49 protein-coding genes and 6 pseudogenes (1 of these 55 cut by a window edge) are annotated in these 57671 nt (G+C 71.1%); 22 read left to right on the top strand and 33 right to left on the bottom strand.

Going from position 1 to position 57671, the window contains the following annotated elements; genetic code table 11:
• Positions 1-1645 carry the 5' portion of a serine/threonine-protein kinase gene (locus HS99_RS27470; RefSeq protein ID WP_050366286.1) on the bottom strand. 101 nt of this gene lie to the left of the window's left edge, so 1645 of the gene's 1746 nt are visible here — the first part of the coding sequence; its start codon is at positions 1643-1645; its stop codon lies beyond the left edge, outside the window.
• Positions 1646-2450: 805 nt separating this feature from the next.
• On the opposite strand from HS99_RS27470, the gene HS99_RS45315 reads away from it, so the two are divergent.
• On the top strand, positions 2451-2855 hold the full coding sequence (locus HS99_RS45315) for a hypothetical protein (protein ID WP_030557008.1): 405 nt from the start codon (positions 2451-2453) through the stop codon (positions 2853-2855).
• An 846-nt stretch (positions 2856-3701) separates the two neighbouring features.
• On the opposite strand, the gene HS99_RS27460 is transcribed toward HS99_RS45315, so the two are convergent.
• From HS99_RS27460 to HS99_RS27410, 11 genes are all read right to left on the bottom strand, one after another.
• Positions 3702-3977 (bottom strand): hypothetical protein, encoded by a 276-nt coding sequence (locus HS99_RS27460; protein ID WP_030557010.1) that lies wholly within the window; start codon positions 3975-3977, stop codon positions 3702-3704.
• A 473-nt stretch (positions 3978-4450) separates the two neighbouring features.
• A complete protein-coding gene (locus tag HS99_RS27455) occupies positions 4451-5017 on the bottom strand; it encodes an SRPBCC family protein (protein WP_046385916.1) in 567 nt (188 codons plus the stop codon).
• 74 nt (positions 5018-5091) lie between these two features.
• Positions 5092-6438 (bottom strand): carotenoid oxygenase family protein, encoded by a 1347-nt coding sequence (locus HS99_RS27450; protein ID WP_030557014.1) that lies wholly within the window; start codon positions 6436-6438, stop codon positions 5092-5094.
• Between the two features lie 48 nt (positions 6439-6486).
• A complete protein-coding gene (locus HS99_RS27445; RefSeq protein ID WP_030557016.1) occupies positions 6487-6927 on the bottom strand; it encodes an SRPBCC family protein in 441 nt (146 codons plus the stop codon).
• A 73-nt stretch (positions 6928-7000) separates the two neighbouring features.
• A complete protein-coding gene (locus tag HS99_RS27440) occupies positions 7001-8443 on the bottom strand; it encodes an MFS transporter (RefSeq protein ID WP_046385917.1) in 1443 nt (480 codons plus the stop codon).
• A 60-nt stretch (positions 8444-8503) separates the two neighbouring features.
• A complete protein-coding gene (locus HS99_RS27435) occupies positions 8504-8959 on the bottom strand; it encodes an SRPBCC family protein (protein ID WP_030557020.1) in 456 nt (151 codons plus the stop codon).
• Between the two features lie 82 nt (positions 8960-9041).
• Positions 9042-12050, bottom strand: coding sequence for an AAA family ATPase (locus tag HS99_RS27430; RefSeq protein ID WP_198549611.1), 3009 nt, complete (start codon positions 12048-12050; stop codon positions 9042-9044).
• A gap of 152 nt (positions 12051-12202) precedes the next feature.
• Complete coding sequence (locus tag HS99_RS27425) at positions 12203-13777, bottom strand: SCO7613 C-terminal domain-containing membrane protein (protein WP_051835619.1); 1575 nt, start codon at positions 13775-13777, stop codon at positions 12203-12205.
• Positions 13778-13985: 208 nt separating this feature from the next.
• The gene (locus HS99_RS47080; RefSeq protein ID WP_232543189.1) at positions 13986-14219 is read right to left on the bottom strand and encodes a hypothetical protein; all 234 of its coding nucleotides are present in this window, start codon (positions 14217-14219) and stop codon (positions 13986-13988) included.
• Between the two features lie 685 nt (positions 14220-14904).
• Entirely contained in the window at positions 14905-15462 is a 558-nt protein-coding gene (locus HS99_RS27415; RefSeq protein WP_141763834.1) for a hypothetical protein, read from the bottom strand.
• A 456-nt stretch (positions 15463-15918) separates the two neighbouring features.
• Complete coding sequence (locus tag HS99_RS27410; protein WP_232543188.1) at positions 15919-16926, bottom strand: helix-turn-helix domain-containing protein; 1008 nt, start codon at positions 16924-16926, stop codon at positions 15919-15921.
• Positions 16927-17186: 260 nt separating this feature from the next.
• Between HS99_RS27410 and HS99_RS27405 the strand changes: the two genes are divergently transcribed.
• From HS99_RS27405 to HS99_RS27395, 3 genes are all read left to right on the top strand, one after another.
• Positions 17187-17702, top strand: a complete 516-nt coding sequence (locus tag HS99_RS27405) for a hypothetical protein (protein WP_051835620.1) — start codon at positions 17187-17189, stop codon at positions 17700-17702.
• A 247-nt stretch (positions 17703-17949) separates the two neighbouring features.
• Entirely contained in the window at positions 17950-18378 is a 429-nt protein-coding gene (locus tag HS99_RS27400; protein ID WP_030557029.1) for a hypothetical protein, read from the top strand.
• Positions 18379-18382: 4 nt separating this feature from the next.
• Entirely contained in the window at positions 18383-19621 is a 1239-nt protein-coding gene (locus HS99_RS27395; RefSeq protein ID WP_141763833.1) for a hypothetical protein, read from the top strand.
• Positions 19622-20356: 735 nt separating this feature from the next.
• On the opposite strand, the gene HS99_RS27390 is transcribed toward HS99_RS27395, so the two are convergent.
• Positions 20357-21118, bottom strand: a complete 762-nt coding sequence (locus tag HS99_RS27390; RefSeq protein ID WP_030555790.1) for an SDR family oxidoreductase — start codon at positions 21116-21118, stop codon at positions 20357-20359.
• 189 nt (positions 21119-21307) lie between these two features.
• Between HS99_RS27390 and HS99_RS27385 the strand changes: the two genes are divergently transcribed.
• Positions 21308-22180 (top strand): helix-turn-helix transcriptional regulator, encoded by an 873-nt coding sequence (locus HS99_RS27385; RefSeq protein ID WP_030555792.1) that lies wholly within the window; start codon positions 21308-21310, stop codon positions 22178-22180.
• Positions 22181-22490: 310 nt separating this feature from the next.
• On the opposite strand, the gene HS99_RS27380 is transcribed toward HS99_RS27385, so the two are convergent.
• From HS99_RS27380 to HS99_RS27355, 6 genes and pseudogenes are all read right to left on the bottom strand, one after another.
• Positions 22491-24050, bottom strand: coding sequence for an IPT/TIG domain-containing protein (locus HS99_RS27380; RefSeq protein WP_030555794.1), 1560 nt, complete (start codon positions 24048-24050; stop codon positions 22491-22493).
• Between the two features lie 872 nt (positions 24051-24922).
• Complete coding sequence (locus HS99_RS27375; protein WP_141763831.1) at positions 24923-25246, bottom strand: hypothetical protein; 324 nt, start codon at positions 25244-25246, stop codon at positions 24923-24925.
• A 708-nt stretch (positions 25247-25954) separates the two neighbouring features.
• Positions 25955-27976 (bottom strand): hypothetical protein, encoded by a 2022-nt coding sequence (locus tag HS99_RS27370; protein WP_141763830.1) that lies wholly within the window; start codon positions 27974-27976, stop codon positions 25955-25957.
• A gap of 277 nt (positions 27977-28253) precedes the next feature.
• Positions 28254-28373, bottom strand: a pseudogene (locus HS99_RS41680) (DUF397 domain-containing protein); the annotation flags it as partial.
• A 957-nt stretch (positions 28374-29330) separates the two neighbouring features.
• Positions 29331-29642 (bottom strand): hypothetical protein, encoded by a 312-nt coding sequence (locus HS99_RS44250; protein WP_141763829.1) that lies wholly within the window; start codon positions 29640-29642, stop codon positions 29331-29333.
• A 276-nt stretch (positions 29643-29918) separates the two neighbouring features.
• Positions 29919-31247: a glycoside hydrolase family protein gene (locus HS99_RS27355; protein ID WP_030555805.1), complete on the bottom strand. Its 1329-nt coding sequence runs from the start codon at positions 31245-31247 to the stop codon at positions 29919-29921.
• A 166-nt stretch (positions 31248-31413) separates the two neighbouring features.
• Between HS99_RS27355 and HS99_RS27350 the strand changes: the two genes are divergently transcribed.
• From HS99_RS27350 to HS99_RS48720, 6 genes and pseudogenes are all read left to right on the top strand, one after another.
• Positions 31414-32442, top strand: a complete 1029-nt coding sequence (locus HS99_RS27350) for a LacI family DNA-binding transcriptional regulator (protein WP_030555807.1) — start codon at positions 31414-31416, stop codon at positions 32440-32442.
• Positions 32439-33767: an extracellular solute-binding protein gene (locus tag HS99_RS27345; RefSeq protein ID WP_030555809.1), complete on the top strand. Its 1329-nt coding sequence runs from the start codon at positions 32439-32441 to the stop codon at positions 33765-33767. Before HS99_RS27350 ends, HS99_RS27345 begins: the two co-directional genes overlap by 4 nt.
• Positions 33768-33837: 70 nt before the next feature.
• On the top strand, positions 33838-34809 hold the full coding sequence (locus HS99_RS27340; RefSeq protein WP_030555811.1) for a carbohydrate ABC transporter permease: 972 nt from the start codon (positions 33838-33840) through the stop codon (positions 34807-34809).
• Positions 34806-35639 (top strand): carbohydrate ABC transporter permease, encoded by an 834-nt coding sequence (locus HS99_RS27335; protein WP_030555812.1) that lies wholly within the window; start codon positions 34806-34808, stop codon positions 35637-35639. The genes HS99_RS27340 and HS99_RS27335 overlap by 4 nt, the downstream gene beginning before the upstream one ends.
• A gap of 31 nt (positions 35640-35670) precedes the next feature.
• On the top strand, positions 35671-36609 hold the full coding sequence (locus tag HS99_RS27330) for a carbohydrate kinase family protein (RefSeq protein WP_030555813.1): 939 nt from the start codon (positions 35671-35673) through the stop codon (positions 36607-36609).
• Positions 36610-36633: 24 nt separating this feature from the next.
• Positions 36634-36813 (top strand): annotated as a pseudogene (locus HS99_RS48720) (IS701 family transposase); the annotation flags it as partial.
• A 585-nt stretch (positions 36814-37398) separates the two neighbouring features.
• Here HS99_RS48720 and HS99_RS27320 read toward each other — a convergent pair.
• On the bottom strand, positions 37399-38319 hold the full coding sequence (locus tag HS99_RS27320; RefSeq protein ID WP_046386420.1) for a helix-turn-helix transcriptional regulator: 921 nt from the start codon (positions 38317-38319) through the stop codon (positions 37399-37401).
• Between the two features lie 25 nt (positions 38320-38344).
• Here HS99_RS27320 and HS99_RS27315 point away from each other — a divergent pair, with 25 nt between their 5' ends.
• The 5 genes from HS99_RS27315 (at position 38345) to HS99_RS47070 (ending at position 42165) form a co-directional block, all read left to right on the top strand.
• Positions 38345-38749 (top strand): hypothetical protein, encoded by a 405-nt coding sequence (locus HS99_RS27315; RefSeq protein WP_030555819.1) that lies wholly within the window; start codon positions 38345-38347, stop codon positions 38747-38749.
• A gap of 412 nt (positions 38750-39161) precedes the next feature.
• Entirely contained in the window at positions 39162-39857 is a 696-nt protein-coding gene (locus tag HS99_RS27310; protein WP_046386424.1) for a DedA family protein, read from the top strand.
• The gene (locus tag HS99_RS27305; protein WP_030555822.1) at positions 39854-40939 is read left to right on the top strand and encodes a sensor histidine kinase; all 1086 of its coding nucleotides are present in this window, start codon (positions 39854-39856) and stop codon (positions 40937-40939) included. Before HS99_RS27310 ends, HS99_RS27305 begins: the two co-directional genes overlap by 4 nt.
• Entirely contained in the window at positions 40939-41574 is a 636-nt protein-coding gene (locus HS99_RS27300) for a response regulator (protein ID WP_198429387.1), read from the top strand. The genes HS99_RS27305 and HS99_RS27300 overlap by 1 nt, the downstream gene beginning before the upstream one ends.
• Before the next feature lie 114 nt (positions 41575-41688).
• Positions 41689-42165 (top strand): hypothetical protein, encoded by a 477-nt coding sequence (locus HS99_RS47070; RefSeq protein WP_050366234.1) that lies wholly within the window; start codon positions 41689-41691, stop codon positions 42163-42165.
• A 99-nt stretch (positions 42166-42264) separates the two neighbouring features.
• Here the strand turns inward: HS99_RS47070 and HS99_RS48535 are convergent.
• From HS99_RS48535 to HS99_RS45305, 6 genes and pseudogenes are all read right to left on the bottom strand, one after another.
• Positions 42265-42831: pseudogene (locus tag HS99_RS48535) on the bottom strand (DNA cytosine methyltransferase); the annotation flags it as partial.
• A complete protein-coding gene (locus HS99_RS47065; RefSeq protein WP_030555827.1) occupies positions 42828-43034 on the bottom strand; it encodes a hypothetical protein in 207 nt (68 codons plus the stop codon). The gene HS99_RS47065 and the pseudogene HS99_RS48535, both read right to left, overlap by 4 nt.
• A gap of 144 nt (positions 43035-43178) precedes the next feature.
• A complete protein-coding gene (locus tag HS99_RS27280; RefSeq protein WP_198429382.1) occupies positions 43179-44423 on the bottom strand; it encodes a neprosin family prolyl endopeptidase in 1245 nt (414 codons plus the stop codon).
• Between the two features lie 338 nt (positions 44424-44761).
• Positions 44762-45034 carry a hypothetical protein gene (locus tag HS99_RS27275; protein WP_030555831.1) on the bottom strand — a complete coding sequence of 91 codons (273 nt, stop codon included), beginning with the start codon at positions 45032-45034 and terminating at the stop codon, positions 44762-44764.
• A 51-nt stretch (positions 45035-45085) separates the two neighbouring features.
• The gene (locus tag HS99_RS27270; protein ID WP_030598585.1) at positions 45086-45430 is read right to left on the bottom strand and encodes a hypothetical protein; all 345 of its coding nucleotides are present in this window, start codon (positions 45428-45430) and stop codon (positions 45086-45088) included.
• Positions 45431-45682: 252 nt separating this feature from the next.
• On the bottom strand, positions 45683-46555 hold the full coding sequence (locus HS99_RS45305; RefSeq protein ID WP_050366236.1) for an aminoglycoside phosphotransferase family protein: 873 nt from the start codon (positions 46553-46555) through the stop codon (positions 45683-45685).
• A gap of 165 nt (positions 46556-46720) precedes the next feature.
• Here HS99_RS45305 and HS99_RS47920 point away from each other — a divergent pair, with 165 nt between their 5' ends.
• Together HS99_RS47920 and HS99_RS27255 are read left to right on the top strand one after the other, a co-directional pair.
• Positions 46721-47320, top strand: a complete 600-nt coding sequence (locus HS99_RS47920; RefSeq protein WP_078938833.1) for an SDR family NAD(P)-dependent oxidoreductase — start codon at positions 46721-46723, stop codon at positions 47318-47320.
• Positions 47321-47705: 385 nt separating this feature from the next.
• Positions 47706-48180: pseudogene (locus HS99_RS27255) on the top strand (transposase); the annotation flags it as partial.
• 172 nt (positions 48181-48352) lie between these two features.
• On the opposite strand, the gene HS99_RS27250 reads toward HS99_RS27255, so the two are convergent.
• Positions 48353-49081, bottom strand: a complete 729-nt coding sequence (locus tag HS99_RS27250) for a TetR/AcrR family transcriptional regulator (RefSeq protein WP_030555839.1) — start codon at positions 49079-49081, stop codon at positions 48353-48355.
• 89 nt (positions 49082-49170) lie between these two features.
• Between HS99_RS27250 and HS99_RS27245 the strand changes: the two genes are divergently transcribed.
• The 3 genes from HS99_RS27245 to HS99_RS44245 all read left to right on the top strand — a co-directional run bounded on the left by HS99_RS27245 (position 49171) and on the right by HS99_RS44245 (position 51016).
• Entirely contained in the window at positions 49171-50031 is an 861-nt protein-coding gene (locus HS99_RS27245) for an SDR family oxidoreductase (RefSeq protein ID WP_030555841.1), read from the top strand.
• Between the two features lie 309 nt (positions 50032-50340).
• A complete protein-coding gene (locus HS99_RS48530; protein ID WP_046386421.1) occupies positions 50341-50637 on the top strand; it encodes a hypothetical protein in 297 nt (98 codons plus the stop codon).
• Positions 50638-50686: 49 nt separating this feature from the next.
• Positions 50687-51016, top strand: coding sequence for a hypothetical protein (locus tag HS99_RS44245; protein WP_141763827.1), 330 nt, complete (start codon positions 50687-50689; stop codon positions 51014-51016).
• Positions 51017-51444: 428 nt separating this feature from the next.
• Here the strand turns inward: HS99_RS44245 and ltrA are convergent, their stop codons facing one another.
• From ltrA to HS99_RS45295, 3 genes and pseudogenes are all read right to left on the bottom strand, one after another.
• Positions 51445-53247: a group II intron reverse transcriptase/maturase gene (gene ltrA / locus HS99_RS27235; RefSeq protein WP_030555849.1), complete on the bottom strand. Its 1803-nt coding sequence runs from the start codon at positions 53245-53247 to the stop codon at positions 51445-51447.
• Positions 53248-53930: 683 nt separating this feature from the next.
• Positions 53931-54539, bottom strand: a pseudogene (locus HS99_RS27230) (transposase); the annotation flags it as partial.
• The gene (locus HS99_RS45295; RefSeq protein ID WP_157846614.1) at positions 54536-54946 is read right to left on the bottom strand and encodes a hypothetical protein; all 411 of its coding nucleotides are present in this window, start codon (positions 54944-54946) and stop codon (positions 54536-54538) included. The pseudogene HS99_RS27230 and the gene HS99_RS45295, both read right to left, overlap by 4 nt.
• Before the next feature lie 574 nt (positions 54947-55520).
• Here HS99_RS45295 and HS99_RS45290 point away from each other — a divergent pair.
• Positions 55521-55673 (top strand): hypothetical protein, encoded by a 153-nt coding sequence (locus HS99_RS45290; protein ID WP_157846613.1) that lies wholly within the window; start codon positions 55521-55523, stop codon positions 55671-55673.
• Here the strand turns inward: HS99_RS45290 and HS99_RS48715 are convergent.
• From HS99_RS48715 to HS99_RS27215, 3 genes and pseudogenes are all read right to left on the bottom strand, one after another.
• A pseudogene (locus HS99_RS48715) lies at positions 55661-55831 on the bottom strand (IS701 family transposase); the annotation flags it as partial. The gene HS99_RS45290 and the pseudogene HS99_RS48715 overlap by 13 nt on opposite strands.
• A 157-nt stretch (positions 55832-55988) precedes the next feature.
• On the bottom strand, positions 55989-57110 hold the full coding sequence (locus tag HS99_RS27220) for an FAD-dependent oxidoreductase (protein ID WP_030555855.1): 1122 nt from the start codon (positions 57108-57110) through the stop codon (positions 55989-55991).
• Between the two features lie 206 nt (positions 57111-57316).
• Positions 57317-57538: a hypothetical protein gene (locus HS99_RS27215; protein ID WP_030555857.1), complete on the bottom strand. Its 222-nt coding sequence runs from the start codon at positions 57536-57538 to the stop codon at positions 57317-57319.
• Positions 57539-57671 lie beyond the last annotated feature (133 nt).

The raw sequence follows: 57671 nt of genomic DNA, 5'->3' as shown, positions 1-57671 counted from the left end.
TGCCCTTGTCGGTGACGGTGCAGAGCACGTCGCCCTTCTTCAGGGGCTTCTGGTCGATCAGCACCGAGTTGCTGAGCTCCGCGGGCAGCGGGGCGGTGTCCACCGCCTGACGGCACTGCTCCGGTGACGTCCCCGGGCTCTTGGCCATGGGGGTGCGGAAGTGCATCAGCTGAAGGAGGTACCAGAACTCGGCTTCGTGGTCGCTGACATCCCCGCTCGGCACGACCTTGGGCGTGTCCAGATCGACGGTGATGATCGCGCCGACCACCGGCGGGCCGATGAGCAGCGGGCGGTCGACGAAGACCGGCTCGTAGCCGCGTTTGGGAGTCGCGGTGGCCGACGCGGTGGCCGACGCGGTGGCGGACGCCGTGGCCGGCGGGGCGTCGGCAGGCTGCTTGCCGGGGGTCGCGGGCCCGGCCGCAGGGGCGGGCGCGTTCGTCGGCGACGTGCCGGCGGCCACGGCGGTCCCGGACTTGTCGTCGCCGCCGGACAGGATCCAGGTCGTACCGGCGGCCACCACGGTCAGCGCCGCCGCGAGGGCAACGGCCAGCGGAGCCCGGCGGCGCGGCGGCCGGGCCCCCGCCGGGGCTTCCGGCGGGGGCGCGGTCTGCGTGGGCGCGCCGTGCATGTCACCGCCGGGAGGCCCCGACACCTGCGTGGGGACGTACGTGGCCGCACCCCTGCCGTCCCCCGCCGCCACAGCCGTGCGCGCCGCCAGCAACCGGTCCATCGCACGCTCGCGCTCGGCGACGGCCGCCGCGAGCGGGGCCGGCAGCCAGCCGTCGCGCGGCTGCAGGGCGGCCCCGAACGCGCGCTCGCACAGCTCCGCCAGCTCGGTCGGCGTCGGCCGGGCCGCCGGATCGGCGGCGAGCGTACGTTCCAGCAGCGGCCGCAACTGCTCCGGATACCCCGTCAGATCCGGTGGCCGCAGCTCGGTGTTGGCGATCTGGGTGGCCACCGTCAGCGCGCCACCCGAGCCGTACGGGTGCCGGCCGGTGGCCGCGACGGCGGCGATCAGACCGAGCGAGAAGACGTCGGCGGCCGGAGTGACCTCGGCCCCCGTGCCGTGCTCGGGCGACATGAACTGCGGGGTACCGATGAAGCCGCCGCTCCGGGTGAGCTGGGTGGCCTCGGCGGCGCGCGCGATCCCGAAGTCGATCACCCAGGGGCCGCTCACGCCGAGCAGGATGTTGGCGGGCTTGAGGTCACGATGGACGACCCCGGCCGCGTGCACGGACGCCAACCCCTGTGCCACGCACCCGACGAGCTGCAGCGCCACGGGCACGGGCAGCGGGCCGTACGCCGCCAGCGCCTCGTCCAGCGGCACTCCGGGCACGTACGCGCTCGCCAGCCACGGCTGCTCCCCGCTCGCGTCGTGGTCCAGCACCGGCACCAGGTGGTAGCCCCGCACCTGCTGCGCCGCGCGCACCTCGTGCTGGAAGCGCCGGCGGAACTCCGCGTCCCCCGCGAACTCCCGGCGGATCACCTTCAGCGCGACCGGCTGGTTCCCGCGCGTGCACGACAGGTACACCGACCCCATGCCGCCCTCGCCGATCCTGGCGAGCAGCCGGTACCCGGCGATCTCCCGCGGTTCATCCGCCCCGAGCGCACTCAGCGCACCAATGTTCCCACTGATGGGACCCACCCCCGATCATGTTCAAGATCAACAATAACCGCAGGCCACTCGGCCGGATCATCCCGGGCTCGGGCGGTCAGCGTGCCCTGCGTCCGGCGGCCGTCACGTCTCCCGGCCGTCGGCACGCCAGTTCTCGGTGTGCAGGCCCCGGAAGTGACCGAAGTTCTCCCGCCGACACTTCTCCAATACGCCCTGATTGCCCAGGTGCTCGTTGCATCCGTCGTCGCGGCGGCAGTGGGTGTCCGCCAGGGGCACGGGGGGATCTCATGCGATTCGCCCCACGTGTGGCCGCAGCCCGGTGGGCACCCGGCGACCCTGCCACACCCGACCACCGGGATACACCTGGATCACCGATCCCGGCGAGTCGTCCGGAACGCATGTAGGGACCAAGCCTGTCCCGACCTCCCGCTGCACCTGGCACCCAGCAGCATCCCGATCCCGCCGGACACGCACCCGCAGGCCTTCGGCAGCTGCTTCCACCTGTCCCCGCCGGGGTGCTCACCTGCGCTGTGCAGGGCCTGAAGGCGGCTTCCTCGCAGCCGGCACCGGCGTGCACTCGCTCGCGCGGGTCAGTGTGCGGTCCGGTTGCCGGGCCGGATCTGGCGGGCGGGAGCAGACTCGGTGTGCCCGCAGATTTGCTGCCGCTCCTTGACCACGCCCTGCTCAAGGCTGTGTCGGCGATGGCCGACACAGCCTGCGTCCGGGGCGCCGTGTGGTGCTCGGCCAGGGTCGGCTGTTCACTCCGGCACCGTGGCCTCGCTCAGGTGCCCCGCGCCGTGGGGCGCCCGGGAGATGTCACCGCAGTGCGCTGCGCGTGGCCCGGCTCCTGCCGGGCGCCTACGTCGAGGGATATGCGCTGGCCGGCGACGGCACGGTTCAGGCGCACGCGTGGTGTTCGGCCAGCGACGGCACCGTGCTGGACCCCGCGCGGGACAGCGCGGCGCTGGCGTACCTGGGGGTGCCGATGTCCTGGGGGTTCGTCCGCGCGTTCCAGCAGCGCACGCTCACCAGGACGTGGTTTCGGGGGGTTCTGGACCAGGCTGTGCAGGCTCGTGATGCCGAGCGCATATTGCGCAGCGGGGTGCCGCTGCACGGCATGCTCGACTGCGGCCACGTCCCGCCAGCCGTCGAGGACGCCTGGTCACGGCCAGCCTCGTTGCCGGGCTTCCGGTCCGTACGCGGTGCTGGGCCGACAAGCGCCGCCGCCTGTCTGACCTGACTCCCGACCGGCTCGCCGCCGGTGGCCCGCGCGTTCCCGCTGCCCTGCTGCCGCTCAGCCCACCTGCGGATCTTCCGCTGCTGACGTCGGGTCGGCGTAGCCCGGGCTGCATCCGCAGCCGGGTGGCGGCACTGTGGAACCGGGCGGCCGGCCGAACCCCCGAGCGGTCCGGCCGCCCGGTCGGTGGTTCGGGGGGCGGGGCCGCCGGGGGGAGAGGGGGAGCGGTGACATTCACCGCCGTGCACGCGCAGCGGGGCCGGCTGGACGCGACCCGGGACGACATGGGATGCGGCTGGGCGTGGACAGCGGTCCACCGCGTACGACCGCGGGTCCCGCTCGGGTGCCCGGAGTGCGGTCACGGGGTGCACGCCAATGTCTCGCCCACGGGGATGCGGTTCTTCTCCCACGACCGCGGCGCCCCCACCTGCGCGCTGGCGCAGGAGAGCATGGAGCACCACCTGACCAAGCTCCAGCTCGCGCACGCGATTCCTCGGCTCCCAGCGGACACTGCCGCCCAGCTGATCGAGGTCGCTCGTGGCGATCGTCTCGGTGCTGCACCCCGTCTTCAGTTCGATCACCGCGTGCCGATCGTCGCTGAGCGCCCACAAGTTGTCCGGGCCGGTCGGGTGCAAGAAGCGGCGTACGGCGGGGGCGAGGCGGGTATTCCCCGCCGGGGAGCGTGGAGTCCGGTGAACGGGGGGGCGGGATGGACGCGGGGGGTTCCGGCCGACGATTCGGCCCGCAGGAGGTCTGGACGGGACTGGCCTCGATCGTGCTGCTGGTCGGCGGGCTGGCGGTGTCAGCCCTGTGCTCTCCGCCCGGCGAGTACAGCTGTGACAACTCCAACTACCCGACCACCGGGTGCACGCGCATCCGGCCCGAGCCGGCCCCGACGGGCTCGACCGTCCGGTGCCCGACCGACTGGTGGGAGTACCGCAGCCTCGGCCGGGAGGCCGCAGCGGGCTGTGCGATGACCCGGCCGAGACGGTCAGCGGCGCGGACAGCGGTTCCCGGTCCTCGAACGAGAAGGGCGCGGCGCCGGTGGTCGAACGAGAGCTCCGCCCGCCGGCCGGGCGCGATCTCCGCTTCGATCTCCAGGAAGTCCTCGAACGCGCTGCTCACGATGGCGTCCGGCCAGTGGGGCCGGACAGCTCGGACGGGATAACGGCCTCAAACCGGGTACGGACAGGGACAGCAGCTCCATCCAGCCCTCTTGCTCCGAGCGCCCCCGGAACCCGTCGAATTTCGGTTCAGCCGCATGCCCCGCCGGCAAGTCGGAACGCTCCACCGGCGCGGTCAGCATCGGCTCTGGCAACACCACGTCATGGCAGCCACCGCCACCTGGCGAGGCACCCTTCCATGTCTGGAGAACCGTCGACGTCGACTTCGACGACACCGTCCTGCGGAACACCGTCACCGACCCGCTGCCCGACCCGCCCCGCCGGCGCCAGCGTCGGCGGGGCAGACCGGCGCCCCGGCCACGGCCTGCACATCGTCCAGCAGGTCTCGATTGCGTGGGAACACCAGTCCCACGGGCCGGGGCCAGGACGTCTGCTCAGCAGCACGGGGCTGCCCGGCCCCGGCCTTGTGATCAATTACCGGGTTTCTGCTTCGTGCTTGAGGTTGGTGACCCAGTTGTGCAGGGAGTTGTCCAGGGCGGCCTGCAGGGCGGCTTGGTTCGCGGTGACGGGTTCCCCGGTCCAGGACTCCTCGGTGTGGACGAGGACGCCCTCGCGGGTGGGGGTGAAGGTCCAGACGTGGACGGCGGTGATGCCCTGGGCCGGGCCGCCCCACGCGAGGCGCCTGCCGTGGTCGACCTGCCGGACGGTGGAGGTGATGTCGAGCCCTTCGGTGCTCCAGCGGAACCTCGAGCCGGGGCGCAGCTGACCGGGGGTGTCCTTGACGACGGTTTCTACGTTGGGCTGCCAGGCGGGCCACTTCTCGACGTCGGTCTGGATGTTCCAGACGGTGTGCAGCGGGGCGTGGATGAGGATGTCGGCGCGGGTGATGACCGGGGCGTGTTCGTCGATCTGCACGTCGGTGCGGTGGGCGGCCGCTGCGGTGGGCGTCTGGTCGGTGGTGAGGGCGGACGCGGCGGTGGAGGCAGTGAGGAGTAGTGCGAGGGTGAGGGCGGTGGTAGTGGCTGCGGCGGGTGCGCGCATGGCAGTGCTCTTTCCTTGAAGTGGTCTGGCGGATCCCGGGGGGCGGGCGTCCCCGGGATCCGGCTCGGGTGGAGTCAGAGGGTGCTGTCGGGAATCCAGGAGCCGTGGATTCCGGCGGTGACGCGGCGGGGGAGGTGGACGGTGGCGACCTTGTCGAGGCGGGCGGCGTCCAGGACGAGCAGCTGCGAGGCGTCCTGCTTGAGGTCCGAGACGACGGTGAGCAGGTAGCCGTCGTCCTCCCGGGTCCCGCCGGCCGCGGCGACGAACACCGCTTCGCTGGGCAGCCGGGCGTCGCCGGCCTGGTGGATGCGCCGCTCACCCGTGGCACGGTCGTACTTGACGACGCCGTAGCCGCCGAAGCCGTCCTGGTCGGGGAAGGAGATCGCGTACTGGTAGCGGTTCTCGATGCCGAGGAAGTCCTCGTTGAGGGTGGGGAACTCGATGGCGAGGTCGTCGACCACCCGCTCGTCGACCCGGCCGGTCGCCAGGTCGAGGACCCAGCGGCGGTTGTAGGAACGGGCGTTGGGCTCGCTGCCGCGGCCGGGCGCGCCGACCCACCAGTTCCAGGAGAGCTGGAAGCCCTCGCGGTCGACGGTGGGGCCCTCCAGCACGATGCGGCCCTTGGCGTCCTCGTAGGCGTTGGCGGCGTGGAGCATGTTGCCGGGTTCGATCGGGAACCATCGGATCGCGGCGGCGCCCTGCGCTCCGCGTGGCATGACGCCGATCCGGGCCGGCTGCTCGTCCTGCCAGGAGTAGGGGATGCCGGAGTGCTCGGTGGGGTCGAAGGTGACGGTGCCCTCCACGAAGACCACGTGGTGGCGAGTGATCGCGAAGTCGTGCTTGAGCGCGGCGCTGGCACCGGGGATCTCCGCGCTGTGCGTGATCTGCCCCTTGGCATCGGTGACGTAGTACACCAGGTAGGGCGGGAAGGGCGAGGAGCCGAAGAAGTGCAGCTCGCCGGTGACCGGGTCGCTCTTGGGGTGCGCGGTCATCGCGCTGCGCAGCTTGCCGTCGAAGTCGTAGGCGCCGACGGTGTCCAGGTCGGGCGTGAGTTCGAAGGGGAGGTTCGCCTCGCAGAGGGCGAGCAGCCGGCCGGCGTGCTCGATGACGTGGGTGCCGGCGGTGGAGGCGGTCAGGTCCGGGCCGTGCTCGGTCATGTAGGGGGCGCCGTCCAGCGCGGGGGTGCGTACCCAGCGGTTGCGGTACCACTCCGCGCGGCCCTCGCGCAGCCGGATGCCGTGCACCATGCCGCTGCCCTTGAACCAGTGGGCGGGGGTGACGCCCGGCTTCGGGTTATGGCTGTTGCGGATCAGACGGCCGGTCAGCTCCGGCGGCAGGGTGCCTTCGACGGTCAGGTCGGTGGCGGTCAGTTCGTCGGCGACGGGGGTGTAGTGGCCGGTCAGATAGGGCTTGGCGGTCATGCTCGTGGTCCTCGTGTCTCCAGTGTGAAAAAGGGGAAGGTGGCGGGGTCAGGAGAGCTTCTCGGCGCGGTTCTTGAGGCAGGTGAGCCAGTCCTCCAGGGAGGTGCGCAGGGCGGCGGCGAGCTGGTCGGTGGCGGCGTCGACGGGCGCGCCGCTCCAGGACTCCTCGGTGCGGACGACGACACGGTCACCGCTCTGTTCGAAGGTCCACACGTGGACGCCTTCGATCCCGTGGGCCGGGCCGCCCCAGACGATCCGGGCGCCGGGCACCAGCTCGTGGACGGTGGAGGTGATCTCCATCCCGTGGGTGCGCCAGGTGAACGAGGTGCCCTCGGTGAGCGGGCCCTGCAGGCGGGCCTGGTCGATGTCGGGGTTCCAGACCGGCCAGTTGTCGATGCCGGTGTGCAGGGACCAGACACGCTCCAGGGGGGCGTTGATCTCGGTGGACAGGCGGACGATGACGGGTGCGCTCTCGTCGATGGTGGGCACGGGTGTTTCCTCTCGGCGGTCAGTGCGAACGGTTGATGTGGGTAGGGAGGTGAAGTGAGGGGGTGCCGGGCAGTCAGCGGCGGCCGGGGACGGCGGGCTCCTCGGTGGGCGTGCGGCGCGGCCGGTCAGCGGTGGGTGTGCGGCGCACCCACAGGGCGGCGAGCAGGGCGGTGCCGGCCAGGACGGCGGCGCCCAGGGCGAAGGCGGTGCGGTAGCCGGCGGTCAGCGCCTCCAGGGGCGGCTGGTGGCTGCTGGCGCGGGAGGTGACGGATCCGGCGACGGTCGCCAGGACGGCGAGCCCGACGGCGCCTCCGACCTGCCGGGTGGTGTTGACCAGGCCGCCCGCCAGGCCCGCGTCCGGTCCGTCGACGCCTGCCACGGACAGGCTGGTGAGCTGGACGAAGGCGACGCTCAGACCGAGTCCGACCAGGACGCTCGGGCCGAGCACATCGGTGAGGAAGGTGCCGTCCGCGCCGATCCGGGACAGCCACAGCATCCCGGCCGCCTCGGTCAGCAGCGCCGAGACCAGCGCGGCGCGGCCGCCGGTCCGGCGGACCAGGGCGGGGGCGAGGGCTGCGCCGAGCATGTTCGCGAAGGCGAGGGGGAGTTGCCCCAACCCGGTGGTCAGCGGGTCCTCGCCGAGGACCTGCTGCTGGTAGAGCGGCAGGAAGAAGAACAACGCGATCCACACGGAGCCGAACAGGCCCGTCAGCAGGTTCCCGAGCGTCACCTCGCGGGCGGCGAACAGCCGCGGCGGTACCAGAGGGGAGGCGCTGGTGCGCTCGACCCGCCAGAACACCACCGCGAGCACGGCGGTGGCGCCGAACGCGGCCAGTACCCAGGGGTCCGTCCAGCCCGAGCGGCGGGCCGTGGTCAGGCCCCACACCAGGGCGGTCAGGGCCAGGGCGCTCATGGCGGTCCCGGCCCAGTCAAACCTGGTCCGTTCCGCCCGGCTCGCTGCGGGGACGCATGCGGCCGTCGCCGCCAGCACCGCGAAGCTGCCGATCGCCACCGTGCGGAAGATCCACGGCCAGCCCCACGCCTGGGTCAGCAGCCCACCGAGCACCACCCCCGCCGCACCGCCCGCACCGGACACCGCACCCCAGACCGCCAGCGCCCGGCCGCGGGCCGGGCCCGGCGCATACAGGCCCACCGCGAGGGCAAGGGCCGCCGGGGCGACGGCCGCCGCCCCCGCCCCCTGGACGGCCCGCGCGGCGATCAGCACACCGGGCGAGGTGGCCAGCGCGGCGATGGCGGAGGCGGCCCCGAAGGTCCCCAACCCGGCCAGCAGGACGCGGCGCCGTCCCAGCAGGTCGGCGGCCCGACCACCGGCCAGCAGCAGCGCCCCGAACGCCAGGCCGTAGGCGTTGACCACCCACGTGGTGGCGGAGTCGGAGAGGCCGACGCCATCCCTGATCTGCGGCAGGGCGACGTTCACGATCGAGGTGGCGAGCATGACGGTGGACTGGGCGGCGGCCAGCACCGCAAGGACGGCGCCGCGCGGCGGACTGGGCATGGGAACTCCGTGAACTGGGCCGTGGGAAACAGCCGGTGGGAGGGGAACGGCGCGGCGGCGTCAGCGCGCGGCGCGCTCGGCGGCGGACTTCAGGTGCAGCAGCCACTGCGCAAGCGACCGGTCCAGGGCCCGGGTGACGGCGTCGGCGTCGGCCTGCACGGGCGCACCGTCCCAGGACTCCTCCGTGACGACGAAGGTCGCCCTGGACGAAGGCGTGAACGTCCACTCGTGGACGGCGGTGATGCCCTGCGAGAGGCCACCCCAAAGAATCGACCGGGGCGCGTCCACCGCGTACACGGTGGAGGTGACGTCCACGCCGCCGGTGCGCCAGTGGAACACCGCGCCCGGAGTCAGCGGAGTCAGGGCGCGGGCCACCGCGATGTCCGGCTGCCAGGTCGGCCAGCCGGGCACGTACGTCAGCAGCGCCCAGACGGCAGGGGCCGGGGCCCGGATCGGCAGCTCACGGCGGGCGACTACCGGGGCGGCCCGGTCGATGCCCGAGGGCGTGTTCTTCATGCCCCCGAGTCTGGTCCGCCCCACCCCGCGCCCTCATCGGCGAAAGTCACCTAGGCGACTGCCTAGGTGAGCCGGCCGGGGCTTAGGCGTCCCGGCCGAGCACGTCGGCGAGTTGGCGGCGCGAAGTGACGTCGAGCTTGCGGAACACACTGCGCAGATGGGCGTCGATGGTGCGCGGGCTCAGGAACAGCCGATCGGCGACCTCCCGGGAGGTCGCGCCGGTCGCCACCAGGCGTGCGATGTTCAGCTCCTGACCAGTCAACAGCTCCACCGCGCCGAGCCCGGCCGGCCGGGCCTGCTCCCCGGCGGCGGCCAGCTCCACCCGGGCCCGCTCGGCGAACCCCTCCGCGCCCACCGCGGTGAACAGCTCATGAGCGGTGCGCAGCGCCTCACGGGCCTGCCCGCGGCGGCCGTCCCGGCGCAGCCACGCGCCCTGGTGCAGCAGGGCCCGGCCGCGCCACACCCGCAGGCCGGCGGCGTCCAACCGGGCCACTGCCTCGGCGTGGAGTTCCGCCGGGTCGTCCGACAGCAGGGCGGCGAGGGCCGCGCGCACGCCCAGCGCCCAGTCGGTGCCCGCCGCGGACGCGTGCCGCGACAGCCGTGCGAACGCCTCCTGGGCAGTGTCCTGCTCGCCGCACCGGACGGCCGCCTCGACGAGCTCGGGCAGGGCGAGGCTGGACGTTCCCAGGTCTCCGTCCGCCACGGCCAGCCGCGCAGAGGCCAGGGCCGCGCGGTGGTCTGCGACGCCGTTGGCGTGTAGCGCCGCCGCCGCGTGGACGGTCGCCGTCAGCATGCCCTTGCGCCGGGCATGCGACTCGGCCAGCACCCGGTCGAACAGGGGCCGCGCCTCAGCGTCCACCCCGCGCACCGCGGCCGCGAACAGCCGACCGTACCAGTGCGGCGGGACGCCGGTCACCTCGGCTATGCCGTCGGCCTCGCTGTTCAACGCCGCCGCATCGAGGAGGTCACCGCGCTGCGCGGCGGCCATCGCCTGCATCCACAAGCCCACCGGCAGGACCATCAGCGTTCCACCGGCGCGCGCGGAGTCAACGGCCCGACCGGCGAGCCGGTCCTCCAAGGCGACGTCCCACAACTCGACGGCGAGCAAGGCGGCCAGCGACAGCCGGCCCGCCCACAACGGGTCGGCCACGTCGGACAGCATCCCGAGCAGCACCGGCACCACCGCGAGGTCGCCGTCGAGGTAGCCGACGAGGGCGTCCAGCAACTCGTCCGCAGTCGAGCGTTCACCGGCCGGTGCGGGCGCCCGCCGGGCCGCCGCCAGGGCGTCTCGCGCCGCAGGGGAGGACCTGCCCACCACCAGACCCGCCTGAAGGGCGTCCAGCAGGTGCGTCCGCGCCCGGCCGGGATCGAGGTCGGCCGCCGCCACCAGGTGGCCGACCGCGTCCGCCGCACCGTCGCCGAAGAACGCCGCACGGCCGCGCAAAAGTTCGGCCTGCACCCGTCCAGTGGCGTCGATCGGGCCGCCCTCGGCCGCCTCGACCAGCGTCAGCGCGCTCTCGAACGAGCCGGCCTCCATCGCAGCCCGCGCGGCGGCGAGACTGCGTTCGGCCCGCAGCCGCGGTTCGGCCGTCAGCCCCGTGGCCTGCTCCAAGAACGCCGCCTCGGCAGCGGCCCCGCCCCGGCGCCGCGCCCGCTCCGCGCAGCGCAGCAGATCGGCCGCTACTTCCTCATCCGGCCGGGACAGCGACTGCGCCCGGTGCCACGAACGCCGATCGGGCGCCGTCAGTGGATCGGTGACCTGTGCGAGCGCCCCGTGCACCCGGCGGCGCTCCGCCGGTGAAGCCGCCGTGTACACCGCCGAGCGCACCAACGGATGCCGGAACCTCGACTGCCCGCCCAACTCGATCAACTCGCTCGCCTCGGCCTCCGGCCCCGCTTGTGGCCCCACCCCCAGCAGATCGGCCGCCCGCCACAACAGGCCAGGGTCACCCAGCGGTTCGGCGGCCGCCACCAGCAGCAGAACCCGGGCGTCCTCGGAGAGCCGGGACACCTGCTGCTGATAACTCTGCTCGATCCGGCTGGCCGGGGAGACCGGCGTCGGCAGCCCGAAACCGCCCGCCAGCACGGCGGGCCCGAGCCGGCGCGGCAACTCCAGCAACGCCAGCGGGTTACCGCGCGCCTCGGCCAGAATCCGCTCCCGCACCTGGTCGTCCACGGGACCGAGCAGACTGGACGCCAGCAGCCGACGCGCCACCTGATCGGACAACCGGGGCAGCGTCAGCACTGGCAGCCCCTCCAACTCCGCGATGACGTGCGCGTCACGCACCCCGAACACGAACGCCACCGACTCGTTCGCCACTCGCCGCGCCACGAAGGCCAGTGCCTGGGCCGACGCCCGATCCAGCCACTGCGCATCGTCCACCACGCACACCACGGACTGCTCCCGGGCAGCATCCGACAGCAGCCCCAACAGGGCCAAACCGACGGCGAATCGACTCGGCGTGCCTCCCTCGCCCAGCCCCAGCGCCACCGCCAGCGCGTTCCGCTGCGCGGCGGGCAACCCCCCGATCCGCTCGTGCAGTGGGCGGGTCAACTGGTGCACGGCGGCGTACGCGAAGTCAGCCTCGAACTCAGCCCCGTTCACCCACAGCAGCCGCACACCCGACAATCCGTCAGTGACATGGCGCAGCAACGTCGTCTTGCCGATGCCCGCCTCACCACGCACGACCGCCGCCCCGCCCCGACCTGCCCGCGCACCGGCCAACAGGTCGACGAGGACAGCACGTGCAGCAGGCGGTATGTACTCAGAGACGGTCGCAGAAGCCACCCCGGAATCATGCCATGCCACTTGACCTTGGCTTTTTCTCTCAGCCCGTACGACGGCCCAGGTGCCCGCTTCCAGGGCGTGGGCGAGGACCAGCAGTGCCAGGCGGGCGTTGCTGTCCGGGTAGGGGTGGATGAAGGCGATGTGGAGGTACGCCCTTGCCGCGCGGGCGGGCAGGGGGACCGAGGGGTCGGCGCTCTGGCGCAGGCAGGCGGCGAAGTCCTGCCAGGTGCGGGGCGTGAGCCCGTATCGTTCCCGGCCGCCCTTGGCGAAGGCGTCGCCCTGAGGCAGATGCACCTCGTTCACACCGAGGACCAGGTTCTGCCAGCCGGCGAAAAGGGTCGGAGTGAGCGGCTCTCCCCGTGAGGCTGCGGCGCGGGACAGGGTCATTGCGGCGAGCAGCCGGTCGGCGCGGGCCGGGTCGCGGCGGCGGACCGGACCGCCGAACCAGGCGGCGATCAGCCCAGCCGGCGCAGCGCCCCGTGCAGCCGACGGGCGTCGCGCAGCCGCTGCTCGTACGTGGCGCCGAGCGCCAGCTGCAGGACCCCGGCCGCGGCCAGCGGCACCCAGCGAGGGAGCAGACCGAGCACCTGCACCACCGTGGGGGCCAGTTCGTGCCCCGCCACCAGCACCAGCACCCCGCCGCCCAGCACCAGCGGGCACTGCAGCCGCAGCCGCACCCCCAGCACCGTCACCACCAGCGCCGCGACGCCAAGCAGCAGCGGCCGCAGCCAGTACCCGTCCAGGAACAGCGCCCACAGGCTGGGCAGTAGCCCGACCGCCAGCCCCGGACCGTACACCGGCCAGGAGCCGAGGCCCTCCTCCGCGAACCGCCCGCGCCGCAGATGGCCGAAGACCAGGGCGGCCACCGCCAGGCTCAGGCTGTACGCCTCGGGTGCGTGGACGTCCGCCAGCGCCAACCAGAGCCAGGAGGCCGCGATCAGCAGCGCGACCCCGACCGCCGGGGCGCTGCGCCGCCGGTCCGCCCGCAGGCCGACACCGAGCGCGGCGGCCCCGGTCACCGCCAGCTCGAAGGAGAGCCGCCCCGGCACGTCCGCGCTCAGCAGCAGCACGAGCGCCGCCATGCCGTAGCCCGCGAACTCCACGGCGGCAGGGACGGCCGAGTCCGTACGCGCCGCGAGCCTCGCCGCCACCGGCGCGGTGGCGAGGGCGACCGCGAGCACCGCCAGCAGGTGATCCGGCCGCTCCAGACCCGCCGTGACGGCGACCGCCGCCGCCTCCCCGCCCAGCGCGGCCACCGCCAGCACGGCGGTGACGGCCGGTGCCGGACACCCCCGGACGGTCAGTGCGACGGTGAGCCCCGCCGCCAGAGCCAGGACGACGATCGTGGATGGGCGGTTGGCGAGCGCCCACAGCAGCGCCAGCGTGCCCGAGAGGATCACGCCGGCGATGAGCGCCGCCCGCACCGGGAGGAACCAACCGCCCACCAGAGCCAGCGCGGTGACGAACCCGACCGCCATCACGGGCGACAGCCCGAACGCCACCGGCAGCAGCGCCAGCGCGAAGGACGCGACGGCCGACAAGGCCGCCTCCGCCCCGGCGGTCGCGGACCCCCTCAGCCCGAGGAGGTGTACCGCCACCCCGGCGGCCACCAGCAGCCACAGCGCGGTGAGCGCGGCGGCCGGGGTCGACTGGCTCCCCTGTACCGCCCGGGTGCCCTCCCAGGCCGCCTGCCAGTGCGCGGCGGGCTCGACCACCCCGGGGAACAGCTGCGCCAGCGAGGCCGCCGAGGTGACGAGCAGCACCGCGCCCGCCACCGTCAGCAGCCCGACCGGGACCACCGGGCTGTCGAGCGGGCGCCGCCGCAGCCGGGCGGCGCCCGCCACCGCGAGCAGCACCGCCGGGACGGCGAAGCCCACCGCGCCCCAGCCGCCCGGGAGCAGCGCGGCGAGCGTCCCGCCGCCCGCGGCCACCGCCGCCGCGCCCGCCGCCTGGGCGGCGATCCGGCGGCCGGTCAGGCCGAGGCCTGCGCGGATTCCACCCCGGCCCTGGCGGAGACTTGCTGAGGCCATGACATAACCCGGCGGGGGAGGCTGCCGTGTGCCCTGGCCGCCCTGCTCGACCGTCGGTCGGCTTGCCTTCGGCGGAAACATCATCGAGACCGGCACCGACACCTACCGCCCCGCCACCACCCGCGCCCGCCGAGCAGCAGGACGCCGTCCGAGGATCGCAGCCAGGGGGCATCCCCGGTTCCGGTCGACAGGCGCCGAGGCAGCCCCCTCAAAGGCTCGATTCGCTTGAGCACGAGAGCTGACCGAACACATGGGCCACCCAGCTGTCGAGCTGGATGCCGAACTCCCGAGCTGAAGCGATGCCCGAGGCCGGAAGGGCGCTGGCGTCGTCCATGCCGACGACGTAGTCGACATCGGCCCAGCCGCCACGGAACAGCGCCACCGACAGCTCAGCCTCCGCCGGGCCCGAGACGAGCACACCAACCGCGTCAGGATCGTTCACCAGCGACCTGTTTACCTCAAGTCGCTGAGGCCATGGCGCCGTTTCATCACGCCAGGTCACCCGACCCACTGTCAGGCCTGCAGCCCGCCACCCCGGCGCCCGATCAGTTAGTTCCGCAGCCGCCTCATCAAGATCAATCACTCGTTCCATGGACAGATCATGGCCCATACCCAGTGCCCTCACCGGCGCCCGCGGCCTTGGTCGCTTCGGTCGCTGCCGCCCCAGCGGCCAGGGTCGTCCCCAGCCACCTCGCCGACGCCTGGACGGCGAACTGGCCGTTGCTCGGTCCGCCGGCCCTGTGCTCGTTGCCCGCCGCCAATGGGCTGAGCAGTTCCGCATCGGTATCCCTGTCCAATGCCCCGGGGTACGGCTGGAGGACGTGGACGCTTATCCCCTCAGATGACTGTTCAGCCAAGCGAGGACAGGCCGCCGTTCCGCGTGCGCGACCACCAGATCACCCGCTGCGCCGACCAGTCGCTCACCGGGGTGAGCCGCCCACACCGGCAACCGAGTCGTGGATGCGCTGACCGTCCACGCGGCCGCCATGGACCATCTGGCCTTCCGGTTCGCCCTGATCGAGACGGTATCGAGCCCTACCGGCTGGCCGCCACCGAAGCCGAGCACCAGCCTGGCCGCTGAGGCGCAGGGCCGGCAGCGGAAAACCGGCTGCCGATGTGACGCGATGTCACGGCTGTCCGCCGAGCCCGAGCTTCTTCACCCCGAACGGGGAGAAGATCATATGGGCGGCCCAGCCGTGGTGGATGAGAGCGATCTGGGAAGGTACTGGCGTCACCGGATAGATGGCCTCGCCCCGTGACCAGTTCGCGAGCAGGCCCTCGGTGGTGTCGACGGCGGAGATGACCATCGTCACCTGAAGATTCCCGTCGCCCCATGTGTTCCACAGGGCCCACCCTTCGGGCCGGGCCTCGACCCCGAGGCGGGCGCACGCCTCCTCATAGGTCTCCTCCATGCCGTCCGGCATCGCCCCGGGACGCAGAATCACCACGCCCGCGAGCTTCAGCTCGGGGCGATCCGCCTCATCGTCGAGGCAGCCGTCCCCTGGAAAGTGGTAGTGACGAAGCCCCCGGGCCAGCGCGTTCACCGCCCGCTGCAAGCGCGTCGCGTCCTCTGCTTCGGGCTGATACGAGAGCCAGCCTTCGGCCGAGGCAGCGCCTGCGACCACGTTGGCGAGCCGTTCTATCTCTCGCAGGTGGTCGAGTTCGGAGAGTTCAGGTCGTGTCATGGTGGTCAGTCTTGCAGCGGCGCATTGGCCGGGGCATCCCAGTTCCATGCGCCTTGGGCGCGAAACCGGGCCTTCGCCGGCCGGGCTGAACCCGTCAGGAGGCTCTCGGACCTGGCCGTGCGGGAGAGCGCGCTGCATATCAGGCGCGCGCAGAACAACCCTGAGCGAACCTTCCTGTCTTTCAACGGCAAGAGCAGCCATTGCATCGCCTCATCGACCGTGCCGAGCAGGACGAGACCGCAAGGTCGCGATAGCCACCTGCAACGAGGTCTGGTGCGACTACTCCGGTTCCCACTGGGGAGAACATCTGCCGACACCATCGACACGCGTGAGTGCTCTCAGTTCTCGTCGACATGTGACCCGCGATCTACAACGAACCGCTGCCAGCACTCGCCAACAAGTGCTCTTCATCCTCACCTCCACAGCCAGCAGCCCAACGAGCGAACCCGTCAGCCGTCACTCCGACCCGGTTTGGCCACCGCCGCCTCGCAGCTTGCTCGGTGGCACGCCGTACGCGGAGCGGAAGGCCCGGCTCAGGTCTGCCGGGTGTCGGAATCCCCAGCGGAGGGCGATGGCACCGATCGTCCGGTGGCGCTGACTCGGATCGGTGAGGTCGGCGCGGCACCGTTCGAGCCGGCGACGGCGGATCGTCGCGCCAACCGTCTCGGGCCGGCTCCGGAAGACCTGGTGCAGGGTGCGCACCGAGATGTGGTGGTGAGCGGCGATCGCGGCGGGGTCCAGCTCCGGGTCTGCGAGGTTGTGGTCGATGAACGCGTCGACACGCGCGAGAAGTACCTGCTCGCGGGTCTCCACGGGCAGCAGGTCGTCCGCGTCCAGCAAACCAGCGAGGTAGGCGGCGGCCAGGTCGACGCCGATGGCTCCCGTCCGGCGCAGCTCCGCGGGCCCGCCGTGGCCGACGGAGCTCAGGAAGCCGGACAGGAACTGCCCGAGTAGCCAGCCGGCGGGTGAACGGGTGGCGAGGGACGCACCCAGGAGCCGGTTCATCCGGTCTCCGGGCAGCGGCAGGGAGGTCCTGGGCAGCACCATCAACGCGACCCGATGCCGGCGGTGGTCCCGGGAGAAGAAGTCGGCTGCCATCGGATAGGACGTGGAACACAGGGCGAGGCTGCCGGAGGTCAGGTGGACCGTGCTGCGGGACTGCTCCAGTTGGATCGGGCTGCCCTGAACCAGGATCAAGAGGTACTGCTCCGGGTCCAGCCGCCGGATCTGCGTGGGCGTGCGTGTGGCGGTCAGCGGGGTAAAGCTGAACTCCGCCACGCGCATGCCGGGCAGCTCCGCCATCCGGGCCTTGCCCGCGAAGTCGCTCGTGTGCTCGTTGCGGAGCTCCACGGGCATGACGTCGCTCTCCATCATGCACCGCCACCAGTCCAGCCGGTCCCGTGCCGGCACTGCGTCGGTGGACAGCGACACCACGGGACCGCCGTGTTCGGTTGTCAAGGCCACACAGAGATAGTGGGCCAGCCACTCCACCATGGACAGGCCATTGTCGGCCAGAACGGGCCGTCAGCTGCGCTCGGTGACAAGGAAGTCCGCACTGTTTGCCAACGACGGGTGAGCTCGGGCGAGGCCACGATGACTCCAGCACACGGGTACTTCACGGACAGTTCCCGACCACGAGAGGTGACACCGTGCCGGAGCACTACGTACAGCGACCTGTTGCGCCGAGGAGGATCATCGCCGCGCTAGTCCTGACCCTCCTTGCCTTGGTGGGCGCGACGAGCACCGCCACCGCCCAGGCCCCCGCGACTTCCAGCTTCACCGCCCAGGCTTACGCCCTTGGGCTTACCCCCGTCCAAGCGACGAGCCTTCAAGCCCGGGTCGACACCTACCTCGCCCGGACCGGCGGCACCCAGGTCGCGGCTGACAGGATCCTGCTGCCCGGCGGCGGGGAACTGCGGCTGGCCCTACCCGGGGAACGACAACCCCGCGACCTCGCCGCCAGCGGAAACGCACCGCTCGCCTCCCTTGCCTGCCCGTACACCTGGGTGTGCGCGTACAGCGCCCCCTACTACGAGGGCGACGTCCTGATGCTCTACACCTGCAACAAGCTGAACCCCGTGCCGTGGTACGGGACCGGTTCCTGGATCAACAACCAGCGGTCCGACCTGCATGCCAAGTTCTACGACCACGGTGGCAACCTGGGTTGGACCTCACCCGGCGGCTACAGCTCGGATCCCACCGCACCGTGGGACTGGGTCGGCTACCTCAGCCCCTGCTGAGCACGTACTACCCCGGCTCGGTCCGGCTCGACGGGCCGAGCCGGGGTAGGTGCCACGCCCCGTCGTGGCCCAAACGATCCTGTCGGCCGCTACCCAAAGTGCGGGCCTCGCCTGGCGGTCCGGCCCGGCCGGGCAGTTGGCCGATCCTGGCCGGCGGCTGTTCGGGGACGGCTTGAGCATTGGGGCCGTCCCGAGACACCGACGTCATGTCCATGAGGTTCCGTCAGTTCGTTCCTGAGGGGGATCAGTGACAGGGATTGTCGAGATCGCGGTGGGGTGGCTGGCCGCTTGGGCCACTCGCAAGGTCCGGCGGGTGGCGGGGCGGGCCGATGCCGAGTTCGACCACGCCACGGACACGGCCATGGACCACCTGCACGAGGTGATCGGCCGCAAACTCGGCCAGGACCGGGCGCTGGCCAAGGTCGACGAGGAGGTCGAAGCCGGCACGGAGGAACTCACCCCCAGCACCCGGCAGTGGCTCCAGCTCGCATTGCAGGACGCCATCGACAACGACCCCGAGTTCGCCAAGCTGCTGCAAGAAGCGGTGGGCCGCCTGCAAGCGGAGGAGGACGAGCCGGGCAACGCCGACGGCACCACGCTGAGCGGCAACACCTTCTCGGGACCGACCGCGATCCAGACCGGCGCGCACGGCACACAGACCAACACCTTCCGGTAGCGGCATGAGGGGCTCGCATTCGCAGCCACCGGAGCAGGGCGCGGTGGCCGGGAACACCTTCGACGGCCCGGCCGCCGCCCAGACCGGCCACGGCGGCACCCAGGTCAACCACTTCCACGCCTCACGCCCCACCAAGAGGCGGCGTACCGTCGTGGTCTTGTCCATCGTCGGGGCCGTGGCCGTGCTCGTCGGCGCCGTGCTGGCGGTCAGGCTCGCCGGTACGGGCTCCGCCGCGCCGGCTGCTTCGCCGAACGGACTGTCCCTGCCGTCCGATCTGAATTTGCCGTCCTCGTCCTTGCCCGGATCCCCGGGCACCGCGGCGGTGACGCCTTCGGGCGAGGTCGCGAGCCCGTTGTCCGCTTCGGGCCCGGCGGCGCCTGTCCCGACGTCGGGGCGGACCGCGCCCTCGTCCCCGGCCGGCGGCGTGCCCCCGGCAGCGGCGGCCGTACCGGATGGCCCCACCGTGGCCGCGACCGGCGCCCACCTGTACCGGATCACGCCGGGCCATACGGCCGTCGAGGAGTACACCGGCAAGGACGGCGCGTGGGCGAAGGTCCGCGGCGCCGCCAGCGGCATCTTCACCAGCGCGACGACGCTGTACGCGACGGACCCGGCTTCCGGTGACATCGAGCAGTACGACCGTGGGCGCGGCACGTGGACGCGGATCGGGAATCCGGGAAGCGGTTTCGCCGCCACCGGCGACCACCTGTACGGGCTGAGCGTCGATCACCACGGCGTCTTCGAGTACACCGGCGCCGGGGACAGCTGGAAGCAGGTCCGCGGTGCGACCGACCGCATCTTCACCAGCGCGACGACGCTGTACGCGACGGACCCGGCCTCCGGTGACATCGAGCAGTACGACCGTGGGCGCGGCACGTGGACACGGATTGGGTATCCCGGGAGCGGCTTCGCCGCCACCGGCGACCACCTGTACGGAGTGAGCGCCAACCACTTCGGCGTCTTCGAGTACACCGGCGCCGGGGACGGCTGGAAGCAGGTCCGCGGTGCGACCGACCGCGTCTTCACCAGCCGCACCACCCTCTACGCGACCGACCTGACCACCGGCGACATCGAGCAGTACGACCGTGGACGCGGCACCTGGACCCGCATCGGCGGCCCCGGCGCCACCTTCGCCGCCACCGACGACCATCTCTACGGCGTCAGCCCCGACCACTCCGGCGTTTTCGAGTACACCGGCGCCAACGGCGCCTGGACCGAGATCGGCGGCCCGGTCGCTCCCTGACACCGGTCACCGGCACGGCCTGAACACGTGAGCGGAGCCCGCAGCCATCGACGTGCGCCCGGACCGGCGGAAGATGCCGCCGCCCGGTCCAGGCCGCAGCGCGTGCGGCGGCCACCACCGCAGGTGGTGGGTGAACCGGTGACAGGCGGTCAGACCAAGGGGCGCGTGGCTGGAGCCGGACCGGAACCGCTCCTACCGGCGCCTGCTCGCCTACGTCGTCGCTGGCGGAACCCTCGACGGCCCCGCCGACCGCACCGGTCTCGGCGACGACCCCATGTTCCGGCCCGGCGCGTGGCTGCGCACGCAGGACAAGGCACGCACCGACCGGAAGTTGAGCGAGCAGCAGACTGCACCCTGGTGCTTTACCGGCACGACGGCGGCGAGCTCATAATGCCCGCCGGCCACGTGAGCGCCCCGCTGCGCCACATTGCCGAGAGACCTTCCGGCTGTGGCGGGTACGCGGCGAGGTGCGGATGGACCTGGAGACCACCGCCCGGCTGTACGATGCGGCGGCGGTGAACAGCAGGACCGGTCCGCGGCGGCTGGGGGCCGGGGCGGGTGCGGGGGCGGGGGCAGGGTGGGTGGTGTGCGAGGGCTGGGGTGCGGTGGGTTCGTCCTTGGCGAGGAAGGTCAGGTGGAAGCCGAGGAGGAGGTGGGAGAGGACCGCGGCGGTCACCCAAGTCACCCGCCCACAACCAGCGTGAGCACCCCGACGAAGTCGCTCCTGCCGGCCCGTCAGCCCTGGCGGCCGGGCAGCATCGCCAGAGCCTGCGAGCGCTGGGCGACGAGATCGTCGTAGGTACCCTCGCGCTCGGCCCAGCGGTGCCCGAGGACGCCCTTGACGAGGATTTCGCGCGGGGTGGGGTCCTGGGAGAGCAGGTCCATGACCTCGGTGGCGAAGTCGTCGAGCGGCAGCGCGTGCGGGTTCACCTTCTCCTGGCTCGCCGTGGCGACGGCCGGGGGGACCAGCTCGACGACACCGACGCCGGTGCCGTCGAGCTGCGCGCGCAGTGCCTCGGAGTAGGCGTGCACCCCGGCCTTCGATGCGGCGTAGCTGGGCATGGGTGGGAAGGGCAGGAAGGCGATGCCGGAGGTGACGGTGACGAAGGTGCCGGCACCCCGCCGGATCAGGTGCGGGGTGAAGGCGTCGACGACCCGGATGGTGCCGAGCAGGTTGGTGTCGACCGTCGTCGCCGCCGCCTCGAAGTGCGCGGGGTCGCGCAGGTCCTCCAGCAGCATGACGCCGGACATCGTCACCACGGTGTCCAGCTCGGGGTAGCGGGCGAGCGCGGCGTCGCGGGCGGAAGCGACGGAGGCACTGCTGGTCACGTCGATGCTGATCGTGCCGAAGCCTTCTTCGGCCAGTTCCGTGAGTGCCTGCGGGTTGCGGCCGCCGATGGCCACGGTGCTGCCCGCCGCAGCGAACCGCCGGGCCAGCTCTCGCCCGATGCCCGAGGTTCCGCCGACGACGAGAACGGTGCGGTTGGAGAGATCCACAAGATCTTCCCTTCGATCCAGGGCGCCGCCGGGGTTCAGGCCCGCGGCGCCGACAGGTGGTGCTCCCGTCTCTTTCAAGGCGGTGCTCTCGCAGTCTTGACGGCAGGAGCCCGGCGCGGCAGGGCCCCGGTCTTCCCTGGTCCTGACAGGGCCCCCTCTGGGACACGCGCGCAGCACTACGGTGTCGGTATGAAGGATGAGGGTTCCGGCAACCAGCTCGGCAGCTACCTCCGTGCCCGCCGTGAGCTGGTCTCCCCGGCACAGGCGGGACTGCCGCCAGGCGGCAACCGCCGCGTTCCCGGCCTGCGCCGTGAGGAAGTCGCCCTGCTCGCCGGACTCAGTCCCGACTACTACCTGCGCCTGGAACGCGGCCGGGACAAGAAGCCCTCACCGCAGGTCCTCGAATCACTCGCGCGCATCCTCCAGCTCGATGACGTCGAACGGACGTATCTGCTCGGCCTCGCGGCGGCACGCCCCAGCGCGCCGCGTCGCAAGCGGCCCGAGCACGTACCGGCACGGGTGCACGAGTTGCTCGCCCACCTGCAGATCCCCGCGTTCGTAGAAGGGCGCGCGTTCGACGTCCTGGCCTCCAATCCCATGGCGGTCGCGCTCTCCCCACGCCTGCGGCCCGGCCAGAACCGGCTTCGTTCCCTCCTCCTCGATCCCGAGGAACGAGCCTTCCACCAGGACTGGACCAAAGCCACCGCCGATTTCGTCGCCGCCCTGCGCACCACCATCGGCGACGACACCGACAACGTCCGGTTCGTCGAACTCGTCGGAGAACTCGCACTGTCCAGCCAGCGGTTCCGCACCCTGTGGGCCCGCCACGACGTCCGCACCCTCGACGGGGGCACGACAACGGTCCACCACCCCGTCGTCGGCGAGCTACACCTGCACCGCGACAAACTCCCCGTCGACGACGTCATCCTCGTCGTCTACTACCCCGACAAGGACAGCGACAGCGAGGAGAAACTGCGGCTCCTCGCCTCGCTCGCACACACCGAGCCCGCCCGCACAGCACACGACAGAACAGCGCACTCCCGGCGCCCGAAGACACCCTGACATGATCGCCCTCACCGACGACCTTGGCGAAGGCGTCGTCCTGAGGCAGACGCACCTCGTTCACACCGAGGACCAGCTGTGATTGCGGCGAGCAGCCGGTCGGCGCGGGCCGGGTCGCGGCGGCGGACCGGACCGTCGAACCAGGCGGCGATCAGCCCAGCCGGCGCAGCGCCCCGTGCAGCCGACGGGCGTCGCGCAGCCGCTGCTCGTACGTGGCGCCGAGGCGCCGTGGAGAAGGCGGCCTGGGCAGTTCAGCGGCACACCCGCGACCCTTGGCGAGGCCGGGCCCGACCGGCGGGCCCGGCCCGGTTCAGAGCTTGTGGGTGAATTCGCTCGCGGGACTGGTGGGCGAGGTGGCCACGCCGACCGTCACGGTGACGTTCACCGTGTCGACCCCCCGGGGCACCTTGGCAGTGAGCTTGGTGTCGGAGACGAAGCCGACGTGCTCGGAGACGGCGCCGTTGAACTTGACGACGGCGTCCTTGGTGAAGCCCGAACCGCTGATGGTGACCGTGGTCAGGGCCGACCCGACGTTCGGGTCCACCTTGCTGACCACCACGGGCGCCGGCCCACCGTAGGCGAACTGCGCGAGTGGGCAGGCAGCGGAGGTGCCCAGCCGGTGGGTCACCTGGACGTCGACGAGGCCTACCCCGTCCGGCACCTTGGCGGTGATCTGGGTGCCGGCCGGGTTGACCGTGACGGTGCCCGGGTCGCAGGCGATGGGGCCGAAGTCGATGTGGTTGCCGAGCTTGACCGGGCTGAAACCGGTGCCGGTGATGACCACCGAGGATCCGCTGTTGCCGAAGGTGGGCGTCATGCCGTGGACCACCGGCGCGGCGGGCGGGATGGGCGCCCCGACCAGCGTCAGGTAGAGGGGGTCGCTGTGCTGGTACGCGACCTGGCCCAGGAAGTCGGCGACCGTGCTCCTGACCAGGTCCCCGTCGTAGAACTGGTACGTCGTATTCAGGGACACGGTCGTGCCCGGCTGGACGTACTCGTAGTTCTTCTTGAGCTCGTTGATCTTCTCGATCAGCCCCGTCACCACGGGGTTCGCCTTCGGCCCCGGGTCGGGGTACCACTTCTTGGCACTGTCGAGGCTGTTCCAGGCGAGCGGCACCATGTCGTAGAAGTTGACCACGTGATCGTTGATGACCCACGGCACGCTGTTGACGAAGGTGGCGAAGCTCTGCAGGCCGGCAGTGGGAGCCGCGAAGGTAACGAGCCCGAACTGCGGGATCTTCTTCCAGCTCTGCGCCTGCGCCCGCAGGTACGGTGCGAGCATGGTCGCGATGCAGCCGCCCAGGCTGTGGCCGGTGACGAAGACCGTCGGCGGGCTCGGCGCGGCTTCGACGAGGGCCTTGAGTGCCTGCACCAGCGTCGTGCCCGGGCTGCCGAAGGCACTCTCCGGCACTGACTCGCCCAGCACCTCGCCGACCTCCGACAATGACGGCGAGTGCATTGTGGCGACCTGCGTGAACGCCGCCATGGCCCCCTTCGACACCGCGATCGCCTGCGAACCGGCCGGGGTGAACGGGACGACCGTGCCGACGTCGAGGTCCTCCAGGATGTCGGGAAGACTGCCGATCGTCCCGCGGCTGACCACCGCGAACTGGTTGGATTTGTCGATGGTCCGGGCGATGTACGCCATGTTGGCGTTGTCTGGGCTCAGCGCCAGCCAGGCCACCTCCCAGACGCCCTTGGTCGCCAGTGTGGTGATCCTCAACTGCTGGTTGATGCCCATGACGGCGCGTGCCGTCTGCTCCGTCCGGGTCTCCCCGGACGGCCGGGGTGTCGCTGAGGTGGCCGCCAGCGCGGACAGGGTCATGCATACCTGATGAACCACCGACAACGATGGCTGTTCAGTCGTCATGAATTGGATCGTATTCGACCCGTTCTCTCGGGCGACGAACTGACACACCATCACACCCACTCGACCGAACGAGGTTTCCTTGACCTCACCGAGCGCCACCGCCGGGTGTGTCCAGCCAACGGCTCTTGCAAGACTTTCGTAGCCGGTGATCGATTCAACTCGTCCATGGTGTCGCTTGGTTGGCGGTGGGGTGCTGTCCGGGTGCGTTGTCATGGTGGGGGACCTGCTGCCGCGGCTGGCCGCGGTGCAGGTCGAGCGCGTGCAGGCCAGTGGGGATCTACTGAGGATCACTGCCCGGGCCAGGGATGACTTGCAGGCGGCGCGTCCGTTGTGCGGGCAGTCGTCGGACTGGGTGCACTCTCGATACGAGCGGCATGTCGCGGACGAGGCGGTGGGCGGTCGGGCGGTCGTGATCGACTTATCGGTGCGCGTTCACCGCCTACCGCGAGCTTCCGCACCAGGGTCCGCGACAACGACCCGGCCCTCGCCGACCAGGAGCCGGCCGACCGGACGGTGCATTGGTGACGCCGTACCTGGCCCGGTCACACCCGCGCCGGGTACCCGCCGGTCGCGCTGGTCGTCACCGGCGCCGGACCCGTCGCGCTGGCCAACCGGCAGCAGGCCGTCGCGGACCTGTCCGCCGACTGCTGGCGCGGCCGGTGGTGCAGGGAGGTCCGTGACTACAACGACGACGGCTGGCGAGAGTGGTCAGTGGCTGTTGTTGTTCCGATCTTGAACGGTGTCGCTCGAACGAGAGTCTCAGTATCGGGTGACCACGGTGGGTGCCGGACATGAGAGCCCGCGTACATGGTCGTCTCGCCACAGATCGTCGCTTGAGACTCGCCGTGGTCCCCAAAGACGGAGTGTCGCCCCTACCCGGATCGTCGACGCGCGAGATGGACGATGATGTCGGCGGCGATCTCGACTGTCTCGGAAAGGACCCGCGTGATCGCGCCGTACGCCTGCTGTCGCTTCGGTTGGGGCAGTTGGAGATAGGCCGAGACCGTCGGCAGGTAGCCGACGTAGTCAGGAGCGCTCGTCGTCAGGCGCCGTTTGATGACGGCTTGCTGAATGTCGAGGAAGAACGGAGACTGCTGCAGCTTCGTGCCCGGCCACTGCATTTCCTCATCAGGATCAGTCCCGTCGGGAGATGGAACCGCGTCGCTTTCCAGGAACGGCGCCCTCTCCGCACGCACAGACTCCGCAACAGCTGGGTCAACCGGCTGAACCTGGCCACCGAATGAGGCGAACAGCTCTCATTGAACCGCCCTCTGAACGCCTTCCCGTGCCGGTGCGCCCTCAGCCCCCAGCGCTCCCAACAACCACAGCCCGCCCGCTGCGCGCCGACCAGGGATGAACGACGGCCGCGCTGGCGCAGCCAGCGCGGCCTTTCCGACCCGCTGGCAAGCCCGGTGAGAATCGCCACCGCGACCCGTTGTCCCGGGCCCGAATCACTCCGGCAGCACTTCCGGTGCCGCTTCCGGTCGCCCCTCTCCTTGATGGGGCATCAACGCAGGTCAGAGTCAGACCCCTTATCCAGGCCGCCCAGAAACGCCGACAACCCTTCTGTCGCCTGGCGCGGCTCCATCAGGGTCTCGCTCCGGGCCACTCAGGCCCTTCGCCCAACCCCCGAACTGTCCGTCGTTGGAACCGAGATGCCAGTGGGGCTGGACATGAAGTGGCACGGCGTTGGACAGCCGGGACACCGTTCGGCTGTGCCATCCGCCGGGCAGGGCGCGGGGTGCGCTGGTTGCGCCTCCCGTGGCCAGCCGGCAGTCTGCAACCTGCGTGGCCGTGGTGATGGTGAGCGCCCGGCGACGGCCGAACGCCCATCCGGGCCCCGCCGGGCCGGGACATCCGCAGCGCGGACAGAGACGCTCTCTCGTGGAGAAGCGGACAGAGAGTCACAGCCCGGCCATCTCGGTGTCCCCGTCGTAGTCGACCGGCGCGGGGCCGCCGGTCGTGCTCCGTCGCGCGTCCAGGAGCTTCTTGCCCTTGCGGCTGATGGCCTTGCGAAGGTTGTCGCCGTTCTCGCCGGTGTACAGGAACTGCGACATGCTCGGCACGTCGTAGCCGTGGTCTTCCCGCAACTCGGCTATTTTCAACTGTAGTTCGTCGGGCGCCTTGATGGGATTGAGGTCGGGCCCGGTCCCTGCGTCGTGGCGCTGCTTCCAGTCCTGGCACCAGGAGTTTCGGGGCAGGAGCCGCTCGATGACAGCCGTGAGTGCGGCCTTGCCGTCATCGTCGATCTTTCCGCCCTTGATGAACTGCTTGTCCTCTGCCGCCGTCTTCACCCGCTTTCGTGGCCGGCTCTCGATCTTGCTGGACCTCGTCGGCACGTGCCGCTGGGGGCCCTCCTTGAGGTGCTTGGCGATCATGCTGCCGAACTTCTCCGGATGCCTCCCGACCACGCCGCCCAGGTACTCGTACGTCATGCCCTGCTGCGTGTGGTACTGCCCGGCGAGGTCCAGCGCACGGTGCCAGTCGGCCTTGGTGGGGGCCCGACGGTCGGAGCCGAGGTTCCACAAGTCGTGGAGTTCCCGGGCCTGTTCCGGGGACAGGGTCTCGCCGGTGCGGCGCCAGGTGCTCTGTGCCGCGCCCGTGCCGATGCCAATGTGGGCCGTCTCCTGCTCCCAGGTCCGCTCCAGCCTCCGCTCAGGGATCCGCCGGTACGGCATGTCCTCCGGGCCGTCCTCCGCGTCACTGTTCGGGGGCGTGTTGTCGGCCTGCCGGGACGCGTACTTTCCAGGCACCCGGAGCGTGGGACCGCCCCGTCGTTCCTCGGCCCCCTCGGGCGCCCCCTCGTTCCATCCCGCCGGGGTGCTCGTAACCTCCTCCTCGACCATGTGCCGGATGAACCCGAGGTAGTGCTCGTCGATCATGTGCCGGTGGTGCTCGTACAGGCTGTTCACGGAACTCTGGAAAAAATGCCCGTAGTTGGGGTTGAAGCTCAACTGCCCGAATCCCAGCCGCTCCCTGTAGTACATGAGCGCCGCGGCGCAGCCCATGCAGGGGCGGTACTTGCCGCTGATTGCCAGGGGGCCGCGCACATCGTGCTGCGGGCGGATACCGGCGGCGCTCAGGGCCAGGAGGAGCTTCTGTTCGGCGTGGACAGACCTGTCCGGCCTCCCTTGTTTCGCCCCGCCGGGCCCGCTGCCGAAGCGGAGCAGGAACACCCTGCCCTCGTGGGCGGTATCGGTGAGCATCTCCCGCAGGTTCTCGCTGTGCAGATCCAGGACGATGACCGGCTGGCTCAGCTTGGCGTGAAGGGCCTGCGCCGCGGGATCGTTGCCACGGCCCTGTTCGCCACCGGGTGTGCCGCGCTGTCCGTCGATGATCGCCTTGTTCTTGCGCCGGTAGCTCGCCAGCTTCTCACCCACGTTCCGCTGCTCGTGATTGCGCAGGCCCTTGGAGCGGCCTTCCTCGCTCTGCTCGATCGCCAGCAGCTGCTCGACAGTCGGGGCAGCTCCCGCCTCCTCGCTGCCGACCTGCACGAGGGTGTCGACCGACGCGTCGAAGTTCGACGCGAAGACCAGGCGGTCGTTGATCAGCATGCCCTGGACCTCGCGGTCGTCGCCCTCTTCCTCGACCTTCGGGTCCTGCACCCTGGCCCGCTCCTGGGCACCCTTCATGCTGTCGAAGAGGAGGACGCTGGTCTCGGTGAGCGTCTGCTGGGCTTCCTGACCCTCCTTGGAACGGGGAAACCGCATGTCCATCTCGGCGTGCGCCCGCCCCTGCCGCAGGCCGCCGTACTCCTTCATGAGCGGTTCGTCGGCCCCCTCGGGGACCTTCTTGATCTGGTTCTTGATCTCCTTCATGATCTCGCCCGGAGCCCTGCCCGCCGACGAACTCCCCGCGCCCGAACCGTCCTGGGGCATCCGCTGGACGACCGGCCCGGGGAAGGTTCCAGACCGGATCATCTGCACGACGGCCGTGTTACCCACCGACCTTTGCATGGCCAGGAGAGTCATGGGGGCGCCCGGTACGGATATCGGGACACCGGTCGGCCGACTGTCCTGCCCCCGACCGCGGTCCTGCTGCTCCTCGCCCCGTACCGCCACCTGCCGCTGCCGCTGCCGCATGCGTCCTAACCTCCTGATCCAGCGGGTAACCACCACGATCTCCCGGTTGTGGTGCGCGGTACATGTCCGGCGGGCTGCATCCAGGGGCAGAGATCCTTGCCCACGCGGCCTCCCTACAGGGTCAGGAACGAGCGGCGTACGCGAGGAACTCGTCCCAGGCGGTGAGGGAGAGGGAGAGCTGCCCTCGCTGCTTGTCCTTGGAGTCGAGGATGTGGATGGTGCGGGGAGAGGCGGCGACTTCTACGGTGGACCTGGAGGTCGCCGCCTCGCGATGGCGACCTCCAGTGCATTCTCACAGCCGCAGCGCTCGACCTCGCCCGGCACGGCCTACCAGGCCCACGCCCAGGGTCTCCAGCCGGCCGATCTCTCCGGGCTAGCCTGTCCTGCCTCGCCTTCTGATTGTTCAGCCAGGTGCCCAGCGACGTCCGGTCCTCCCTGCGCGTGCGCGGCACCCTCGCGTGCCCTTCCCGCTCGACGAACGCCGCGAGCGCGGCCGGGCCCTGCCCAAACCGGTCGGTCCAGGGCCCCGGCAGGCGGGCGAACCGCTCTCGGCGGCCATCCGGCGGGCCCCGGTGGCCTCGACCTCGATCTCCAGCAGCCGTTCCAGCGCGGCGGTCACCGACATTCGCTCGCTACGGGCCTGGTCCAGGACCTGGTTCAGCGCCTCGGCGACGGTCGGGTTCTCCTCGTCGGCCAGGTGCAGGTCCGCCATCGCCGAGCGCACCCCGGATGCCGCGGTGCCGACCAGGACGATCAGCAGTCGCGGGAAGGACCGCCGGCGCCGCTCCCATGCCCGGCCCCGGCCCTCCGGCCCTGGCTGCTCCCACAGGGCGGCGCAGGCCGACAGCTGCGCCGCGGTCTCCTCGGGGCCGACTCCGGGGAGGTGGCGTTCGACGAAGGCCCGCTGCCGCTGCCGCTCGTCGCCGGTGCCGGCGGTGTACGCGAGCTCGGCGGCGGGTCGGTACACCACGCCGCCGGCGGGCAGCTCCGGGCCGGGGAGGAGGTCGAGCGGTCCGCAGGCCTCGCCGCGGGCGCGGGCGTCGGCGACGAAGGCGGCGTGGAACCGGCCGACGTCGAGCAGGTGCTCGCGCCCGTGCCGCACGGCGAGCTGCTCGCCGTCCAGCGTCTGGGCGGTCGGGCGACGGGCCGCTTCCGGCGCCGCGCCGACCGCACGTGGACACCTCACGGTGCCAAGCGGTCAAGCCGACGCCTCGTACCGGCCGGTGTAGCCTTCGGCCTGTTCGATTCCAAGTGGGGGTGGGCCCGTGGTTGACGTGACACGAGTGATGGAGTCCTTGGCCGAGCAAGGTGTGACGGTCCTGTTCAAGGCTGATGCCGAGCCGATCACCCCGTCCGAGATCGCGGTCCCGAGCGGGTAGTCGTGGGTAACCGGGCCGAACAGCGCCTCGTCGTCCATGGAAGCGATCAGCTCGGCCGCCTCGATCCCGGCCATCGCCACCCGTAGCCGGTCCGTCTCCTTCCCCGCCCACAGCCGCGGCGTGGCCGTCATGAACACCCTGCGGTCACACGGAATCCGGGCATTGTCAGGATCGCCGCCCACGGCCGCCCAGCCTTGGGGACTGCTTTCCGGCCGAGAGGCTCACCGCCCTGCTGCGGCCGGAGGCCATCGCGGGCAGCGGGGTGCCCGTGGCCTGATGGGCGCAACTCAGCCTGGCCGGATGCCCTGCCCGTCGGCAGCTGCAGCAAGGATGGTGAAGCCGCCCACGACGGCGTACGTTTCCTGACGGCCCGGACCCCGGGGTGAAGGCCACACGCGGTGCCCCGGTCAGTGTGGGCCGGGCCACAGCGCGGAGGCGTCGTCGCGCTGCTCGTCCGGCAGCCGGACCGGCCTGACGGGCACCGTGTGCGTCGCGCCGCCGCGGGTGACGGTCCACCGGCAGCTGCTGCCGGTGTAGCTCAGGGCGACCAGCACGAAGGCGTCGTCCGCGTAGAGTTCGACGTACTCACCGACCGTCAGGATACGCAACCGCCTCGGCTCGTCGGGAAGTTCGGTGGACGCGAGGACCGCGTCACCAGGCCCCTGGACCCCGAGCCGGCCGTCCGCCCACCGGACGGTCAGCGCCGGGGCGCCGTCGACGCCCGTCCGCAGCACGACCTCGGTCGGTCCGGCGACCGCCACGTCCCCCACCGCGTGCAGCACCGCCTGCTCACCCGGCTCGTCCAGCCAGCCGTCCAGTCCGGGCCACCATGTCAACCGCGGCGCCCCGTCGTCCGCCCGGGTCAGGGCCTTCGGCTGGGCGAGCATGCCCCGGCAGGTGGCGCCGGAGTCCTGGAGCCCGACCCGGCGAGGCACAGTGTGCAGCACGACCCGGGCGCCGTCCGGCGCGGTGACGACCCGGGGCGCGTACGCCAAGGGCGGCCCGAGCGGACCGCGTCGTACCCACGGGCCGTCCAGGTGCGGCGCGGTCCAGGCTTCGATGTGGCGGGTGGCGCCGATGGAGCCGAGCAGCAGCCAGCCATCTTCCAGCCGTTCCAGGACCGGGCACTCAAACTCGTCGACGTCACCGGGCGACAGCAGGGGCGGGTGCACCTGCCAGTGTTCGAGGTCGTCGGAGGTGGCCAGTCCGACGCAGCCGCCGCGTTCGAACGGCAGGGCGGCGTCGCTGGCACAGACCACCATGACCCAGCCGGTGCCGTCGTCGTCGCGCACCACGAACGGGTCGCGCCAGGCCATGCCTTCGCCGGTCCGGTACCAGCGCGGATCGGCACGGACCACCGGTTCGGTGCCGTGCCGCCGCCAGCCGGTGCCGTCCGCCCGGTCCGAACGCGCCAGGCCGACCGACTGCAACGGGCCGCCGGAGGGCAGGGTAGTCACGCCGGTGTAGAACATGGCCGTGCCGTTCCCGTCCGGGACCGGGTGCATGGTCCACACCGCGTGCTCGTCGAAGCGGCCGGGCAGCCCCACCCCGAAGGCGCCGCCCTGCGGCCGCCAGTGCACGAGGTCGGGGGAGGTGGCCCTGCCGTAGGAGGTCTCCGCCTTGATGGCGTCGAACGGGTCCGTCCACGGCCCCTGCAGGTGGAGGACGGTGTAGCCGTCGTCCCCAGGGAGGACCGCGAAGTCGTTGAGGCATAGGCCGGGAGGTGCGTAGCGCAAGGACAGCTCCTGTCGTGCCGGCGGAACAAACGTGTGCGTCAGGGCGTGCTCCGTCTCCCCGCCCCTGGCGAAGTCGCCTTAGTACAACCGAACGCAAACGCTTGCGCAAGTGCGTTGGGCGGCTTACGGTTCGGTGACCCGATCGACAGCCGAGAGGAGCCGCAACGTGGCGGCCAGCATTATCGATGTGGCGCGGGCGGTGGGCGTCTCCCCTTCTACCGTCTCCCGCGCGCTGCGCGGACGGGACGGGGTATCCGACGAACTGCGCGTCAGGATCATTGCTGTGGCCGCAGACCTCGGCTACACGGCCTCGCGCAACGCATCGAGCCTGGCCAGCGGCCGTACGTGCAGCATCGGCGTCCTGGCGCCGTACGTCGGCCGGTGGTTCTTCGGCACCGTCGTGGACGCCGCCGAGCGGGTGTTCAGCGCCGCCGGGTATGACCTGCTGCTGTACAACCTCGGCTCCGTGGACAGCCGCAAGCGGTTCTTCGCCGAACTGCCCGTCCGCAAGCGGGTGGACGCGATTCTCTCGCTGCTCATCCCGACCGGGGACGAGGCCGAGCGCCTGCGGTCCCTCGGTATCCCGCTGGCGATCACCGTCGGTGGCCCTCGACCGGGCTTCACCACCGTGGGCATCGACGACCGGGCCGGCGCCGAACTCGCCACCCGCCATCTCGTCAACCTCGGCCACCGCCGAATCGGTCGGATCGGCACCCGGCCCTCCGCTCCGCTGTACTGGACCACCCCCGACCTGCGCCGCCGCGGTTACCTCGACGTGCTCGTCGACGCGGGCATCCCGCACGACCCGGACCTGGAGGCGGACGGGGAGTACACCGTCGAGGGCGGCGAACGCGCCATGACCCGGCTCCTCACCGCCGTTCGGCCGCCGACCGCCGTGTTCGCGGAATCCGACGAGATGGCCATGGGCGCGCTGCGCGCCCTGCGGGCGCACCGGCTGCGCGTCCCGGAGGACATCGCCATCGTCGGCTTTGACGACCACGAGCTCGCCGACGTAGTCGGGCTGACTACCGTCGCCCAGCCCGTCGCTGAGCACGGGACCCAGGCCGCCAGCCTCCTGCTCCGCCTCCTGCGGGACGACACCGACGTCCCGGATCACGTCGAACTGCCCACCCACCTGATCGTCCGCAACTCCACGGCTCCCCACCGCGGTTCCCTTCACGGAGACATCGAATGACCGACAGCCGCCACGTCCGTCTGGGCCTGCTACTCGCCCTACCAGCCGTCGCCCTGACCGCCTGCGGCGGCACGGGCAGCACGGCCGCCACCTCGGCCGGCGACGGCACCGGCACCATCACCATCTGGGCGCACCAGGGTCAGGACAGCGAGAACACCGTGCTGCAGAACGCGGTCAACTCCTTCAACGGCTCACAGAGCGCCATCAAGGCCACGCTTAAGTTCGTCCCGGAGAAGGACTACACCAAGACGCTGACCGCCACCAGCGCCTCTGCCCTCCCGGACATCGTGGAGTTCGACGGTCCGATGATGTCGAGCTTCGTCTACAACAAGAAGCTCAGCCCCATCTCCGACTACGTCTTGCCCGCGACCGTCGCCAACGCCACCGCCGCCGTCAAGGCCCAGGGCACCCTGGACGGGAAGCTCTACGGCCTCGGCATGTACGACTCCGGCCTCGGCATCTACGCCAACAAGAAGCTGCTGGACGCGGCCGGGGTCAAGTACCCCGCCAGCGTGCTCGATGACTGGACCGCCGCCGACTTCACCGCCGCGGTGCAGAAACTCGCGGCCGCCAATCCCAGCCACAAAGCGCTCGACCTCAAGGAGGACTACGGCCTGGCCACCGAGTGGGGCACCTACGGCATGTCCCCGATCGTCTGGTCCGCCGGTGGTGCCCTGGTCAAGCAGGGCAAGGCGGCCGGCGCCCTCGACAGCCCGGCCGTGGTGGACGCCTTCCGGACCTTCCAGTCCTGGAAGCCGTACGTGGACGCCGACACCGACGGAAACGCCTTTGTCAACGGCCGCGTCGCGCTCAGCTGGGTCGGCCACTGGGCCTACCCCGCTTACAGCAAGGCCCTCGGCTCCGACCTGACGGTGCTGCCGCTCCCGGACTTCGGCAACGGCGCCAAGACCGGCCAGGGCTCCTGGGCCTGGGGCATCAGCTCCGGCTCCCAGCACGCCAAGGCGGCCGGCAAGTTTCTGGACTACCTGCTCGACGACACCAACGTCACCGCCATGACCACCGCCGACGGCGCCGTCCCCGCCACCAAAACCGCGCTGGCGGCCAGCCCGCTGTACCGGACCGGCGGCCCGCTCCACCTGTTCGCCCAGGAACTCGCCGAACCCTGCGGTGACACCGACATCACCAAGTCCTGCGTCGCCGTCACCCGGCCCCTCACCGCCGGATACCCGGTCATCACCGCCCAGTTCAGCCAGGCGCTGAACGACATCTACGGCGGCGCCGACCCGCAGACCTCGCTCGCCAAGGCCGCCCGGGCGATCGACCAGGACTTCTCCGACAACGATGGATACTCGCTCACCAAGTGACCGCGGCCGGGTGGCCGGCCGGCCGCGCTCGCCGGCCCGCCGGCCACCCGCCGGGAACAGGACCCCGCCCATGTCCACCGCCGTCAGCCCCTCGCCCACCCCGGCGCCATCCCCAGCCGCCGCCCGGCCGACCACCCAGCGCCGCCGCAGCCGGGACTGGGTGCACGCCCTGCTGATGACCGCCCCCGCGCTGGCCGGACTGATAGCCTTCGTCGCCGTCCCGTTCGGCTACGCCGTCGTGCTCTCCCTCCACAAAGCCCGGCTCGGCTCCGACCGGCCACCGGCCTTCGTCGGCCTGGAGCAGTACCGCCGGATCCTCACCGACCCCGACCTGTCCGGCCGGTTCCTGCACGCCCTGCTCAACAACCTCACCTTCGCCTTGGCCGTGGTCCCGCTGCAGACCGGCCTCGCGCTCGCCCTCGCGGTGCTGCTCAACCGCAAGCTCCGGGCAATCGGGCTGTTCCGCGCGGTGTTCTTCCTGCCGGTGGTCTTCCCGATGGCCCTGGTGGCGGTGATCTGGCGGCTCATCCTTGCCCGTAGCGACCAGGGCATCCTCAACTCACTGCTTCACCAGCTGAGCTTCGGCCACTGGGGTTCCTTCGACTGGCTGGGCTCCCCGCTCACCGCGATGGCCTCCGTCGTCGTGCTCTCGGTGTGGCAGGGCGTCGGCTTCCAGATGGTCATCCTGCTGGCGGGGTTGCAGGCCATCCCGGACGAACGGTACGAGGCCGCGCAACTCGACCGGGCCTCCCGCTGGCAGCAGTTCCGGCACGTGACACTGCCCGGCATCCGCACCACCCTGATCTTCGTCGCCCTGCTCACCTCGGTGCTGTCCTTCCGGGTGTTCGACCAGGTCTACATCCTGGTCCGCGGCGGCGGGCTGAACGAGAACGCCACCCGGACCGTCATGTACGAAGCGGTCACCACGGCCTTCGACCAGAACAACATCGGCCGCGCCTCGGCCATCACGGTGGTCTTCTTCCTGATCGTCCTGGTGCTGACTCTGGTCCAGCGCCGAGTCGCCCGAGGGGACGACGCATGAACCGCACCATCCGGCGGATCGCCGACCATACCGTCCTCGGCCTGCTCGCCCTGGTCTTCGCCCTGCCCGTCCTCTATCTGGTGATCGGCAGTCTCAAGCCGTCCGACCAGGTACTCGCCGGCCTGTCCGGCTTCCTGCCCACCAACCTGTCCCTGCACAACTACGCCGCCGTCCTGCACAGCCTGTCCTCGGACAGCACCGGCCACTTCTGGCGGTTCATGGGCGTGTCGCTGCTCGTCGCCGCCACCGTGGTGGCCGGCGGCCTGGTAGTGAACTCGATGGCCGCCTACGCGCTGTCCCGGCTGGAGTGGGGCGGGCGGAAGCTGCTGTTCACCCTGGTCCTGCTGTTGATGCTGATACCGTTCGAGTCGGTGGCCGTGCCGCTGTTCTACCTCTTCGACACGCAGCGGAACACGGTGTGGATCCAGGCCGCGCCGTTCATCGCCAACGCGTTCTCGGTCTACCAGTTCCACACCTTCTTCCAGGCCATCCCCGTCAGCATCGAGGAAGCGGCCCGGATCGACGGCGCCGGACCATGGCGAATCCTGTTCCGGATCATCTACCCCATGAGCAAACCGGCCTTCGCCTCGGTCGCGATCCTCACCTTCCTTACTCAATGGGGCTCGTTCCTTTGGCCGGTGCTCATGGTCGACGATCCCTCCGTACGGCCCTTGCCCCTGGAAATCAGTGTCTTTCAGGGCCAGCAGCCGCCGGACTGGGGGCAGATCCTGGCGTTCGGCGTGCTGCTCGTGCTCCCAGTGGTCGTGGTGTTCGCCTTCTTCCAGCGGTGGTTTGTCCAGGGCGTGGCCGGCTCGGCCGTCAAGGAATGAGAAGCGCGGCATGAGAGGAGAGGTCAGAGAGATGCCCCTGCGACCGATTACCGTCCTCGGGGAGTCTGCGGCCGACGCCTTCCCCGGCGGCAGCACCCCCGACGGCGGCCTTGCCCTGCGGGTGCTGCCCGGCGGCGGCCCCGCGAACACCGCCGTCGCCCTCGCCAGGCTGGGCACCCCCACCCGCTTCCTCGGGCGGATCTCGACCGACCCGTTCGGCCAGCTGTTCCGCGCCCGCCTCGCCGCGTCCGGCGTCGATCTGACCGGCTGCGTCAACACCGCCGAGCCCAGCACGCTCGCCGTCGCCACGCTCGACGAACAGGCCCAGGCCACCTGGACCTTCTACGCCGAGGGCACCGCCGACTGGCAGTGGACCACCGACGAACTCACCGCCACCCGCACCACGGAAACAGCTTGCCTGCACACCGGCTCGCTCGCCCTGGTCCGCGACCCCGGCGGCCAGCGGATCGAGCAGCACCTCGCCTGGGTCCGGGAACACGCCACCGTTTCCATCGACCCCAACGTCCGCCCGCTCCTTGTCCCGCCCGCCGACTACCGGGAACGCCTGGACCAGTGGTGCGCCCTCGCCGACATCCTGCGCCTCAGCGAGGAGGATCTCGCCGTACTGCTGCCCGGAGCAAGCCCGGCCGACGCTTGCCACCGCTGGCACGAGGCCGGCGCGCGGCTGGTCGTGGTCACCCTCGGGGAACGCGGCGCGTACGCCCCCCTCGACGGTCACCCGGTCACCGTACCGGCGCCGCCCACCTCGGTAGTCGACACCGTCGGGGCCGGCGACTCGTTCACCGCCGGCCTGCTCCACCGGCTCAACCAACTCGACCTGCTCGGCAGTCGGCTGGACTCCCTGACCCAGAACGCCGTGGCCGACGCCTGCCGTTTCGCCGTCCGGGTCGCGGCCCTCACCTGCTCGGTCGTGGGTGCCAACCCGCCCTCGGCGGAAAGCCTTCGGTGACTCACCAGGCTGCTATCGCGCCACCATCACCAGGTCCGCCACTGGACCGCCTGGCACCGGCACATCACCCTTGCCATGCTCGCGCTCGCCTTCCTCGCCGCCCTCGCAGCCGACGCGACACCGGCCAGGCCCGCCGACCCGAACCGCTCCGCCCGCAGCACCGACCCGATCGACCTGACCGTCCCCGAGATCCGCCACCTGCTCAGCTTGACTCTGCCGGGTCGTGGGCCGCATCACCGAGCTGCGCGCCCACCGCGCCCAGGCCGACCCCACGCTGCGGCCGCCGAGACCGGAACGGGGGGCGAGCAGCCGCCGGCGGTGGTGGGGCCCCCGATCGAGTGGCTGCGGATCGACGCGAAGCGGCACACGGCGCGGGTCCTCCAGACGGTGAAGCTGCGCGCGTTCAACCCCCGGGCGACCGAGTGGCAGCGCATGCACGCCGTCGCCGCCAGGTTCCACCTCGAGCACGGCCACCTCGAACCACCGACAAGACCATCCACGGCGAGCTGATCTCCTGGCTCGACCGGCAGCGCTACCTGAACGGCCAAGGCCTGCTCGATGCCGCCCGGGTCTCGGAGCTGGACGCGCTCGGCATGATCCGCCGCCGGGCAGCCGGGATGACCCTGGAGAACACCGCGGCGCCGGGACCGGCGAGGCGCGGGTAAGGATGGTCCGCCAGCTCGCGCTCGACCTGATCCACCAGTTCGCGGTGGCCTCACTCAAGACCGGCTTTACGGGTAGCGTCGCGGCCGCCGCCTGCCCATGGCGAGCGCGTGCACCTGGTGCGGCTCAGAGCCAGCCGCGGTGCGCTGCCTTGATCCCGGCTTCGAAGCGGCTGCTGGCGTCGAGGCGTTCCATGATCGAGGACATGTGGCGCCCGACGGTGCGGGAGGAGATGCCGAGGCGTTGGCCCGCGGCGTCGTCGGTGAGGCCGGAGCCGAGCAGGCGCAGGAGTTCGCGTTCGGTGGCGGTGAGGCCCGTGCGGGGGTCTTCGGTGTGGGTGGCGCCGAGGGGGACGGCGGTGTGCCAGGCCTGTTCGAAGAGGTCGAGCAGCGCGGCGAGGATGCCGGGTTCGGTCACGTACAGGGCGCCCTTGCGGTTGTCCGCGGGGTCGATGGGGACGAGTGCCTGGCTGCGATCGATGATCACCATGCGTGGCGGGATGGTGGCGGCGGTGCGGACCTCGCCTCCTCGGCTGAGCAGCCAGTGGGCGTAGGTGGCGACGTGGGGTTGGTTGCGGGTGGAGTCCTGGTAGAGGGTCCGCAAGGTGATGCCGCGGGAGAGGGCCGCGGCGTCGGTGAGTCGGCCGGCGGCGAGGTCCTCGGGCCGCTGGTTGCCGGGTTGGCTGCCGAGTGCTTCGGTGGTGGCGCTGTGGCCCATGCGTTCGAGCCTGGCCTGGATGGCGTCCATGCCGAGAAGGCGTTCGCCGTGGGTCGTTCGGTGTTCGGCGCGCTCCGCGACCATGCGTGTGACGGCTGCCCGTGATGCCGCCAACTTCGCCTGCCGGTCGGCGATTTCGGCTTCCTGCCGGGCGAGGGCGTCGGTCAGGGCGATGTCGGGGCTGATTGCGCGTAGCTGCCCGGGACGTTCGGCGGAGACTCGTACGAGGGTGAGTCGGGCCAGTTCTTCGAGGTGGTCGTGCACCTGGACGGCGGTCTGGCCGCAGTGTGCGGCGATCTCGTCCACTCCGTAGGAGGGGTGGTCGAGCATCGTCTGGTAGGTCGCCGGCCAGCGCGTGATCGAGGCGGTGGAGAACGGCGCACTGCACGAGATCTACTCCGACCCGGACGGCACTTGGCACGACAACGCCGTCGCCGGCGTCGGTGGCGGGATCAGCGCGGTCTCCGTCCAGGTCAAGCCCGACAGCACCCGCGTGATCGAAGCCGTGGAGAACGGCGCGCTGCACGAGATCTACTCCGCCCCGGACGGTACCTGGCACGACAACGCCGTCCCCGGCGTCGGCGGCGGCATCAGCGCACTCGCCGTGCGCGTCAAGGCGGACGGAAGCCGTGTGATCGAGGCCGTCGAGAACGGTGCCCTGCACGAGATCTACAGCGCCCCGGACGGCACCTGGTACGACAACGCCATCCCCGGCCAGGCCGGCAACGCCACGGCCCTCTCGCTCGACCTGCGCAGCTGATACTCAGTCGGCGAGACCGCGTGCCCGGTACGGACTCCCGTACCGGGCACGCCGACCTGTTCCGGCACCGGAATACCGGGCCGAGGGTGCCCCTAGAGGCGTTCGGCGAGCTTCTCAACCGCGTCCGGATCGCCGGGGCGCAGTTCGGCCTCTTCCAGCCCCTCCGGCGTTCGCGCAGTTACTGGTTCTCCAGGGTGAGCCGGTTGACCGTCCTGATGACGGCGGCGCGTCCGGCGTGGCAGTCCTCGTAGTCGAGGCGTCGGCGGATGCTGGGACGATCGGCCCGTCGTCCTGCACGCCGACCTCGCCGATAGCCCCGCGCCCGAGCCCACGGCGTCCTGCGGAAAACCGCAGGACGGCCGGGTGGACGACCGCATGGCGGGCCGCACAGCCGCTGCCTAGCGTGAACCGCATGATCGCAACGCCGCCCCAAGCCCCGCTGCTCGCCGCCGCCTTCACCGTCTCGGACACCAACACCGCCGAGCCCGCCGGCGGCATCGCCGGATGGGCCGTCGACACCATGGACGCCCTCGGCGCCGCCGGCGCCGGGCTGACCAACCTCGTCGACACCGTCCTGCCGTTCGTCCCCAGCGAGATCGTCCTGCCCGTGGCCGGATTCGCCGCAGGCCAGGGCCGATTGAACCTGGCGGCCGTCATCGTCTGGACCACGGTCGGCTCCGTCGCCGGATCCTGGATCGTCTACGCCGCCGGCGCCCTCCTGGGCCGCGAGCGCACCCGCGCCCTCGCCGCCCGCATCCCCCTCGTAAGCGCGCACGAGATCGACCGCGCCGAGGCGTGGTTCGCCCGCCGCGGGCGCACCGCCGTGCTGCTCGCCCGCATGGTGCCGGTGGTGCGCAGCCTCATCTCGATCCCCGCCGGGATCCAGCGCATGCCCTTCGCCGCCTTCACAGCCCTGACCGCCCTGGGCAGCCTGATCTGGAACACCGCCTTCGTCCTGCTGGGATACTGGCTCGGCGACAACTGGCAGATGGTGGAGGAGTACGGGGGATGGGTGTCCAAGGCGGTCGTGGCGCTCGCACTCCTGGCCGCCGCCCGGTGGTTCGCGGTACGCCTGCGCCGCCGCCCGGGCGCTCGGCACCGGGCGTGAGGGCCGCCCGCGCCGCGGCCGGCATCGCCCTGGGCGCCCTCACGGCGCTCGCCACCCCCGCCCTCCTGGCCACGGCCGCCCTCACCCGCTGCGCCCGCCTGCCGCTGCGCCTGGCCGCACTGGAGCAGCGGCGCGTGTCCGCCCTGCTCGGCGGCCCCGAGCCTGCCCCCGAGGGCGTCGAAGCTCGCCGGGCCGCCGCCTACCTGTGGTGCCGCGTGCCCGTGGGCCTGGCCGGCGGCGGCGCACTGCTCCTGCTCGCGGCGGGCGCCTGGACGGCCGCCTCCGGTCTGGCGCGCTGGCTGGCCGGGCACGACGCCGACGGGATGGGCCCCAGCTGGCCCGTCGCCGGATACCTGCTCACCGCCGGACTGCTGCTGCTCTTCCTCGACCTGGCCGGGCTGGCCGCCGTCGCCGACCTGGAGCGGCGCCTGGCCCACCGCTTCCTCGGCCCCGACGAACTGGCCCTGATGCGCCGCCGGATCGACGAACTCGCCGCCTCCCGCTCGGGGATCGTCGAGGCCGTGGACGCCGAGCGGCGCCGCATCGAACGCGACCTGCACGACGGGCTGCAGCAGCGCCTCATCGTCGTGGCGATGCTCCTGGGCCGCGGACGCCGCAAGAACTCCGAGGAGCTCTACCGCCAGGCGCAGGCCGAGGCGGAACAGGCCCTGGAGGAACTGCGGCAAGTCGCCTGGCGGGCCTACCCCGCCTCGCTGGACCAGCTGGGACTGCGCGAGGCCCTGGCCGTGGACGCCGAACGCTCGCCCATCCCCGTGCACATCAGCGGCGATCTGGCCCGGCGCCCCGCCCCCGCCGTCGAGACCGCCGCCTACTTCGCGGTGCGCGAGGCCCTCACCAACGCGGCCAAGCACGCCGGCGCCACCCGGATCGAGGTGGCGATCGGCCAGGACACCAGCCTGGTACGGGTGTCGGTGCACGACGACGGACGCGGCGGCGCCGACCCCACCGGCCCCGGACTGTCCGGCCTGCAACGCCGCATCGCCGCCCTCGACGGACGCCTGCGCGTGGACAGCCCGCCCGGCGGCCCCACCCACGTCGTCGCGGAGCTGCCGTGCGCCTGATGATCGCCGAGGACTCCGCCCTGCTGCGCGTGGGCCTGGAGCGCCTGCTGCTCGACGAGGGCCACGAGGTCAGCGCCGCGGTCGGCGACGCCGACGCCCTGCTGGCCGCGGTCGCCGCCGAGCCCCCCGACGTCGTCGTGATCGACGTGCGGATGCCGCCGAGCCACACCGACGAAGGACTGCGGGCCGCGCTGCGGCTTCGCTACGAGCACCCGGCGGTGGGGGTGCTGGTGCTGTCCCAGTACGTCGAACAGCGGTACGCCGCCGAACTGCTGGCCGCCGACACCCGGGGCGTGGGGTACCTGCTGAAGGACCGGGTCGCCCGGGTGGAGGAGTTCCTGTCCGCGCTGGAGCGGGTGCACGGCGGCGACACGGTCTTCGACCCGGAGGTGGTGCGCCGCCTGCTGGCCCGCACCCGCCACACAGACGACCTCGAACTGCTGACGGAGCGCGAGCGCACCGTGCTGACCCTGATGGCCCAGGGATGCACCAACGCGGCCATCGCCCAGCAGCTGTTCGTCTCGCGCAGCGCGGTGGAGAAGCACGTCAACGCGGTGTTCGACAAGCTTCGGCTGCCCCGCGACGAAGGCAGCAACCGGAGGGTACTGGCGGTGCTGCGCTTCCTGGGCAGCTGACGCTCAGGCGGCGTAGGCGTGCCGGAACACCTTCACCGCGCCGTCGGCGACTTCGGCCGCCACGGCGGGTCGGGCCGCAGGCCGTCGGCCGCGGGCCGGGCGGGACCGGGGTCGGTGAACGGCAACCTCCTCTGCTTGCACGTCGGCAACCCCGTCAATATGCCGGTGCAGGCACCCGTGACGGTCCGTGGGGACTGGGAGAAGCTGCTGCCCGAGATGGCGCAGGCGCGGGCCGTCGTCGAGATTCCGGGCCTGCCCGACGCCCTGTCGGCCGCCGCGGCGATCGACTGGTCGATCGAAGGGACGCCGATCGGTGACCGCCCGAAGACCGAGGAGTGCCCCGAGGGCCTGGCACCCAACACGATGGCGCGCATCCGGGCCGGGATCGATCGCTTCTGGCCGGCACCCGACGGCCGGGCCGACGCCGGACAGGGCGCGCTGTTCGGCGACGTCCTCGCCGGCGGCCGCGCGACCCCGCTGCTCGTGCCGACCGGAGGTACCTGGCGGACCGGCGCTGGCCGCACGATGTCTTCGGGCACCGGTAGTTGTAGCTCGCCCGGTTCCGGCCCATGTCCTTGCCCGGCTGGTTGAACACCTGCATTGAGTCGACCCACTCCGCGCAGCCGGGGGCAGAACGCCTTCGGCCGGAGCCACTTGTCCGAGTCGGGGTGGCGGCCCGAGGCTCTTGTGCCAGTACGCGATGAAACCCCGTTCCCTTCGATGGGGAGCTCCGACGTCGGAGGCACGTAGTACCTGCCAGCGTGCATCCATCCCCGCGGAGGCGAGGTCAGCGAGTACGGCGCTGAGTGCCCGCAGATGATGTTCATCTCCGGCGTCACCCAGACACCACAGGCAGGGCTCCACGTCGCCATCGGTATTCGAGCGAGCGGGGGTCGAGAGCAGGCCTCGGACATTTTCCAGAATCACCAGGCAGGGCTTGAGAGTTGATATGGCGCGGGCGATGGTGTGCCACAGGCCCGAGCGGGTGCCCTCGGCCAGTCCGGACCGGGTTCCCGCCACCGAGACGTCGGTGCACGGGAACCCGGCGACGAGGACGCAGACCGGCTCGACGGTGCTGAAGTCGACCTGGGTGATATCACCCAGGTTGGGGACGCCGGGCCAGTGGTGCTCCAGGATGGCCGCGGCGCCGGGGGCCGGGTCCGCGTGCCAGGCGATCTGGCCGCCGAGGACGGACTGCACGCCCAGGTCGAGGCCGCCGTAGCCCGAGCACAGTGAACCGATGCGAAGACCGGTCACCGCGTCTTCCTGGGCGCGATCAAGGCGGCCGGGTTGTCGACGCGGGCGACCTCGACCAGGGTGGCGCCGGCCATCGACCGACGCGTGGTGGCCGAGCTGTAGGTGTCGCCGGTGACGTTGTTGCGCCACAGGTTGCCGGCGAGCGTGAGAGGTGCCGGTCGGCCTCGGTGAGGGCGAAAGCTGCGTCCCGCAGAGCGGTGCACCTGGCTACGCCACCGACTCGGGTATTCGATGCGCAAGGGTCGGGTCGGAGTGGGAGGTCGGGCCCGCCGACTTCCCACTCCCCCACCGCGGGGAGGCCTGGACGGCGGAGCGCGAGGGGCGCTCCGCCGTCGGTAACGGCCGGGTCAGGTGCAGTCGGTGCCGCCCGGGCCGCCGAAGAAGAAGTACTCGTTCCACGGATCGGGAGCATTGCCGACCGCGATGGTGAAGCAGTTCGGCGATGTCTGGACGCCGGTCAGCTTCGCCGACTGGGCTGTGTTGTCGGTCGCGAAGTAGTAGATGTCGCGCTGGTAGGCGGCGAACTGCCAGCCGGCGTCGGCGAACGCGCCACTGCCCATCGGCGGCCACGCCACGTTGTTCACCACCTCGCCGCCGTAGTCGATGTCCTGAGCGTTGGTCGCGAGCGGGCCGCTGCCGAACAGCGAGCCCGGGTAGTAGCCGACCGCGTTGCTCGCCTGGGTGCCGCCCAGGTAGAGCCACCAGTTCCCGCCCGAGAGGTAGTAGGACACCTCGAGCTCGTACTGCGCGCCGCCCGAGACGCTCACCGGGGAGATCGTGCCGCCGAGAGCCCAGGCGCTGTTCGTCTGGACGAACGCCGAGCAGTCGAGGTTGTAACACCCGGTGTTCTGGTAACCGTCGGCCGTCCAGTAGATGAAGAGGACCGGCTGGGTGGTGCCGTACTTCCCCGGGTAGACCTGGTAGCCGCACTCGACGGTCTGCACGGGTGAGCCGCCGGCGTACCAGTGCTGGGAGAGCGAGAAGACCTCCGACCCGACGTTGGGGTCCCAGACGTTGATGAAGTCGTGACCGCCGAGGTTGTCGACCCCCTGGAAGGCGTGCGCGTACTTGTGGGTGCCCGCGGCGGCCTCAGGAGGGCTCAGTCGGGGGTGGCGGCCTTTCCCCTGCGGATACTTCCGGTGGAAGTTCTGCACGCCGCCGCTCCTCGCCACCTCCTCCAGGGTGACGCGGCGCATCGCGATCGTGCCGGGCGGGCACGACATGGCGTGGCCGAACTTGTCCAGCCGGTCGGACCGCAGCTGCGGCTGGATCGGCGTGCCCTGACCGGCGCCCCGTGGCCCGGCCGCGTCCGGGGCGTCGGGGGGCTCGGGCGGAACACTGAAGGCGCCTCTGAGGGCGGGCTGGCTGGCGATCGGGACACAGTCGAAGACCTGCCCGTTGTCGTCGACGAAACTGTGAGTGACCTCGACACCTGCGTAGAGGTTCCTGACGTGTTCTGCCGCCGCGGAGAAGTCCTCCGCGTTGGTCGTACCCGCCACCGCCCGGAGCACGAAGTCCTCGTGCCGGGCCGAGGCGAGGGAGTCCATGAACTTGGCGAAGCTGGGGAAGGCCCGGTCGTCCTGCGGCGCCATGGTCGGTTCTCCTTTGGTCGCTGCGCGTGGTGTTCGAATTACGGGTCCTCTGCCTCCACGCTAGGTCCGGATCCGGCCAGTGTCCTGCCAGGGATTGGGAGTTGTGGACCATGCAATTGAACCCTCAAACACGCCGGACGTGACGCCTGGACCAGCCCCTCGCCTTCCCCATCGCCCCATCCTCCCCAGCCCGGTGACGACCGGATGCGGCGTCTCGCCGACAGCGCGGGTCGCTGTGAGGTCGGCGGCCAGCAGGACGATGTCGGCCGGACCCGGCGGACCGGCGGGGCTCGGTCCGCCGGGTCCGGGCGGGACTTCGGTTCTGGCCGGGCCGGTCGTCAGTGCGACCAGTACGGGTCGTCCGTGGTCGGGGGTGCCACGTTCAGCGGGCGCGTGTAGGTGTCCACCTTCTGGCCCGGGATGGCGGGGTTCTTGCCGTACACCTCGGTGCCCGCGAACTGGACGCCGTCCAGGGAGGCCTGCGAGCTCACGCCCGGGGTGTCTATTTCCAGGGTGACGAAGACGCCGCCGGGCGAGGTGGCGGAGATCTGGCGCTCTTCGGTGACGAAGGTGCCGGTGTTGGCGCCGGCGAAGTTCTGGAACGGGCCCACCCTGTAGCCGTGCGCCTTCCAGTACTGGGCGAGCTGGTCGGCGAGGATTTTTTACTTCGACCGGTGGATCTGGGCCTTGAGCGACCACGTGCGGTAAACGGTGGAGGTCGGCCTCGGCTCGCCGTCCCAGTGGTCCTCGGCGCGGACCACGTAGTACCAGCCGTCGGAGTGTGTGACCTGCGGGGTGATGGCGCCGGCGGCGCCTTCGGGAGCGTTCGGGGTGCTGTCCCTGGCCTTCCCGGCGTCCGTCCCGGGCTTGTCGTGCCGGGCGATCGGGCTGTGGCCGTGGTCGAAGAGCCACACCCCGGTCGTGACCGTGCTGATCAGGAGAAGGGGGAGTACCGTGCCGTGGGTGACCGGCCACCTGAGGGTCGTGGAACGGTCGCTGGTCTGCATCTGCATCGTCCCCCGTGTCAGCGCCGGTCTTCTTGCCGGCCTTGATCGCGAGGCTACGGGCGGGCGGCCCGGCAGGCCTGAGCACTGGTACTCAGATCCGGGCCCAGGCGGTGCGCAGTTCCGTCACCGGGCAGTTGCTTCGGTGACCGGCGGCGTGGGCCTGGCAGGGCGCTGCGGTCTTCTTCGTCGTTGTCAGCGCCAGGGCCGGTGGTGCGGTCCACTGGCCCTCTGTGATGCCAGGTCAGTCCGTTGTCACTCGGCCTGCGCCAGTGCGCGCACGTCATGCCAGTCACGTTCGATTACCGCCATCCGTTGGTCCCTCCACGTGGAGGGGGGTACCGCACGGTGGTTGCGGAGTTCTCGTACGAGCAGCATGGCCCGGTTCAGGGTGAAGGCGGCGCGGACGGACTGGGGTCCGGCGGCCACCAGTTCCTCAATCTGTGGACGGGCTTTCGGGGTGGCTGCCAGGACGATCCAGAGCACCGCCAGGTCGTGTCCTGGGAGGTAGTGTCCCGCGTGCTCCCAGTCGATCACTGTGACCCGTCCGTCGGGCCTGACGACGAAGTTGGTCGGCAAGGGGTCTCCGTGGCCTGGCACGAGGTCGGTGCCGGCCCGGTGGAACAGGTCGGTCAGGGCCTGGTGTTCCTGCGGGGTGGTCAGGCCCTGGCGGTGGTCTCGGTCCAGGCGTGCGAGGTAGTCGAGGGTGCGGGTGAACGCTCCTGTGGGGGGACTCCATCGGCTGAGGTCGCTCATGGCCGTCAGCATGGCGGTGACGTGGGCGGGGTCCAGTGCTTGTGGTGGGCACCGGTCGCGGCCCGGGGCGGGCAAATGGCCTGGGACGTGCTCGATGACCAGCACGTGGTGCCGGTCGTCCACGGCGATGAGGCCGGGGACCGGCACTGGCGGTGGTGTCTCGGCGAAGGCCCGGTAGGCCTCGATCTCCGCGCTGAACTTCTCGACCCAGAGTGGTTCTCGGGTGGTCAGCAGCTTCGCGACGGCCGGTCCGTCCTCGCAGTCCCCCGCGATGAGCAGGGACTTGTCTGTTCGGGAGAGGAATGCCGTGGGGCGGAAGTCCGGTCGTAGCCGGATGACCGGTGCGGCGGCGCCGGTGAGTTCGTCGGGCACGGAGCTCCTTGCTGTTCCAGGCGCGGAGCCGCCGGGTGTTCTGGGCCGGCTCCACGCGCAGCGGGGCGGTTTCCCCGGTGCGCTCTGAGAACCCCCTGGCGGTGCCGCCTGGTTCCCGTGCCGGCTGCTGGATCGAGCAGTGCGTCGATGCTCTGAACAGGGGGCATGCGGACCCCTGTCCCGGATCGCACGCGGCCTGACCCCGTCAACGCGGATCCAGCTCGCGGTGCAACGCCGCCACGTTCCCGCCCGCTCGGAAAGCCGGGCCCGCAACTCGTCCGTGACTGCGAACCCGCCACGACGCGGTACCGCCTCCAGACGACCCGGCTCCGGACCGTTGGGACGCGCGCGAGAGCAGCCCGTGCCGCTGACGCTCTGCTGAACGTCTCCTCCACGCTCGGCTGGATGCCGAAGCCGGACCTTGCCGTCTACAGCGCCACCAAGGCATACACCACCGCCCTCACCGAGGCGCTCTGGGCGGCGCACCGCGCCGACGGCGTCCGGGTGCTGGCCTCCTGCCCCGGGGTGACGCGCACCGAATGCCAGCCGCACGAGGACGTGCCGCCCGCTCTGGTCCGGACACCCGAGCAGGTCGTCGCCGCCGCCCTGCGGGCGCTGCGCCGGGGCACAGGGCCGACGGCCGTTCCGGGAGCGGCCGACCGCCTCTTCGTCCTCGCCGCCCGTCTCTTGCCCCGCCGTCGGACGCCGGCCCTGTTCGCGCAGCAGGACGCGAAGGCGCGCCGACGGTGCGGGTGGCTCCCTTGAACGGCCTATCGGGGTGCTCGACCGCGTGGTGCGCGAGGCCGACGGCGCGGGGCCGCGCAGGTCAGCGGTCGCACTCCGGGCAGCACCGCGCGGCGAGCTGGGGCGAATGCCAGGGCTGCCCGAGGGCCGTGGCTCGTAGTGGGAGTGCCAACTGAGTCGGCCTGGTCGTCGAAAGGGCTGAGGCAACAGCGCGCTGGCGCGCCGTGTTGGAGGCGGCGGCCGTACAGGCCGCCGCGTGGCTGACCAGCCCCGAGCGCCGGGAAGCCCGCCGCGGAGCCATCCTGAGCGGTCGCCGCAAGGCCGCGCCGGGTGACCGGGCCGTCCCCCGGCGCGGCCGGAGGAAGAAGCCCGTGTTCCACCCGCCCCAGCCCGGCCGCGGCGCGTCTCCCGCTCCCGCTTTTTCTGGGGCCTGCGCCTTTACCTGGTCTGCATGCCGACGGGCATGCCGATCATGTGGGCGCTGGCCAACCCGAAGATTGGCGAGCCGGATGTCTTGGCCGCGATGCTCGAGGTCGACACCGAACTGGTCTCGCGGCGGGAGGGCATCCTGCTCATGTCGGACAAGGGCTTCGCCTCGAAGGCGTTCGAGAAGGACCTCGCCGAGCTCGGCGTCACGTTGCTGCGGCCCTCGCTCAAGCGCGAGAAGAAGCGCTACGCGTGCCGGATCGGAGGCGCCCGCGGCACAGGCCCCCGCCCGGCCCAGCCGCACGCCCCGAGTCGATGCTCAAGAAGGTCCGCCAGCTGATCGAGTCGGTCAACGACACCCCCAAGGGCAGCTCGACCTGGAACAACACGGCGGACGGACCTTCGAGGACGTTGCCATCCTCGTCGCTCAGCGCGTCCTAGCTGTATTGACCACGAGCGTTGTTAACAGTGGGCGGCGGAGACGTGACCAAGGTTGGAGGCGCGTTATGGGCAAGGGGGAGTCAGCCGGTGCCGTGTGGTCGCCCACCGGCTCATCTCGTGGACGCCGCTTCATCGCACGATCTCTCCTCGGAAGGTTCAACCTGCACGAGGGCACCTGACGCGCGATCAGGCATGCGGCGCGCCACCGTCCGCCGCCAGGCGCGTGAGCCACTCACGCAGCAGCCGCTGCTCGGCGTCGCTCAGGACATCGGCGTCGTCGGGGAGGGCGGCGCACAGCGCGCGGGCCGCTGCGGCGGGACCGGACTCCGCGGCGGGGACCGCCGGCTCGGCGCGGGTGACGGCCGCGACCATGGACTCGCGCAGGACGGTCAACAGCGCCGGATTGCGGCGGTCCGCGGGAGTGGAATGCCAGGTGATGACCGCGCCCTGGCCGGTTGCCTGGATGATCTGGGCGGCCAGCTCCTCGTCGACCCGCAGCCACCCCCCGGCCGCCAGCCGACGCACCCGCCCATGGAGGATCTCCAGGCCCGCGCGGTGTGCTACGTCCGATCCCCGGCCGGTGGCCCGGTTCATCACCGCGAACAACTCGGGGCGGGAGACCCCGAACTCGACCACCATGTCCCAGCCGCGGCGCAGCTCCTCCACGGGGTCCTGCGGGTCGGGGTCGAGCTGCGTGCGCTTTCTCTCCAGGAACTGCGCGTAGCCGTGCTCGGCGACGGCCTCGAGGAGCCCGTCCTTGTCGCCGAAGAGGCGGTAGATCGCCGGCGGCTGCATCCCGGCCGCGGCGGCGACCGCGCGGGTGCTCACCGCGTCAGGGCCGCCGTTTTCCAGCAGCTCGACGGCCGCCTCGACGATGCGGCGCCGAGGGCTGTCGGTGGAGTCGCGCGTAGCCATGAACCGATGATACCGAGGATTTGGTTCCACCGGAATTTCCAGTGTTACCGTTGAAGTGATTCCACTGGAACCAGTGTCGGGAGTACCCCATGATCATCGTGACCGGAGCCACCGGGAAGCTCGGCCGCCGCACCGTCGAGCGCCTCCTGGAGCGCGTTCCCGCCGACCGCGTCGGCGTCAGCGTCCGCGATCCCCGCAAGGCCCAGGACCTCGCCGACCGCGGCGTCCGCGTCCGGCAGGGCAGCTTCGACGACCCCGCCTCGCTCGTGCACTCCTTCGAGGGCGCCGAGCAACTGCTCCTCGTCTCCCTCGACCGCACGGGCCAGGAGTGCGTCGCCGGCCACCGCACCGCCATCGACGCCGCCGTGCAGGCCGGCGTCGGACGCATCCTCTACACCAGCCAGATGGGCGCCGCCCACGACGCCCGGTTCCAGGCATGCCGCGACCACGCCCAGACCGAGGACCTGCTGCGCGCCACCGGCCTGCCCTGGACCGCGCTGCGCAACGGCTTCTACGCCTCCAGCGCCCTGCAGTTCCTGGAGCCCGCCCGCCACGCCGGCGACATCGCACTCCCCGCCGACGGCCCCGTCGCCTGGACCGGCCACGACGACCTCGCAGAGGCCACCGCGGTGATCCTCGCCGAGGAGGCCCGCTTCGAGGGGCCCACCCCGCCGCTCACCGGCCCGGCGGCGCTCGACTTCGACACCGTTGCCAAGATCGCGTCCCAGACCACCGGACGGCCCTTCACCCGCACCGTCATCCCCGACGACGTCTTCCGCGAGCAGGTCCTGGCGCACGGCGCCCCGGCCCCGATCGCCGACCTCATGCTGAGCATCTTCGCCGCGGCGCGGAATGGCGAGTTCACCGCTGTCGACACGACGCTGGCCGAGCTGATCGGGCGAGAGCCCGCCACCTTCCGCACCCACCTGGAGCGTGCCTGGGCCGAATAGATCCAGTGGGGCGCGCAGACGGCCCCGGCCTGACTCGCCGCCCACAAAGGCTCGTCCGCTGTCGGCCGAGGACGTCGATCACCAGATCGGCGGCCTCGGGCACAAACTCAGACTCCGCATCAGATTCCGTACCATCCCAGAGGTTTCCCGTGCCCACCCCCATGCCCGGCTGGCCATCCACGGCAGACGGCTCCTCGTCGACCGGGTCCGCGCTTGGCAGGCCCATCGCCCACGTCGCCGACGAAACGGGCATCTCCCGCAGTCTGCGGGAACTGCTGTCCGACGTGGCCATCGAGCGGTTGCGCCCGGATGCCCCGCCGGCCGACCACGGCAGCCTGCGGGCGGATCTGGAGGCGTGGGCGGCGCAGTTCGCCGAGGGGCGCCCTGCGCCTACTGCTGCCGCCCGCTGCCCCAGGCGAACGCGCCGGCACGCTCGCCGCCTACTACGTCCTCAGCTACCTGGCCATGAGCATCCCCGCCGTCCTCGCCGGCCTGCTGACCAACCTGTACGGCCTGCGGACCGCCGTCTCGCCCTACGCCGCGACCGTCGTCCTGCTGACCCTTATCGGCCTCACCCGCGCCATGCGGCAGCCGCGCACCGCCTGACCGTGCCCTGCCTTCCCGCACCGCCGCGCCCACCCGAAAGAACCCACCGATGAGCACCGCCACCCCGCGTCAGGCCGCCTCCTCCAGCACGGGATGGGACCTCGGCGACACCGTCGTACGCCGCGTCGACATCGGCTCCGCCCAGGCGATCCGCACCCGTGCCCGGCTGCTCGACGGGCTGGCGGACACCGACGCGCTGCTGCTGGGCACGCACTTCCCGCGGCCCAAGCCGGCACCGTCCGCCGGGGGCAGGGCCGCTACCGGCTGCTCGCCGAGCCGGGCGTCGAGATCCCGGCCACCGCGGCCTGATCACGCGGCCGGTGCCGTCCGGCCGCCCCGTGCGGGCCGCCGACCAGCTGCAGCGCCTGCAGCCACCTAAAGCTAATCCTTGGCCGTTATGGCCTCGGTTGCTCCGTCACTCAAACCTCGACCGAGAAGGAGAACATCCATGTCCACCGTCGAACTCACACCCCCGGAGGCCGCCCGCTGGGCCGCCCGAGCCGGGCATGGTCATCGACACCGAAGCCATCACCACACGAGCGGTACTTCGGATTCGACAAGTGGCAACTTCTGCATCTGCCCGGCGGGGACACCTGGACGGGGACGACATTCACCCCGGGCTTCCTTTGGCTCGACGCCGTAGCCTTCCATCCGCGGAGGTGGACCAGGATCGTGAACCTGGTCGTGCGCTCCGCGAGCGTACCGATCGCGGACCGGTCCGTCCCGATGATCAGTCGGGTAGCGGGGACGCATTGCTGCGTCCCCGCCCCCTCAGAACCGTGCAAGCAGCTGTTCACCGCACACGGCTCAAGCAAGCCCCAGGGGCTCGCGGGCAGGCGAAGGTGCTGGACTTGTCAGCTTGGCGGCTCCGTTCCGCCGCTGACATTGGGTGTGGAGAAGACGGATTCGTTGATCGCCCGGCGTGCTTCCGCCCAGGAACGCGACGTGCTGCTTGGAGATCGCCTTCCGGATGACGGCCCGCCACGTCTCCCATTCCTGGGGGCTTCGCGGCGGGTGGTCGGCGTGCAGCAGGAGCCCTCCGCAGGCCGGGCAACGACCGTGCTGAGCCTGGAGCAGGCGCACGGTCATGCCGTCGACCGGCGGAGGTGGTCCCTTGCGACGCCGCTCGGCCCAGTACGACTCCAGAGCCGGATCGTCCGGAGACGCCCTGCCCTTGACCAACTGGTGCCGGACGATCTTCGTCCAGGAGAACTTGAGCAGGTAGGCGCCGCTGTCGCGGTCGCCGAACACCCAGCGGTCCTTCCTGGCCTTGTTGAACCGGCCGAAGTACTTGCTGGAGATCCAGTGCTTCGGCTTGTTCGGGTGGCTGTGCTTGGCCCACTTGTAGGCAAGCTGCCACATGTAGTTGTCCAGCGCGGTGAAGACCTCGCTGGACACCACCGTCCGGTAGTAGGCCGACCAGCCCCTCACGATGGGGTTGATCTTCTTGAGCACGGCCGCAGCGTTGGCCCCTCGCAGGGCCAGCATCTCGGTGTGCAGCCGTTCCCGGATCCGTCGTTGTGCCGCTGTGCTCGGCTTGATCAGCAGTTTGCCGTGATACCGGCGGACGTTGAACCCCAGGAAGTCGAACCCGTTCTCCGCGTGGACGATGCGTGTCTTGTCCTCGTGGAAGGCGAGCCCCCTGGGCGTCAGCCATGCGGCCAGCCGTTCCTTGACCTGTTCGGCCTGTTCACGGCTGGTGCATATCGCGACGAAGTCGTCTGCGTACCGCACCAGCACGGGACTTCCGCTCTGTGCGCTGCCGGCGTCTCTGCCGGTGGTGTAGTAGCGGACCCCTGCGGCTTCCTCCATCCCGTGCAAGGCCACGTTGAAGAGCAACGGGCTGATCACCCCGCCCTGCGGAGTTCCCTCCTCGGTCGGGGCGAATCGACCTCCATCCACGACCCCGGCCTTCAGCCACCGCCGGACCAGTCCCCGAGCGGGAAAGGTGCCGAGCGCGGCCATCAGCCGGTCGTGGTCGATACGGTCGAATGCCGCCGTCAGGTCTGCGTCGAGCACCCACACACGCTGCGGGTTCTTCCCGTTGAGCGTGGAGTAGATGGCCCCGATCGCGTCGTGACAGCCGCGGCCGGGCCGAAAGCCGTACGACTTCGGCTCGAACCGCGCTTCCCACTCGGGTTCCAATGCGTCCAGTGCCACAGCTTGCAGGCACCGGTCGACGATCACGGGAATCCCGAGTCCGCGCTTCTTCGTGGTCCCCGGTTTGGGGATGAACACCCGCTTGACGGGCTTGGGCGTCCAGGGTCGGGTCTGGTGCTGGACCCAGTGGGCCAGCGCGGCCTTGGACTGGGACATCAGCACCACCTGACCGTCGACTCCCGCCGTCGCGCGTCCCGCGTTGATCTCCGTGACCCGCCGCACGCTCAGGAGCGCGTTCGAACGGGAACGGAGCATCAGCTTCTGCAAGTTGCGGACCTTCTTGAGGTCCCCTGCCTGCGATGCCGTGAAGATTCTCTGCCGCAGACGCCGTACGTCCTCCTCGGCCCGGCGCCAGTCGATCGACGCCCAGTCCAGGTCTTCGCCCTCGGGTCCGTTCACCGTCGCGGCGGCAGCCGGGACGGCCGAGACCGCTCCGTCCACATCCGTCATGGCGTCCAACTTGTCCCTCGGTTCCGTCGTCCTTGTCCAGTGAGTCCGCACAGGCTCACCCGGCCCACGTCAGCACCCTTTCGGGTCCAGGCAGCAACCTGTATCCGGACGGTTATGCGGGGCGACCGGCGGAGAGGCCGGCCATACTGCCCCGGGTTCCCGTTTCCTTTCGGCTTCCGGCATTGGCTTCTTGGGCCTTCCTGTTCCCGCTGGGGAGTTGAGCCTTCCTCACGGTCAGCCGACCGGGCCGCGACGACCCGGACCCCAACGGGGTTTCCACGTTGCACACGAATGAGATACGACCGGGGTGGGTGCTCCCTTTACCCCGAGGCGGCGGTGTCCACCTGGCCGGAGTGACCTCTACCGGCCAGCGCCTGCCGCTTCTCAGCGGCCAGCCATGCACCCCGCTGGTGCTGTCCATCGGCGGGGCTTGGGATCACGAGGCATCATCGGGAGTTCACTTGCGTTCACCCGTCCGGTCTTCCCCTTGCCGGTAACTTCCGGATGGAACGGGAGTCCTTGGGCTTTCCCCTGGGCTTCGCACCACGCCGTTACCGGCATCGCACGCCAAGGGTGGGGACGGGTCATACGGACACGGACCCGTGACTGCACCTACGGCCCCACCATCAGCCGCCTCTCCAATCGGTCAGCCCACTCAAATTCGTGCAACTTCGTGTCGCACGATCGCCTTCCCAGTGGCCCGCGACGGCCCGGTCCTCGGCCTCGGCGGGACGCTCGCTGATCACCACGTCGGGCGTGACGTGACCGGCCGCCTTCTGGCGGGCGCGCGAGCGCGGAACCCGAAGGGCACGCCCGGTCCGCGGGCACGTGACCAGCTCACGCTCGAGCGCGCCGCGGCCCTGGACGTAGAGGGCCTGGTAGATCGCCTCGTGCGAGATCCGCATGGATTCGTCGTCCGGATAGTCGACCCGCAACCGCTTCGCCATCTGCTCCGGACTCCACGCCGTCGCCCAACGCCGGTCCTGACGGCGGGGCTTGTTCCGCCCCTTCCACTTCTGCGTCACCGGACCCGGCACCAGCCTTCCGTCGGGAGCCTGGATCAAGCCGGCCAAGCGGTCCTGCACGTACGCGCGCAGCCGCTCGTCGGCCGCGAGCTTCGCGGTCTTCGGCCGACCTGCCGCCAGCTCGGCCTTCCACTGCGCGATCGAGGCCCGGTAGTCGAGCCGCCCGCACCTCGTTGCCGCGTTGCGCCGCAGCTCGCGAGAGATCGTCGACGGCGAGCGCCCCAGCCTGCGGGCGATCTCCCTCACGCCGGCGCCCTGAGCCCTCAGGCAACGGCGAGTGCGGCGGCCGCCCGCATGCCGTTGGCGCACATGCCGCTCACCACACCCACGCCGGCGGCGACGGGAGGCCCGTCGGCGCGGAACAGGCAGATGGCCTCCCGGACATGGTCCCCCTGCGGGAAGTTCGCCCAGGGGACTTCGTCGAGCAGGAATCTGTTCTTGGCCTCGGTCCTGACCACAGCCGCCACCGCGCGCACGTCGAACGGCCCGTCCGCGAACGAGGACAGCTCCGCCCCGGATGGCAACTCGGTGCGCTTGTCGGTAGGCCCCCACGCGGCGTCATCTTCCAACGCACCACGACCTGGAAGGAGTCCACCGACCCCGAGTACGACGCCAAGCTCGACCGGATCGAGCACGTCCTGGACCGCTTTCCGGGCCGGGCGTTCGCGTTTCACAGTTCACCACACCACGGCTCAGTGCTCTGGCAGTTGGTCACCTCGACAGTTTCGCGGGGCGCTCCGGGTAGGCCGCGCCGACGTACCGCGTGGCGGTCGCGTGGGTGATCCCGAAGAGCTGAGCTTGAGGGGTCACCGGTGGCGAAGACTTCGTCGAGCTCGTGGGCCTGACGTGTCTGCTGGCCCTGTCCTTGCCCGCAATGGACGGCCCACGCAACGCCGTGAGCTCGCTGCCCCGGGCCTTGGCCGCGGTGCTCGTGTCGCCGGGGCGCTGCGGTCGTTGAACACCGGGCGGGCGTTCCGACCAGGACGCGCCCGCCGGTGCCCTGCACCGCCCGGTACGTACACCCCCCACGGCACCGGGCCTGTATGGCACCGCTGCCCGGGTCGGCAGGCTGGACGGGCCGGCCGACCCGGGCAGGTAGGGACATCTCCGAAGTCCCGTGCGATCATCAGCGCGACGGGCATTCTGGACGCCGTGGCCATTGACAGCCACCCGTCCTGAAATCGCCTCGTCCAGCGCGAGTCCTTCACCGCCCCCAGGGCCGATGTTCTGCCGACCCCGCCCCGTATCGTGAACGACCTGGCCCGCGACCTCCGCCAGGCCGCTGACGCCGTCCGCGCTCTGCCCGAGCGCCGGGCGCCGGGCGCCGATGTGACGCTGGTCGCCTACACCGCGGTGGTGTGCACCGCCTCCACCGCCCGCGTCGGCACCCAGCAGGCATAGCGCAGTAGACGCTGCAGCGACCCGGGCCGCGTATGGTCCGCTTGCTCGGCCGTCTGCCAGCAGTTCTTCCGCTCCACGCCCGACAGCAGCCCGAGCAGGTAGGAGCAGGCTGACGCGCGGGGCTCAACCCGCCGGAACCGGCCCGCGAACCGGGCCATGCACTGGTCGGACATCGCCCGCCAACGGGCAGGGTCTGGGCTGTGCCGTGCAGCCACCGCACGATCCTCAAGAGTCGACACAACCCCCCAGGATCATGCGATGGCCGTGCCCGTTCCCCGCCGGGTCCGCGACAAGATCGCGAACCCGACTGAGGTGTCAGGAGCGATCGAACAGGGTGACTACGCTCTGCGGTGCTTCCCGGCCGAAGAAGATCTCCAGATTCTGCGCCGAGCGGCTGGCGGCGTCGCCACTCCGCAGGAACAGCCGCTCTTCGTAGGCGGTGAGCGCGACCTCGATGTCGGGTTGCTCAACCAGCTTGCTCGCCAGGTCCGCGCCGTCGTACATGGCGAGGTTCGCACCCTCGCCGGCGAAGGGCGACATCAGATGCGCGGCGTCGCCGACGAGCGTCACACCGGGCACTCTGTCCCACTTGAGCCCGACGGGCAGGGCGTAGATGGGTCGGAGCCACGGTTCCACGTCGCTCTGTGTCACGAAGGCGGTGAGCAGCGGCGACCAGCCATCGAACTCGTCGGCAAGTTGACGGAGGCCAGCGGACGGGTCGCCGAAGTCGATCGACCTCATCCACTCCACGGGCTTGTTCAGCGCCACGTATCCGCGCACGTGTCCGTCGGCGTAGCGATGCGCGATGATGCCTTTGCCCGGCGCGACCGCCATCAGCGTGCCGCTGCCGATCGCGGCCACGCTCGCCCGACAGCCCTGGCCGCCCGAGGCGAGGGCGATCTCGATGAAGCAGGTTCCGCTGTAGACGGGCTTGGCGGGGGTGAGCAGCGGACGCACCTTCGACCAGGCACCGTCCGCGCCGATGACGATGTCGGCGCGCGTGGCGGAACCTTGCGCGAAGGTGAGGTCGTAGCCGCCCTCCACACGGTGCCGGATCGAGGCGAGCTTGTGACCCCACCTGATCGTCCCGGGTGCCAGCGAGTGGATGAGCAGGCGCCGCAGTTCGCCACGATCCACCTCTGGACGGGCCGAACCGGGGTCCGCAGGCATGTCGAAAAGCATCGTGCCGTGGCGGTCCACCACGCGCTTGGCATCCTCGCCCGGGCGGACCAGAGTGAGGAACTCGTCGAACAAACCGGCTGCGCGAAGCGCGACCTGTCCGGTTTCTACCTGGATGTCGAGCAGGCCGCCTTGCGCACGGGTCTTCGCCGAAGCCTCGCCCTCGTAGATCGTCGCGGCGACGCCGTGAGCCTGAAGCACCCGCGCGAGCGTCAGCCCGCCCAGTCCTGCTCCGACAATGGCGATGGTCTTCTGCATGCTGCGCTCCTCTGTTGCGCCGACACGCGCCGGCGGTGGTCAGCGCCAAAAGCGGACGGGATGCCCGATCTCGGCAGGGAGACGCTCACCGATCAGAACCATCTGTATCGATGTACGTGCGATGTCCGGCGGGTGGACCGCGGAACATCGTTTTTCGCGACCTCGTGACTGTAACTCAGCATCCGCTTCGCGGTGACCGGGACCGCTCACGCTGCGACCAGGTTGGTTTCCCGGGCGCCGTCCGCGCTCGTGCGGCTGAAGTAGAGCAGGCCGTCCGGGCGCACGGTGCCCTCGCGGCCCTCGGCGAAGCGGTGGGTGATCTCGGGGATGAAGTCGAACGGCCCGTAGGCGTCGCCCCGGCGGCGGGCGTCGGCCAGGAACACCAGGTGGGTTCGCATGACGGCGAGCTGGTGCCACAGCGTGGACATGAAGGCGCCTGACGCCGTGCGGTCGGGTGTAGGTCGCCCGCCTGCGCGGTCGGGGTTCGCGGTCAACGACACTGTCAAGCCATACCGCTGGACCTACGAAGGCGCCCCACTCAAGGCCGTATGACCAACGCCC

The sequence above is a fragment of the Kitasatospora aureofaciens genome (assembly GCF_001188955.3).
In the GTDB taxonomy this organism is placed as follows: domain Bacteria; phylum Actinomycetota; class Actinomycetes; order Streptomycetales; family Streptomycetaceae; genus Kitasatospora; species Kitasatospora aureofaciens.
This window is presented reverse-complemented; position numbering and strand designations above follow the sequence as displayed.

What these genes read in the sequence shown, in the direction of transcription:
- HS99_RS27455 (WP_046385916.1), bottom strand. Translation starts at nt 5,017, where the DNA reads ATGCGCGCACCCGCCGCAGCCACTACCACCGCCCTCACCCTCGCACTA.
- HS99_RS27450 (WP_030557014.1), bottom strand. Translation starts at nt 6,438, where the DNA reads ATGACCGCCAAGCCCTATCTGACCGGCCACTACACCCCCGTCGCCGAC.
- HS99_RS27440 (WP_046385917.1), bottom strand. Translation starts at nt 8,443, where the DNA reads ATGCCCAGTCCGCCGCGCGGCGCCGTCCTTGCGGTGCTGGCCGCCGCC.
- HS99_RS27435 (WP_030557020.1), bottom strand. Translation starts at nt 8,959, where the DNA reads ATGAAGAACACGCCCTCGGGCATCGACCGGGCCGCCCCGGTAGTCGCC.
- HS99_RS27425 (WP_051835619.1), bottom strand. Translation starts at nt 13,777, where the DNA reads ATGGCCTCAGCAAGTCTCCGCCAGGGCCGGGGTGGAATCCGCGCAGGC.
- HS99_RS27415 (WP_141763834.1), bottom strand. Translation starts at nt 15,462, where the DNA reads ATGACACGACCTGAACTCTCCGAACTCGACCACCTGCGAGAGATAGAA.
- HS99_RS27395 (WP_141763833.1), top strand. Translation starts at nt 18,383, where the DNA reads ATGAGGGGCTCGCATTCGCAGCCACCGGAGCAGGGCGCGGTGGCCGGG.
- HS99_RS27385 (WP_030555792.1), top strand. Translation starts at nt 21,308, where the DNA reads ATGAAGGATGAGGGTTCCGGCAACCAGCTCGGCAGCTACCTCCGTGCC.
- HS99_RS27380 (WP_030555794.1), bottom strand. Translation starts at nt 24,050, where the DNA reads ATGACGACTGAACAGCCATCGTTGTCGGTGGTTCATCAGGTATGCATG.
- HS99_RS44250 (WP_141763829.1), bottom strand. Translation starts at nt 29,642, where the DNA reads ATGACGGCCACGCCGCGGCTGTGGGCGGGGAAGGAGACGGACCGGCTA.
- HS99_RS27345 (WP_030555809.1), top strand. Translation starts at nt 32,439, where the DNA reads ATGACCGACAGCCGCCACGTCCGTCTGGGCCTGCTACTCGCCCTACCA.
- HS99_RS27340 (WP_030555811.1), top strand. Translation starts at nt 33,838, where the DNA reads ATGTCCACCGCCGTCAGCCCCTCGCCCACCCCGGCGCCATCCCCAGCC.
- HS99_RS27335 (WP_030555812.1), top strand. Translation starts at nt 34,806, where the DNA reads ATGAACCGCACCATCCGGCGGATCGCCGACCATACCGTCCTCGGCCTG.
- HS99_RS27330 (WP_030555813.1), top strand. Translation starts at nt 35,671, where the DNA reads ATGCCCCTGCGACCGATTACCGTCCTCGGGGAGTCTGCGGCCGACGCC.
- HS99_RS27320 (WP_046386420.1), bottom strand. Translation starts at nt 38,319, where the DNA reads ATGCTCGACCACCCCTCCTACGGAGTGGACGAGATCGCCGCACACTGC.
- HS99_RS27310 (WP_046386424.1), top strand. Translation starts at nt 39,162, where the DNA reads ATGATCGCAACGCCGCCCCAAGCCCCGCTGCTCGCCGCCGCCTTCACC.
- HS99_RS27300 (WP_198429387.1), top strand. Translation starts at nt 40,939, where the DNA reads ATGATCGCCGAGGACTCCGCCCTGCTGCGCGTGGGCCTGGAGCGCCTG.
- HS99_RS27280 (WP_198429382.1), bottom strand. Translation starts at nt 44,423, where the DNA reads ATGGCGCCGCAGGACGACCGGGCCTTCCCCAGCTTCGCCAAGTTCATG.
- HS99_RS27270 (WP_030598585.1), bottom strand. Translation starts at nt 45,430, where the DNA reads ATGCAGACCAGCGACCGTTCCACGACCCTCAGGTGGCCGGTCACCCAC.
- HS99_RS47920 (WP_078938833.1), top strand. Translation starts at nt 46,721, where the DNA reads ATGCGGACCCCTGTCCCGGATCGCACGCGGCCTGACCCCGTCAACGCG.
- HS99_RS27250 (WP_030555839.1), bottom strand. Translation starts at nt 49,081, where the DNA reads ATGGCTACGCGCGACTCCACCGACAGCCCTCGGCGCCGCATCGTCGAG.
- HS99_RS27245 (WP_030555841.1), top strand. Translation starts at nt 49,171, where the DNA reads ATGATCATCGTGACCGGAGCCACCGGGAAGCTCGGCCGCCGCACCGTC.
- HS99_RS48530 (WP_046386421.1), top strand. Translation starts at nt 50,341, where the DNA reads ATGCCCCGCCGGCCGACCACGGCAGCCTGCGGGCGGATCTGGAGGCGT.
- HS99_RS44245 (WP_141763827.1), top strand. Translation starts at nt 50,687, where the DNA reads ATGAGCACCGCCACCCCGCGTCAGGCCGCCTCCTCCAGCACGGGATGG.
- ltrA (WP_030555849.1), bottom strand. Translation starts at nt 53,247, where the DNA reads ATGACGGATGTGGACGGAGCGGTCTCGGCCGTCCCGGCTGCCGCCGCG.
- HS99_RS27220 (WP_030555855.1), bottom strand. Translation starts at nt 57,110, where the DNA reads ATGCAGAAGACCATCGCCATTGTCGGAGCAGGACTGGGCGGGCTGACG.
- HS99_RS27215 (WP_030555857.1), bottom strand. Translation starts at nt 57,538, where the DNA reads ATGTCCACGCTGTGGCACCAGCTCGCCGTCATGCGAACCCACCTGGTG.